Source organism: Pseudomonas sp. TE6283 (assembly GCF_054060555.1).
In genome coordinates, this window is record NZ_JBSSDH010000022.1 from 1 (window position 1) to 57,671 (window position 57,671).

A 57,671-nucleotide genomic window follows, 5' to 3' on the forward strand; every position below is an offset into this window, starting at 1 on the left:
TGTTGCTCCTTCGGTTGTTTTGTGGCTGTCAACCCCCGTGGTGTCTGTGTTTTGGGGGGGGGGGGGGGGGCGGGGGGGGCCCCCCCCCCCCCCCCCGGGTGGGGGGGGGGGGGGGGGGCCCCCGCGAAGACGGGCTGTCAGAACAACACTTTCGCCACGTCGGTAAAGCGCTTGGCGAAGTGCACGCTCAACCCTTCCTTCAGGTAGTCAGGCAGCTCTTCGAAATCGCCACGATTGGCCTCCGGTAGGATCAGTTCGAAGATTTTCTGCCGTCGCGCGGCGATCACTTTCTCGCGCACCCCGCCGATCGGCAGCACCTGGCCGGTCAGGGTCAGCTCGCCGGTCATGGCCACGCCTTTCTTCGGCGCCTGGTCGCGGGCCAGCGAGAGCAAGGCACTGGCCATGGTCACGCCGGCGCTGGGGCCATCCTTGGGCGTGGCGCCCTCGGGCACGTGCAAGTGGATGAACGCCTCGTTGAAGTAGCCGGGCGTGCCACCGAACTGCTTGAGGTTCGAGCTGATGTAGCTGTAGGCGATCTCTGCCGATTCCTTCATCACGTCACCCAGCTGCCCGGTGAGCTTGAGGCCGCGGTTGAGGCTGTGGATATGCGTGGCCTCGATCGGCAGGGTGGCACCGCCCATGCTGGTCCAGGCGAGACCTGTGATCACGCCCTTGCCGGCCAGTACCTGCTCGCTGCGAAATACCGGCATGCCCAGGGCGGGCTCGAGGTCCTTGGCGGCGATCTTGAGTTTGGCCTGCGGATCTTCCAGCAGCTTGACCACCGACTTGCGCACCAGCTTGCCCAGCTGTTTCTCCAACTGACGCACACCGGCTTCGCGGGCATAGCCCTCGATCACCGCACGCAGGGCGGCGTCGTTGATGCTCAGGCTGGTCTTGGCCACGCCGGCCTTGTCCAGCTGCTTGGGCCACAGGTGGCGCTTGGCAATGGCCAGCTTTTCCTCGGTGATGTAGCCGGACAGGCGGATCACTTCCATACGGTCGAGCAACGGGCCGGGGATCGAGTCGAGGGTGTTGGCGGTGCAGACGAACAGCACCTTGGACAGGTCCAGGCGCAGATCGAGGTAATGGTCGAGGAAGTCGACGTTCTGTTCCGGGTCGAGGGTTTCCAGCAGCGCCGAGGCCGGGTCGCCCTGGTAGCTCTGGCCCATCTTGTCGATCTCGTCGAGCATGATCACCGGGTTCATCACCTCGACCTCCTTCAGCGCCTGCACCAGCTTGCCCGGCTGGGCGCCGATGTAGGAGCGGCGGTGGCCCTTGATCTCGGCCTCGTCGCGCATGCCGCCGACACTGAAGCGGTAGAACGGTCGGCCCAGGGACTCGGCGATGGACTTGCCGATGCTGGTCTTGCCGACGCCCGGCGGACCCACCAGCAGCACGATGGAGCCGCTTATCTCACCTTTCCAGGCGCCCACGGCGAGGAACTCGAGGATGCGCTCCTTGATGTCGTCCAGGCCCGCGTGGTGGCGGTCGAGGACCTTGCGCGCGTGCTTGAGGTCGAGCTTGTCCTTGCCGTACACGCCCCAGGGCAGAGCCGTGGCCCATTCCAGGTAGTTGCGGGTGACGGCGTACTCCGGCGAGCCGGTCTCGAGGATGGCTAGCTTGCCCATCTCCTCGTCGATGCGTTTTTTCGCCTGGTCAGGCAGGGTCTTGCCCTCCAGGCGCTGCTGGAACTGCTCCAGGTCGGCGCTGCGGTCGTCCTTGGTCAGGCCCAGCTCCTGCTGGATGACCTTGAGCTGCTCCTTGAGGAAGAACTCGCGCTGGTGCTCGCCGATCTGCCGGTTCACCTCGGCGGAGATCTCGTTCTGCAGCCGGGCCACCTCGACTTCCTTGCGCAGCATCGGCAGGACCTTTTCCATGCGTTTGAGCATGGGTACGCAGTCGAGCACTTCCTGCAGCTGGTTGCCGGTGGCCGAGGTGAGGGCGGCGGCGAAGTCGGTGAGTGGCGAGGGGTCATTGGGGCTGAAGCGGTTGAGGTAGTTCTTCAGCTCTTCGCTGTACAGCGGGTTGAGCGGCAGCAGTTCCTTGATCGCGTTGATCAGGGCCATGCCGTAGGCCTTCACTTCGTCGTTGGGCTCCGCCGGCTGGCGTGGGTAGTCGACCTCCACCAGGTAGGGTGGGCGGTGGTGCTTGAGCCAGGTGCGGATACGCACGCGGGTCAGGCCCTGGGCGACGAACTGCAGCTTGCCGCCTTCGCGGCTGGCGTGGTGGACCTTCACCAGGGTGCCGTACTCGGGCAGGGCCTTGGTGTCGAAGTGGCGGTGGTCTTCCGGCGGGGTGTCCATGAAGAACAGCGCCAGCGCGTGGTGCGGGGTCTTGGCGACCAGGTCGAGGGTTTCGGCCCAGGGTTCTTCGTTGACGATCACCGGCAGCACTTGCGCGGGGAAGAATGGGCGGTTGTGGATCGGGATCACATAGACCTTGTCCGGCAGTTGCTGGCCGGGCAGGGCGAGGTGGTGGCCGGGGGCGGCCGAGGGATCGAGGTGTTCGACTTCGCTGTGTTCGTCGGGATGTTCTGGGAAATCCTGCTGGTCGCTCATGGGGCACCTGCGTGAATGGCTATGGTGCTTAGATGGGGCGGTGGTGGGCAGGTTTCAATGGTAGACGAAGGGGGGGAGAACTGCGGGGGGAACAATAGCGGGTAAGCCCGCTCCCTGGGTGGGAGCGGGCCTGCCCTGCGACAGGCGTGACGCTTACTCAGCCAATTTGTAAGCGATGATGTAGTCGCCCATTTTAGTGCCCAGCGAGCCGTGGCCGCCCGCGGTCACCAGCACATACTGCTTGCCGTCCTTGCCGGTGTAGGTCATCGGCGTGGCCTGGCCGCCGGCCGGCAGACGAGCCTTCCACAACTCCTGGCCGTTCTTCACGTCGTAGGCGCGCAGGTACTGGTCCAGGGTACCGCTGAGGAAGCCCACGCCGCCGGCGGTGACGATCGAGCCACCCATGCTTGGCACGCCCACCGGCATGCCGATCGGCACCGGGGTGCTGTCGCGGGTGGTGCCGTTCTTGTGCTTCCACACCACCTTGTTGGTGAACAGGTCGATGGCCGCCACATAGCCCCAGGCCGGTGCCTGGCACGGGATGCCCAGCGGCGACATGAACGGGTGCATGGTCACCGCGTACGGCGCGCCGGCGTTCGGCTGCACGCCGCTGGTCTCGCTTTCGCGCTTGCTGCCTTCTGCTACCTGCTCGCGCGGGATCATCTTAGACACGAAGGCCATGTAGTTCGGCGAGGTGAAGAGGATCTGGCGCACCGGGTCGACCGACACACTGCCCCAGTTGAACACGCCGACGTTGCCTGGGTAGACAAGGCTGCCCTGCTCGGACGGTGGGGTGTACTGGCCTTCGTAACGCAGGCTGCGGAACTGGATGCGGCAGAGCATCTGGTCGAACGGCGTGGCGCCCCACATGGCCTGTTCGGTCAGATCGGGGCCGAGCAGGTTGAGGTCGGAGCGGGCCTGGGTCGGCGCGGTGTGGTCGCCTTTCACGGCGCCCTGCGGTACCGGGATCTCGCGGATCGGCACGATCGGCGTGCCGTCGCGGCGGTCGAGCACGTACAGGCTGCCTTGCTTGGTCGGCACGATGACCGCCGGCTTGACGCCGTCGTCGGTCTTCAGGTGAACCAGGGTCGGCTGGCTGCCGACGTCCATGTCCCACAGGTCGTGGTGGGTGAACTGGTAGTTCCAGCGCGCCTTGCCGGTGGCCAGGTCGAGGGCGACGATGCCGGCGCTGTACTTCTCCGCGCCCGGGGTGCGGTCGGCGCCCCACTGGTCCGGAGTCTGGTTGCCCAGCGGCAGGTAGATCATGCCGAGGTCTTCATCGACGCTGGCGATCGACCACATGTTGGCCGAGTTGCGGCTGTACTGCTTGCCGTCGGCCAGGGGCTTGGTGTCGTCCGGGTTGTTGCTGTCCCAGTTCCACACCAGGTGGCCGTCGTGCACGTCGTAGGCGCGGATCACGCCGGATGGCTCGTTGGTCGACTCGTTGTCGGTGACATGGCCGCCGATGATCACCAGGTCACGGGTGATCGCCGCTGGCGAGGTGGAATAGTAGCCACCAGCGGTGAACGGTCCGATGCCACGGGTCAGGTCGATCACGCCCTGGTTGGCGAAGCCTTCGCAGACCTTGCCGGTGTCGGCGTTGATGGCGATCAGGCGGGCGTCGGCGGTGGGCAGGTAGAGGCGGCGTGGGCAAGCCTGGGCCACGGCCTGGCCTGCGTCGGTGATCTTCGGTGCGGGGCTGCCATCACGGCTGACGTACTTGTTCTCGTCATAGTACGAGACGCCGCGGCAGGTCATGTGGGCGAAGCCCTTGAAGGTGCCGGTGGGGCTCTTGACCTGGGGGTCGTAGCGCCAGATTTCGGCGCCGGTGTCCGGGTCCAAGGCCAGCAGGCGGCTGTGGGCGGTGCAGGCATAGAGCATGCCGTTGACCTTCAGCGGGGTGTTCTGGTTGGTCAGCTCCACCGGGTCGTTTTCGCTTGGCAGATCGCCGGTGCGGATGCGCCAGGCCTCTTCGAGGCGGTAGGCGTTCTGCGGGGTGATCTGGCGCAGCGGCGAGTAGCGGTCGCCGTGTTCGGTGCGGCCGTAGGCCTGCCATTCACCCTCCGGCATGGCCGGAGCGGCGCTGCCCATTTCGCTGTTGTCGCGGGTGAACTCGCCACGGATCTCGCCCGGGTGGGTGAACTGGCTGGCCACGGCGGTGGCGCCGGAGGCGACCACGGCGACGCTGAGCAGGGCGGTGTTGACTTTCGACGCGGGGCCGACCAGCGGGCGGCGTGCCCACGGCAGCAGCAGGACCACGCCGATGGCGAACCAGATGGCCAGGCGCGGCACCAGCTGCCACCAGTCCAGGCCGACTTCCAGCAGCGCCCAGGCGGTGCTGCCCAGCAGCACCAGGCCATACAGGCCCAGGGCGATGCGACGCTTGGCCAGCAGCAGGATGCCGGACAAGGCGAAGCCGATACCGGCAATCAGGTAGTAAAGCGAGCCACCCAGCTGGCTCAGCTTGATGCCGCCGGCCAGCAGGGCCAGCCCCATCAGCAGCAGCAATACGCCCATCAGGCGCGGTAGCCAGCGGGTTCCATTCTTGGCACCGTCAGTGCTCATCGTCTGTTCTCCGTAGTGTGAAAGGGTCGGGTTAGAAACTGCTCTGGATCTTCAGGCCGCCGATCAGGGCGTCGTCGACCCGCGACACCCCGCCCGGATGGCGGATGTACTGCAGGTTCGGGCGCACGGTGAGCCAGTCGGCCAGGTGGATGCCGTAATAGAGTTCGGCGCTGTATTCGGTGTCCTGCACGGGCAGGAAACCGGGGTTGTCGTAGTCGTCCAGGCCGTTGGCCTGGTTGATGAGGCGGGCGTTCTTGCGGTAGCCGGGATTGACGTGCACGCGGGCCAGGGCGAAACCGATGTCGTCCTTGGCGCGGGCATCGAAGGGCCCTTTGTAAACCACACCTGCCTGCACATAGTTGTCGATGGCATTGGTCTTCTTGTCGTGCACCGTGGCATTGGCGAACAGGCTCAGGCCGCGCGACTGGTCGGAGGCCAGCGCGGTCACCTGCTGCTGGGCGCCGAGCCACAGGCCATGCTTGCTCGAGCTGCTGCGGTAGGCGGCGCCGCTGATGGCGGCAGGCGCGCCGGTGCTGTCCTTGAGTACATCCTGTGCCTTGGCATTACTGTAGTAGTAGCCGGCGCGATATTCCCCTTTCAGGCCATTGACCCGCGGGCTCCAGACCAGTTCGATCGGCATCACCGCGCCCTGGGTGCCGCTGCCGCTGAGCTTGAAGCCGTTGCCGCTCTCGAGGTTGGAGGGGTTCTGCTCGAACACGCCGACCTGGGCGTAGAGTGCGTCGTTCAGGTTGTAGCGCACGCGCAGGGCCCACTGGCTGACCGGCCAGTTGTACCAGATGCCGCCGACCCAGTTGCCCACCTGCGAGCCGCAGAACGCCAGGTTCTGGAAGTCGCAGGGGAAGCTGTTGAAGTCCTCGCCTTCGCCGAAGCGGCCGAATTTCACGTCCAGCGTGCCATCGAAGTATTTCTGCTTGATCCACATCTGCGTCAGCCGCCAGGTCTCGCCACGGCCCCAGACCTCCTGGGCCGAGGTGAAACCGCCGACGCGCGGGTCGTTGATGCGGTCGTTGCTGATGTTGTCGCCATGACGTTCGGTGACGGTCAGCTGGAACTCGGTGTCTTGCCAGCCGAGGATCTTTTGCAGGTCCATGTTCACGCCGAAGGTGAACTGGTCGCTGTAGCGCGCCGCGCGGTCATGGCTGTAGCCGCCGTGCAGGTTGCTGCCCATCTCGCCGGTGTAGCCGAGGGTGAAGTCATAGCCTTTCTCCAGCAGCTCGCTGCGGGTTCCGCCCCAGTCTCCGAGCATCCACGGCGAGTCCTTGGCGAACATTTCGCTGGCGCTGGTGGTGGGGGACAGGGCGCCGAGCAGGGTGGCGAGGGCGAGGCCGGAGTAGCGGGTATTGGGCAGCTGGAGCATGAGATAGCGCTATCTTTTGATTGTTGAAGAAACGGCAAGCGCAACGAAGTGCGAGATCTTCGAAGGGAAATGACTGCGTTGGGAAACGAGTGAAGCGATTCAGCTTGCGGCGGGGAGGATATAGGGGAAGTTGTAAGAAAAAAAGACAAAATGTCGCAGGGGATTGTTGCTGATGGAGTAACAGTAAGTGCGCAGGAGGCTGCTTCGCAGTTTATTCGCCGGCAAGTCGGCTCCCACCGGTACAGCGCAGTCCTGTGGGAGCCGGCCTGCCGGCGAAAGGGGCGCATGGCGCCCCCCCGGCAATCAGAAGCTGGTACGCAGCCCCACCTGCACACTACGCCCCGGCGCCGGCGCGATATCACGCAGGATCGAGCTGGCATAGCGCACGGTCTGGTCGGTGAGGTTCTCGCCGCGCACGAAGGCCAGCCATTCACTCTGGCCGATGTCGAAGCGATACCCCAGGCTGGCGCCGAGGGTGGTGTAGCCATCGGTGCTGGTCTCGTTGGCCGGTTTGCGGTGCTGTGACGCCGCGTGCTGCACATCGACACGCGCCTGCCAGCGGTCCAGCTCCCAGACCAGGCCGCTGTTCAGGCGCAACGGGGCTATGCGCGGCAGCGGCTCGCCGCTGTCGAGGTTCTTGGCCCGGGTGTAGTCGCCGGACAGTTCCAGGGCGAAGCTGCCGTAGCGGTTTTCCAGCAGTTGCCAGCGGTCCTGGGCCTCGATGCCGTAGAAGCGTGCCCGCACGCCCTGATAGGCATACTCGGGGATATCGCTGTGGTCATGATCATGGTCGTGATCGTCGTGGTCGTGATCATGGCCTTCACGCAGGTTACCGGTGCCGATCAGGCCGATGTAGTTGCGAAAATGGCTGTAGAACACGCCGACGCTGCCCTTGTGGGTGCCGTTGTCGAAGCGCAGTGCCAGGTCGGTGGATATGGCCTTTTCCTTGTTCAGGTTCGGATCGCCGATCTCGTAGGCGCCGGTGGCCACGTGGGCACCGTTGGCGTACAGCTCGTAGAAAGTCGGCGCCCGCTCGGTGTAGCCAAGGTTGGCGGCCAGCGACCAGACCGGGTCGAGCTGGTACACCGCGCCCGAGGACAGGCTCAAGGCGTTGAAGCTGCTGGCGCTGTCCGCCCCGGCGAAGTTCTCGTTGCCCTTGGCGTCCGGATCGACCCGGGTGTGTTCCAGGCGCGCGCCCAGGCTCAGGTTCAGGCGTTCGCTGGCCTGCCATTGCTCGAGCAGGAACAGCGCCAGGCTGTCGGTGTCGGTGTGCGGGACAAAGGCTTCCTCGCCCAGCGCGGAGAATTCGTTGCGGCTGACCTGGGCGCCGACCACGCCCTCGACCGGGCCCAGCGGCTGGTGACGGGCCTCGATGCGCGCTTCGTAGCCCTTGTTCTTGAAGGTGGTGTGCACCTCGCCGCTTTCGATTTCGCGGTGCTGGTAGTCGGTGTAGCCGGCATCGACCTTGACCGAGCTGAACGGCCCGTCGAGGTCGCGCAGTTCCGAGGCGAAGCCGTAGTGGTCCTGCTGCATGTCCAGGCGCACGCCGGGCTCGGCCACCGAGCCGTAGTTGCTGTCGTAGCGGCTGTAGGACAGGCCGGTGTAGCCGTGATCCCAATGGTACGAACCGCCGATCGCACCGCCGTCCTGGCGACCGTCGCTGTTTTTCAGGCGATGCTTGCTGCCGGGCTCGTCGGCATCGCGGACCTTCGAACTGCGGGCGTAGCCGGGGATGCGCAGGTCGTTGAACTGGCGGCTGTTGGCGTCCAGGTGCAGGGCGAAGGCGCCGTTGCCGGCCTCCAGCTTGCCGGCGCTGCTGCGGGTGGTGTCGGCGCCGCCGTAGCGCAGCTCGCCCGCGCCGTGGATGCCGTCGATGGGCGAGTCGGGGATGCGGTTGTCGAAGGTGTTGACCACGCCGCCGATGGCGTTGCCGCCATACAACAGGGCGGCCGGGCCACGGACGATCTCGACCCGCTCGACGGTGACCGGGTCCAGTGGCACGGCGTGGTCGTAGGACAGCGACGAGGCGTCCAGGGCGCCGACGCCGTTGCGCAGGATGCGGATACGGTCGCCGTCCAGGCCGCGGATCACCGGGCGGCTGGCGCCGGGGCCGAACCAGGTGGAGGCGACGCCGGGTTGTTTGTTGAGGGTTTCACCGAGGCTGGCGTGTTGCTGTTGCAGCAGGTCGTCACCTTCGAGGACGGTGCTGGGCGCGGCCAGTTGGGCGTTGCCCAGCGGGTTGGCAGTGATCACCTGGGGTTGCAGCTCCACGGCCTGGCTGGCGGTGGAGGCCAGCCAAAGCGCGACGGCAAGGGGAGAGAGGTGCAGTGGCATGTGACGCATGGGGATGTGGCGTTCCTTGGCAGAATTGCTAGTGGTTACTTTATAACATTTCATCACGAACTGTTTGCCACGGGCCAGTACTTTGTGAAGTGACGTGTTTATCCTGTAGGAGATCGTCCAGCCCTGTGGGAGCGGCCTTGCGTCGCGAAAGGGCTGCGCAGCAGCCCGGCAATTTTTGATGGTGGCTCAGAACCCGGGGCCGCTGCGCGCCCCTTTCGCGACGCAAGGCCGCTCCCACAGAGGACAGTTTCCAGCGCGACAGCGTGGCCCGAAGGGCTGGGCAGTCTCCTACAGGGCTCAGCGGTAGAGGCTGTAGATGCCACTACACTCGTGTAAGGTGCGCACCTTCCCGAACCTGGAGCACTGGCATGAGCACGGCCAATCACAACGCGCTGCACGGCAAGACCCTCGAGCAGATCCTTACCGAACTGGTGGCGCACTACCAATGGCAGGGCCTGGCCGAGCGCGTCGACATCCGCTGCTTCAAAAGCGACCCGAGCATCAAGTCGAGCCTGACCTTCCTGCGCAAGACCCCATGGGCACGGGAAAAGGTCGAGCAGCTGTACGTGAAGCTGCAGCGCAAAGGCTGATGCCGCGCCGCCCCTGGCTGACCCTGGCGGCCGTCCTCGGCTGGACCGGCCTGGCGATCCAGTTGTACCTGGTGCTGCTGGCGCGCTGGCAGGAGCAGGCCAGCCTGATCGGCGGGCTGGTCAACCTGTTCTGTTTTTTCACGGTGTTGAGCAACACGCTGGTGGCCACCGTGCTCAGCCAGGCCGCGTTCGGCCGCGAGTCGGCGGCCAGGCGCTGGTTCCTGTCGCCTGCTGTGAGTTCATGCATCGCCGCGAGCATCCTGCTGGTCGCGCTGGCCTACAGCCTGTTGCTGCGCCACCTTTGGCAGCCTCAAGGCTGGCAGTGGCTGGCGGACGAACTGCTGCACGATGTGATGCCGCTGGTGTTCGTCCTGTACTGGTGGCTGGAGGTGCCCAAGGGGCGATTGCGACTCTGGCACTTGGCAGCTTGGGCGTTGTACCCGGTGCTGTATTTCGCCTTCGTGCTGCTGCGCGGGCATGAGATCGGGGTGTACCCCTATCCGTTCATCGATGTGGCACGGTTGGGATATGGGCAGGTGCTGGGCAATGCCCTGATGGTGCTGGCGGGGTTCTGGGGGATCGGGTTGGTCTTGTGGGGGGGGGATCGCTGGCGCAGGCCTGCATGAGATAGACCATATGCAATCCCTGAGCGGCCTTGCCGACGCCTCGGCAAGGCCGCTCCACGGCATGTGCAGATCCCGATCATTCGTCGTCGGCGGTACCGTCAGCTCGCCAGTAAGCCGCAGCCTTGAGGGCATCCTCGGGAACGCCTTTCTCCAGCAGCAGCGCCTTGGCCTGGCGGGTCAGAGCCTTCTCCAGCGCCACCCAGCCATACAACCGGCCCTTGGGCAACGCCAGGTGCTTCACCCGCTCCAGCACATCCTCCTGGTGCCGGCGCACCCAGATCACCTCGACCTGGGCCTTGCTCGTAAGCATCTGGCGCTCCTGCTCGTCCTCGATCTGGATCACCGCCAGTACCTGGCGGCCCGCCGGCAGTTCTTCCAGGCGCCGGGCAATGGCCGGGATCGCCGTCTCGTCGCCGATCAGCAGGTAGCTGTCGAAGATATCCGGCACCACCATCGAGGCCCGCGGGCCGGCGATGTCCAGGGTCTGGCCAGGTGTGGCCTGGGCTGCCCAGGTAGAGGCGGGGCCGTCGCCATGCAGGACGAAATCGATATCCAGCTGGTTGTTCACCAGGTCGATGCGCCGTGGCGTGTATTCGCGCATGGTCGGCCGGGCGCCGCCGTCGCGGCCCAGGTTGCGCGCGTCGATGGCCTGCTGCTCTTCGGGCGTGCAGGCGAACAGCAGCTTGATGTGGTCGTCCGTGCCGACACTGGTGAAGCCGGCCAGCTCCGCGCCACCGAGGGTGATGCGGCGCATGCGTGGGGTGAGGTCGGTGACCCGCAGCACTTCGAGGCGGCGCTGGCGGATCTCGTGGTTGACGCGATGAATGGTGTCGCTCATGGGGTGTTCTCCGTAACAGGGGTGGCCGGCCCGGAGGCGATGGCCTTGGCGGTGTCGTTGAGCAGGTTGCGCACCCGCTCGATCTCTTCGCTGGTCCAGCGGCCACTGTGCATGTGCAGGGCGTGGCGCAGGTTGCCGACGGCTTCGTGGATTTCCGGCGGCCGGTCGTGGCCGCGCAGCGCACGCTTGCTCACCTCGATGCGCATGCGCACGCCGTCGAGGGCGACGGCCTGTTCCTGCAGGGCACTGCGGCCGGCATCGGTGATGGCGTAGAGGCGCTTGCTGCCCTGGATGGCGCCGGTGACCAGCTCGGCTTCTTCGAGGTAGCTGAGGGTGGGGTAGATCACCCCGGGGCTGGGGCTGTAGCTGCCGTCGAAGAGGGTCTCGATCTGGCGGATCAGGTCGTAGCCGTGGCCGGGTTGCTCGGCCAGCATCGACAGAATCAGCAGCTTCAGGTCGCCCGGGGCGAACACCCGCGGGCCACGCTCGCCGCGGCCGGGGCGGCGTTCGAAGGGGTCGTGGTCACGCATGGGGAAGGGCTCCGTCTGTTTAGATATATCGTAAGATCTTACTCAAGATATATCTAAAGACAAGCCTTCAAATGCAGATGATTATCATCTAATTTCTTGATGGTTCAGGACTGGCCCGTCACCTGCGGCGCCTTGCAGGCGGTGGGGTTGCCCGGCTCCAGATACGGCATGAGGATCGGCGCCATGCCCTTGAGCACCTGAACCGGCAGCGCCGAGGTGAACTTGAAGGCTTCTGCCGAGCGCCCCGGGACGAACGCGGTGAGGGTGCCGAAGTGGTTGTCGCCGAGGAAGAACACGAAGGTCGCGGTGCGGTTCAGCGAACGCGAGCCGATCAACCGACCGCCGGCGCCGAAGCTTTCGATGCGGTTGTCGCCGGTGCCGGTCTTGCCGCCCATCACCAGCGGGGTGCCGTCGTGCAGCTTGAAGCTGCCGGAGATGCGCCGCGCGGTGCCGGCGTCGACCACCTGCGACATGGCGCCCTTGAGCGCCCGGGCGACTTCCACTGGGAGGATGCGCTGGCCACGGTCCGGGTCGCTGATCAGCTGCGTCTCATAGGGGGTGTTCTGGGCGAAGTGCAGGGTGTCGATGCGCAGCGTGGGCAGGCGCACGCCGTCGTTCTGGATGATCCCGACCAGTTCGGACAGCGCGGCCGGGCGGTCGCCGGAGCTGCCGATGGCGGTGGCCAGCGACGGCACCAGGTGGTCGAACGGGTAGCCGACGCGCTTCCAGCGTTGATGGATATCAGTGAACGCCTCGATCTCGACCATGGTGCGGATGCGGCTGTCGCGGGCGCCCTGGTGGCGGCTCTTGAACAGCCAGCTGTAGACCTCCTGGCGCTCGAAGCGGCTGGCGTTGAGGGCGTCCTTGAGCGAGGCGCCGGGGTTCTTCAGCAGGTAGCCGAGCAGCCACAGGTCCAGCGGGTGGACCTTGGCGATGTAGCCCTGGTCGGGCAGGTCGTATTTGCCTGGGCCGTAGGCTTCGTACATCTCCACCAGGCGGCTGTCGGTGAGCTTGGCCATGGCCTTCTTGTCGTCCTTGCTGTGGGCGCGGACGAAGGCATTGAAGGTCTCCTGGCCGGCCTCGGGGAACAGGTAGCGGTGCACCGCGGCGAGGCGCTGCGGGGTCACGCGCATGCTGTCGAGGAAGGTGTCCAGGCGCTGTTGCGAAGTCTTGCGCTGGTACTTCTTCCAGAAGCGCATGGTGTAGTTGGAGCCTTCGCGGTCGGCGAAGCGCGCCAGGTATTCCTGGCGGCGCGGATCGCTGTCGTCCCTGAGCAGCGGTTCGCGGTTGAACGGCTGCTGGTAGGTGACGTAGCGCACGATGTCGCGCATCAGGCGGATGAACGGCAGGTTGATCGACTCGCGCAGGGCATCCTTGAGCGTGGGGTTGCGGTTGTTGTCTTCCTTGCGGAAGTTGTTGAACACATGCATGCCGCCACCGGTAAAGAAGGCCTCGCCGGTGTTGGCCGAGTACTTGCGTTCGAGCGCCGCGTCGAGCATGGCATCCAGGCTTTGGTTCTTGCTGTTCTGCATCAGCCATTCCAGCGACCACTGGGTGAGGCGGTCGAGTTCGGCCACCGGGACCTTCTTCAGCTCGGCTGCCGGCTTGCCGGCGTACTTGTCGTGCAGCTCGGCGATGATTTCCAGGTAGGTGGTCAGCACCCGCAGCTTGGCGGTGGAGCCCAGTTCGAGCTTGCTGCCTTCATTGATGTCGAAGGGCTGGTTAGTGCTGTCGGTCTGCACCCGCACCCGTGAGCCGTCGGCGGTGCGTTCGAACAGGGTGAAGCTGTAGCTCACCTGGTCGGTGGTCTTGGCGGTGAGCAGGCGTTCGCCGATCAGGCCGATCTGCGCGGCGAACTCCGGGTCGGCGAGGTTCTTCAGGTACTGGCTGACCTGCACCTGCAGGTCGGCCTGCAGGGTGCTGGTGGCCGACAGATCGAGGCGGTCGAGGTCGTAAAGCGGCCGGTTGAGCATGGCCGCCAGGCGGTTGCGGGCCAGGCTGATGCCCTTGTTGGTGATGATCGGCACGATGGTCGGCTGGGCCACCCAGTCGCGGTACACCGCCTTGCTGGCCAGAGCGGCGTCGGCCAGGGCGCGCTCGATGATGCCGTTGGCGGCGAGTACGCGGATGTGCGAATCGGTGAGCTCGGCCAGTTCGATGCGGCCCTTTGACAGGTAATGCGAAGGGCGGCGCTGGGCGATCATCAGCGACAGCACCTGGCGCAGGGCCAGGCCGCGCTCGGCCATGCTTTTCTCGTCGCTGGCGGTGGAAGTGAGGGCCTGGTTGACCTGGTCGAAGTCGGCGCCGTACCACACCCGCAGGCCCTCGGCCATGCCGTGTACCTCGCCGTGGCCGGGTACCGCCGACAGCGGCACGCTGTTGAGGTAGTCGCGCACGATGCGCTCGCGAGCCTCGGTGGTGTCGGGGCCGCCCTGGTAGGCGCGCACGCTGGCGGAAATCATCTGGCGGATCTTCTCGGCGCCTGAGACGGTCAGTCCGTCCGGCGAGTGCCGATACTTCTCCAATTGGGTGGCCAGGGTGCTGCCCCCGGCTGACTGCCCGGGCAGGGCCAGGTACTTGGCCACCTGGCTATAGGCGGCCTTGGCGAAGCGTGGCCAGTCCACCGCTGGGTTGTTCTGCGGGTCTTTCGGGTCGAGCAGGTCGCGGTTCTCGATGAACAGCAGGCTGTTGACCATCACCGGCGGGATCGCCGCGAAGTTCGGGTACAGGTGCTGCGGGTAGTTGTATTGATAGAGCATGTCGCCGCGGCAGTCGGTGATCGACAGGCCAGCCTGGATCTTCTCCACGTAGGGGACGAACAGGCCGTGATCGACGTAGTTCATCAGCGCCGGGGAGAAACGCACCTGCTGGTTGATCAGGTAGTCGCGCTTGAGCAATCGCGGCAGGAATTCGCCCAGGGCGCTGTAGCCCAGGCGCCTGTCGAACGGACCCTCGCCCGGGTAGACGATGGCATCGCTCGGGCCGGGCTCCAGGGCGTAGGTGAGGGTACCGGCCAGGCGGCTGAACTCGCGCGATTGCAGGCGCGAGGTCTGGAACTCGTCATAGGCGGCAAGGCCCACCGCGACCAGGCCGATCAACAGGATGAGCAGGATCAGGCGCCACCACAGGCGGCGCTGACGTGGGGTCTTGGGCAAGGGGGCTTCAGCCTGAGGTGCTTTGGGTGCTTCCGTTCTGGTTGGTTCCGATTGCCACAGTGCGCCCATAGTCTTGAGTCCGGCCAGGTGTTTTCGCGTTGCTTGCCTGAAGCTTAGACGCTGGCCAAGTTTGGTGAAAAATTTGTAGGAAGCTTCGAGCGATAACGTATGAACATGCGCCTTTGGTGCGACTTCCATTCTTCGGCAATGTTGTTAATGTAGCTGCCCCATTCCTGTGCATGGGCGGAGCGAGGCCAGAATGCCCCTCCAGTGAAGGGCTTTTTGCCGAGAATTCTCGCCAAATATCCCGCTTTATATAGTGAAAAGCCCTGCAAGTGGCTTCCTATACTGCTCGCCCCCTTCGACCCGCCGGCGCCCCGCGTCCGGGGGACAGGCCGCCCACAAGGCGGCCTGGCGAGACGACGCCCCGCCTATCGGCGCGGCCGGTGCTGCACGAAGGTCAAATCCAATAACAAAATGAGGTTGTATTGCTATGCCAGTCGGCAACCATCCTGCCCACGACGCGTCCGTCCAGGGCGGCCCGCTCAAGCGCGAGCTGGGCGAACGGCACATCCGTCTGATGGCCCTTGGCGCCTGTATCGGCGTCGGCCTGTTCCTGGGATCGGCCAAGGCCATCGAAATGGCCGGCCCCGCCATCATGCTCTCCTACATCATCGGTGGCCTGGCCATCCTGGTGATCATGCGCGCCCTCGGCGAGATGGCCGTGCACAACCCGGTGGCAGGCTCCTTCAGCCGCTACGCGCAGGACTACCTCGGCCCCCTGGCGGGCTTCCTCACCGGCTGGAACTACTGGTTCCTGTGGCTGGTGACCTGCGTCGCCGAGATCACCGCGGTGGCCATCTACATGGGCATCTGGTTCCCCGATGTGCCGCGCTGGATCTGGGCGCTGATGGCCTTGGGCAGCATGGGCGCGATCAACCTGATCGCGGTCAAGGCGTTCGGCGAGTTCGAGTTCTGGTTTGCCCTGATCAAGATCGTCACCATCATCGCCATGGTGCTCGGCGGTATTGGCATCATCGCCTTCGGTTTCGGTAACGACGGCGTGGCCATGGGCATCTCCAACCTGTGGAGCAACGGCGGCTTCATGCCCAATGGCGTGACCGGCGTGCTGATGTCGCTGCAGATGGTGATGTTCGCCTACCTGGGCGTGGAAATGATCGGCCTGACCGCCGGCGAAGCGCGCAACCCGCAGAAGACCATCCCCCAGGCCATCGGTTCGGTGTTCTGGCGCATCCTGCTGTTCTATGTGGGCGCGCTGTTCGTGATCCTGTCGATCTATCCGTGGAACGAGATCGGCAGCCAGGGCAGCCCGTTCGTGATGACCTTCGAGCGCCTCGGCATCAAGACCGCCGCCGGCATCATCAACTTCGTGGTGATCACCGCCGCGCTGTCGTCGTGCAACGGCGGTATCTTCAGTACCGGGCGCATGCTCTACAGCCTGGCGCAGAACGGCCAGGCCCCGGCCACTTTCGCCCGTACCTCGAGGAGCGGCGTGCCGCGCAACGCGCTGCTGCTGTCGATCGCCGCGCTGCTGCTGGGCGTGCTGGCCAACTACCTGGTGCCGGAGAAGGTGTTCGTCTGGGTGACCTCGATCGCCACCTTCGGCGCGATCTGGACCTGGGTGATGATCCTGCTGGCGCAACTGAAGTTCCGCGCCGGGCTGACCACCGTCGAGCGCAACGCGCTGAAGTACCGCATGTGGCTGTGGCCGTTGAGCTCGTACCTGGCGCTGGCGTTCCTGGTGCTGGTGGTGGGGCTGATGGCGTACTTCCCGGATACCCGCGTGGCCCTGTACATCGGCCCGGCGTTCCTGGTACTGCTGACGGCGCTGTACTACTGCTTCCGCCTGGCGCCGAAAGAGGCCCAAGGCGTGGCGAGTACCGCCTCCTGATGAACAAAGCCCCGGCCAGTGCCGGGGCTTTGTTTTTGCATGGCCCTCATCGCGTGGCCGATCAGGCCGCCACCTCGTTATGCGGCTCGAAACTGTCGGCCCGGGCCAACTGCCACATCCGCGAATAGAACTGCCCATTGACCTCGCCGGTCAGCAGCTCGCCCGGCTTGAGGAACACGTGCATCTGCGAGAACAGCTTGATCTCGGTGGCCGAGATGCGTCGCACCAGGTGCTTGGCCTCCAATTGCGCCGGATGCTCCAGGCCCGCCGCGGCGAGCATCTCGGCCAGGGCCCGCAGGGTGTTGTGGTGGAAGTTGAGCACCCGCTGGGCCTTGTCCGGTACCACCAGCGCACGCTGGCGCAGGGCGTCCTGGGTGGCCACGCCGGTCGGGCACTTGTTGGTGTGGCAGCTCTGCGACTGGATGCAGCCGATGGCGAACATGAAGCCGCGCGCCGAGTTGGCCCAGTCGGCGCCGATGGCCAGCACGCTGGCGATGTCGAAGGCGCTGACGATCTTGCCGCTGGCGCCGAGCTTGATCTTGTCGCGCAGGTTCAGGCCGACCAGGGTGTTGTGCACGAACAGCAGGCCCTCGCGCAGCGGCACGCCGATATGGTCGGTGAACTCCACCGGGGCGGCGCCGGTGCCGCCTTCCTTGCCGTCGACGACGATGAAGTCGGGCAGGATACCGGTCTCCAGCATGGCCTTGGCGATGCCCATGAATTCCCATGGGTGGCCCAGGCAGAACTTGAAGCCCACCGGCTTGCCGCCGGACAGCTCACGCAGCTGGGCGATGAACTGCATCATCTCGATCGGGGTCGAGAAGGCGCTGTGGCGTGATGGCGAGATGCAGTCCTCGCCCATCATGACGCCACGGGTCTCGGCGATTTCCCGGGTCACCTTGTGCTTGGGCAGGATGCCGCCATGGCCGGGCTTGGCGCCCTGGCTCATCTTGATCTCGATCATTCGCACCTGCGGGTTCTGCGCCTGGGCGGCGAAGCGCTCGGGGTCGAAGCGACCGTCCGCGGTGCGGCAGCCGAAGTAGCCGCTGCCCAGTTCCCAGACCAGGTCGCCGCCATGTTCGCGGTGGTAGGGGCTGATGCTGCCTTCGCCGGTGTCGTGGTGGAAATTGCCCAGCTTGGCGCCCTGGTTGAGGGCACGGATGGCGTTGGCGCTGAGCGAGCCGAAGCTCATGGCCGAGATGTTGAAGATCGAAGCCGAGTACGGCTGGGTGCACTGCGGGCCGCCGACGCTGACGCGAAAGCTCGCCGGGTCGGCCAGTGGCGCGGGGCGCATGGAGTGGCCGATGAACTCGAAGCCCGACTCATAGACGTCGATCAAGGTGCCAAAGGGTTTGTCCGAGGCTTCGTTCTTGGCCCGGGCGTAGACCAGCGAGCGCTGGGCACGAGAAAAGGGCAGGGCGTCGCTGTCCGATTCCAGGAGGTATTGGCGGATTTCCGGGCGGATGCCCTCGACCAGGTAGCGGATGTTGCCCAGGATCGGGTAGTTGCGGCGGACCGCATGGCGTTGCTGCAGCAGGTCGAACACGCCGATCAGGCTGAGCACCCCGGTGGTCAGGGTGAACGGCCACAACCAGTCGTGGGCGAGGAACGGCAGGCTGGCGAGGGTGAACAGCACGCAGGCGGCGAAGAAGGCGTAACGGCTGAGGAGTGACAGGCTCATACGGTGTCCTTGCGAATGGCTCGGTCAGGCTCAGGGGCCTGGGGCAAAGCCCGACCATAGCCCGGTTGGGCGCCGCTATGCCAGCGTGGGGCGGACGAGAAAAAATGAAAATTGGGGTATCGAAAATCATTCGCAATGAGATATGTTATAAAGTAACTATTGCCCGCAGGAGATTCCCCCCATGAAAGCTGGTATCCACCCCGCCTATCGCCCCGTGTTGTTCCACGACACTGCCGCCGATGTGTTCTTTCTGATCGGCTCGACCGTCGAGACCGATCGCACCCAGGTGCACAGCGACGGCCAGACTTACCCCTATGTGGCGCTGGATGTGTCCAGTGCCTCGCATCCGGTGTACACCGGGCAGCAGCGCAAGACCACGGTCGAAGGACGGGTGGCCGGGTTCAACAAGCGCTTCGCCGGTTTCCAGGCCAAGCGTTGATCGCGTAGTCAAACAGACGGTGCGTCGCGCAACAGATGCTGGCGCCATTGCGCCTGTTCGGTGGCTGGCGCATCGACAAGAAACTGGTACTTGCCCGCCACCCGGGTGGCCACCGCGGCACCCTCCCGGTACAGGACGCGGTTGCCCGCCACCGCCGGTACCTTGGCCCCAGGCAACAAGGTACCCACCAGGTTCAACGGATCGCAGCCGCTGACCACCACCAGCTCGCCTTGCGGTGAGCGCCTGCGTACCTGGCGCAATAGCCCCACCGCTTCGGGCAAGGCGAACTGCTCCCCCGTCAGCCCGGCGATGAAGCGCCCGCCACGGATTTCGCCGCGGGCCTCGAGGCGGTGGTAGCAGCGCAACAGGTCGCGCCATGCCGGCAGCACATCGCTCTCGCGCTCCAGCAGGCGCCAGCAGACGACACCATAGCGACGCAGCAGGCTGCGGGCCACATGTTCCAGGCGCTGATCTGCGTCCACTGCAATGCTCGATCGGCGCAACAGCGCCCAGCGTCCGGCGTGGACCATGCTGCTCGACAGCGCTGGATGGCCACGGCGGCTGTTGCGCGAAGTGCGCTTGGCCGCCGGGGTGATCAGGCTGCGCAGGCCGCTGAAACCATCGGCGCTGACCAGGCCCGATCCGACCAGTTCCTGCAGGGCTGCCTCCAGTTCGCTGGGTAGCAGATGAGCTTCGTGGGCCAGTTCATCGAAGAACAAGGCGCCTTGTTCCTGCAGCGTCTGCAACACCCGCCGTGCACGGGCGCCCAGCTGTTCGAGATCGGGGGTGGGCGCCAGGCTGCGCCACAGCCCCAGGTGCTCGCGGGGCAGCAGCACCAGCGGCGTGCTGGCCAGGGTGCTGGCTGACAGCGTGGACGCCAGCCGGCTCCAGGCCCACTGGCCGCTGCGACAGGCGTCGTCCAGCCAGTGCGGGCTGTAGCCCTTGATCCGTGCCGGCAACAGGTCGCTTTCCCAGGCCCCGGCGGCGGCTGGGAAACCTTGCAGTTGAGCGAGCACTTCGCCCAGCGCCTGCGGCCCGCGCAGGCGTGTATCGCCGCCCAGGTGCTGCCAGTCGAACAAAAACCTCATGAAGTCCTGCAGGCTGACCGGCTCGATTTCCTGACGCAGGCGCTTGACCGTGTAGCGGTGGATGCGTGCCAGCAGGTGCCGCTCGCACCACTGCAGGCCGGTCTGGCCTGGGCTGAAGTGGCCACGCATCACATAGCCTTCGCCTTCCAGGCGGGCCAGGGCCTGTTCGGCATTACCCGTCGCCTGTGCAAGCGGGTTGATGATCTCGGCCAAGGTCAATGGGCCTAAGCCACTGAGCCGTGCGCGCAGCAACTCGACCAGGGCCGTGTCGAGGTCGGGCGGATCGGTGAAGCCTGGCAACACCGCAACGTCCGGGTGCGGGCGTGCGTCGGGATACAGGATCAGCATCGCCTGCAGGCGCTCGCGGGCGAACCACAGGCGTCGCTCCCCGGCATCCAGATGACAGGCGCGACCCGCCTTGGCCAGTTGCAGCAGCAGTTGTGGCCAGCCGGGATTGCCTTCGACTTCAGGTTGGGCAATGGCACCCAGGCTCATCAGCGCCTCATGCATTTCGTCGGCGTTGCTCGCCTGTGGCCAGGCCTCGGCCTGTACCGCGGCGATGGCGTCGCCGTCCAGCGCACCCAGGTCGTCGGCGCTGTGCACCTCGTTCCAGCGTCGGTTGAGCACGGCCTGGGTACGCCGTTCCTCCAAGGGCGCGTCATCGAGGAAGGTGTAGGGCCGAGCGTTGAGGATGGCGGATGCCAGCGGCGACGGGGCCGGCAGGTCGCGGCTGAGCAGGCGCACCTCGCCGTTTTCCATGCGCCGCAACAAGGCCAGCCAGCCCTCGCTGTCCATGGCCTCGTGCAGGCAGTCGTCGAGGGTCTGTTGCACCAGCGGGTGATCGGGGATCTGGCGTTCGCCGACAATGTTTTCCAGGCAGGCGATCTGGTCGGGGAACACTGCGGCAACCAAGTCCTCGCCCTTCATGCGCTGGATCTGCGGCGCCACCTTGCGTCCGCCCACATAGCGCGGCAACGCCAGGGCCACCGCCGCATTCCTGCGCCAGCGCACGCCGAACAGCGGCGCATCGAGCAGGGCCTGGACCAGGATCGGCTCCGCGGTGCTGCTGTGCAGGTAGCGCCACACTTCGTCCAGGGCGAAGCTGTGGCTGGTGGACAGCGACAGCACGATGGCGTCCTCGCTGGCCGCCGCCTGCAGCTCGAAATTGAACGTACGGCAGAAGCGCTTGCGCAGGGCCAGGCCCCAGGCCCGGTTGATCCGGCTGCCGAAGGGCGAGTGAATGATCAGCTGGGTACCGCCGGACTCGTCGAAGAAGCGCTCCATTACCAGTGTCTGCTGCGAAGGCAGGGCGCCCAGCACCTGCCAGGTGCGGCCCAGGTAGTCGAGCAGTTGCGCGGCGCAGCTTTCATCCAGGGCATAGGTCGCTTGCAGCCAGGCGCGCATCTGCGGACCATCGCTGGCCTGCAATTGCAGGTCGATCCGCTGCTGCAGGCGGGCCACCGCGGCGGACAGCTCGTCACTGCGCCCCGGCGCCTCCCCCAGCCAGAACGGGATGGTCGGCGGCAGGCCGTGGGCGTCTTCGACCCGCACTCGACCAGGTTCGACCCGCAGGATGCGATAGGAGGCGTTGCCCAGCTGGAATATATCGCCGGCGATGCTCTCCACCGCGAAGTCTTCGTTGACGCTGCCGATGTTCAGCGCCTGGGGTTCGAGCAGCACGGCATAGTCGGCGGTTTCGGGGATGGTGCCGCCGCTGGTCAGGGCGGTCAACTGGCTGCCACGGCGCCCACGCAGGGTGTGGTTCAGCGCATCACGGTGCAGGTAGGCGCTGCGGATGCCCTGGCGACCGTTGAAGCCCTCGGCAAGCATGCGCAGCAGGGCCTGGTAGTGGCCTTCGTCGAGCAGGGCGTAGGGACTGGCCTGGCGCAGCAGGTCGAACAGCGCCCGTTCTTCCCACGGTTGGTTGCCGACCTCGGCGATGATCTGCTGGGCCAGTACATCCAGTGGCGCCGTCGGGATGTGCAGTTCGTCCAGCTCGCCCTGGCGCACGCAGTCGAGCAGGGCGACACACTCGATCAAATCGTCCCGTGAGGTGGGAAACAGGCGCCCCTTGGGCACGCCGTCGACCTGGTGGCCGGAGCGTCCGACTCGCTGCAGGAAGGCGGCGATCGAACCCGGCGAGGCGATCTGGCAGACCAGGTCGACCTCACCGATATCGATTCCCAGCTCCAGCGAGGCGGTGGCCACCAGCACCTGCAGTTCGCCGCCCTTCAGGCGCTGCTCGGCGGCCAGGCGATGCTCCTTGGCCAGGCTGCCGTGGTGCGCTGCCACCGCGTGGTTGCCCAGGCGCTCGCCAAGGTGGCGGGTCAGGCGCTCGGCCAGGCGCCGGGTGTTGACGAACACCAAGGTGGTGCGGTGCTCGCGGGCTAGGGTGGCGAGGCGGTCGTAGACCAGGTCCCAGACATCCGTGGCCATCACCGCGCCCAGCGGCACGGGTGGCACTTCCAGGGCCAGGTCACGATGGCGGGCATGGCCGATATCGACGATGGCGCAGGGGCGTTCATGCCCGACCAGGAAACGCGCCACGCGCTCCACAGGGCGTTGGGTGGCGGACAGGCCGATGCGACGCAGCGGCCGTCCTGTCAGGGCCTGCAGACGCTCAAGGGTCAGCGCCAGGTGGCAACCGCGCTTGTTGCCGGCCAGCGCGTGGATCTCGTCGACGATCACCGTGTGCACGTTGGCCAGCCCCTCGCGGCCCGAGGCCGAGCCCATCAGCACATAGAGTGATTCCGGCGTGGTCACCAGGATATGCGGCGCCAGCTTGCGCATGGCCGCGCGCTCCTTCTGCGGGGTATCGCCGGTGCGTACGGCGGTGGTGATGCGCGGGGCTTTGAGGCCAAACTGTTCGAGTTGCCCGCCGATGCCTTCGAGCGGCGCGTCGAGGTTCAAGCGGATGTCATTGGACAGCGCCTTGAGCGGTGAGACGTAGACGACCAGGGTCTGCGCCGGCAGTTCGCCGCCTTGCGCCAGGCCCTGGCGGAACAGCTCGTCGAGCACGGCGAGGAAGGCGCTGAGGGTCTTCCCCGAGCCGGTCGGGGCGGCCAGCAGCATCGACTGGCCACCGTGGATCAATGGCCAGGCGCCGGCCTGGGCCTCGGTGACCGTGGCGAATCGCTGGCGGAACCAGGTGGCGACGGCGGGGTGGAACAGGCCGAGCACCGGGTGTTGCGGGGCAGGGAGGTTCATGGGTTGGTTATGGCCGGTTGCCGGCGACTTGGCAAGGGGCCGTTCGTCCGCCTGTTGCGGAGTTGTCGATTACGCGTGGGTTTGCCCCGCGACAGGGCCTGGTCAGGTATCCTGCGGCCCTTCATCTGCTCGTGAGTCCAGCATGTCCAACACCATCCGTATCGCCGCCGCTCTGCTCATCGACCTGCAAGGCCGCACCCTGCTGGTCCGCAAACGCGGCACCCAGGCGTTCATGCAGCCCGGCGGCAAGATCGATGCGGGCGAGTCGCCGGCCCAGGCGCTGGTGCGCGAGCTGCACGAGGAGCTGGGCTTGTGCGTCGATCCGGCCGAGGCCCTTCACTTGGGCCGTTTCAGTGCCCCGGCCGCCAACGAACCGGGCTTCGAAGTGCAGGCCGAGTTGTTTCGCGTCCAATGCGTCGAGACGGTAAGCCCGGCGGCGGAAATCGAAGAGGTGACCTGGCTGTCCGCCGACCAGGCGACGGACCTGGATCTGGCCCCTCTGACTCGCGACCTGATCCTGCCGCTGTGGCGCGAAGGCCTCAACGTACCGCGCTGACCCCGTCCAGGGTGGCGAACGAGGTGTCCTTGGCGGTCAGCAGGAAGTCGCGCATGTATGGCGCATCGAGCATGTCGGTGCGCACTGCGGCGTAGAGTGTGGCGAACAACCCTTTCTCGCCCAGGCGCTTGCCCTTCACGTAGCCCCGCGAGCTGTACTCGTGCAGCGCCCAGTGCGGCATGCCGCACACGCCGCGGCCGCTGGCCACCAGTTGCATCATCATCACCGTCAGCTCCGAGGTGCGCACCGCCGCCGGCTCGATGTCAGCCGGCTCCAGGAAACGGGTGAAGATGTCCAGTCGGTCGCGCTCCACTGGGTAGGTGATCAGGGTCTGGTCGAGCAGGTCCTGGGGCACGATGAACGGCTTGCTGGCCAGCGCATGCTGGTTGGCCACGGCGAGCATGGCCTCATAAGTGAATAGCGGCACGTAGGTGATGCCGGCCAGGTCCACGGGGTCGGATGTCACCACCAGGTCCAGGTCGCCACGGGCCAGGGCCGGCAGCGGGGCGAAGGCGAAGCCCGAGGCCAGGTCCAGTTCCACCTCCGGCCAGGCGTCGCGGAACTGGTCGATGGTCGGCATCAGCCATTGGAAGCAGCTGTGGCACTCGATGGCCATGTGCAGGCGTCCGGCGGTGCCGCCGGCCAGGCGGGCGATATCGCGTTCAGCGCCGCGCAGCAGCGGCAGGGTGGCGTCGGCCAGTTGCAGCAGGCGCAGGCCGGCGCTGGTGAAGCGGATGGGCTTGGTCTTGCGCACGAACAGCGGCAGGCCCAGGCGCTCCTCCAGTTCCTTGAACTGGTGCGACAGTGCCGACTGGGTCAGGTGCAGGCGTTCGGCGGCCTCCACCAAGCTGTCGGCTTCGCGTAGCGCATGAAGGGTTTTCAAGTGGCGTATTTCAAGCACAACGGGCTCCGTTAGAAAGCTTGGACAAGGGCGAAGTTTTGTTGAGTTTCCCTCATGATTGGGTGAATGTCGATGCCGCTGGAGTCACAATAAAAAGGCATCCGTCGCGGATGCCTTAGTCCTTTAGAACACGCTTGCGAAGTGCCGCTGAGCCTCGTCACGGGGTATGTCACCGCGCCAGATCACCTCAAGATGGTTGTCCTGCCATTCACGTCCCAGGTAACGTTGAGCAGGTGTCTTCAAGTGAGCCTTGACGAAATCACCGAATGCCGGATTCTGCTTGTTGTAATGAAAGTGCGCGTACCACACTGGCTTGGCCGGTAAGCTGCGGCTGTCCTTTATGACGAACTCCTGCAAGAAGTCCCGTCGCCCGTCGGGTGTGCGCTTCAACTCGGTCAGGCCACCGACCTTGTCGATGCTGACGACGTCCTGCTCCACTAGGTAGCGTAATTGTCCCGCAGTGGGTTCACGGGTACGCAGCACGTTGTCGATGCGCAGCTGCCGCCCTCGTGCGGTAACTGTGCGAGCAGCGTTGCGCAATTGCGATACCAAGGCATCCTCAGGTGCGTGCTGGGCGATCTGGGTTGCTTGATGTTCCAGGTCGTGCGCCTTGAACAGCAGGGTGTCTTCCAGGCTGGCGCCGTCCATGCCCTGGGCCGCATATCGGTCCACCTTGCGGTTGAAGGCTGCAAGCTCATCAAGGTGTCGCTGGCCTTCGCGCTGCAGTTCCGCCAGTGTGGCTGTTCGTACCGAGGGCAGGCGCGTTTCTGGATTGCTGAGGGTGAACGTACCGTCGCCGTTGCGCACCCAGAGCTCCGTTCGTCCACCGGGACCGGTGATACGGTAGATATGAGGCTGCTGCTGGTTAACGGTCCCGATCAACCATTGGTTGGGCGTCGTTTCGAATACCCGTGGACGGCTGCTGCCCGTGTGGGTGGCCGCCGGTAGCGGCTTCTGTCGGTTGCGCAGGAAATTGCGGAAATACTCGGCGTAGGCATCCAGATGGGTGACGAAGCGTTGGGTCGAAGCGGTATCGAAATGCTGGGCATAGCTGGTTTCACAGTAACGCAGCTTGCTGCGGAACTGGCTGATCGTGTCGAGCGAATGGGCGAGAATCGCCTGGCGCTGGCTAGCACTGGGATTGGCATTGTGGAGCTCATGCAGGACGTACATAGCGCGGTCCAGGTCGCTGCGAGGCTTCTGCAGGAGCCGCTGCAGGCTAATCCAGGAGCCTTCCAGTGTCTCGGGGAGTTTGACGATCAAGGCCACTAAGTTGCCGGCACTCAGGTAGTTGAGGGTCGCGTCATTCAGGGTGGCCAGTTCGAGATCTATGTCCTTGAACAGTTCGGCTCGATTGCCTACTTGATTAACCTTCCCGCGCCAGACCCGCAACCCTTCGATTTGCCGCCTTATCTCATCGATTTCCTCCAGGGCCGTCCATCTTGCGTCATGCATCTGCTTGCGCAATCCCAACAGTTCCTGGGTCAGAGCCGGTAGTTGTGACGGGGATTGAACCGTTGCCAGCCCCTCCGTCTTGGTACGTAACGCCGAGCTGATGTTGTCTATGTTGTCCAGGATTTCCTTCAGCCGTTTCCTGGCCAGCTCGATGAGTCGGTAGTGCCCATCGCAAGCGACCATGGCCAGGTCGTTGGCCTGAAGCCTTGCACTGTTTCTGATGCGCCCGGAAGAGACTTCCTCGAACGCCAGGCAGTCGCCATGGATGCGTTTGGCTTGCACAATGCAGTTCTTCAAGCGACTAATCAGCGAAGCATCGTGCGCATCGGTGAGCTGGAAGGACTGTTTCATCCGCTCGTTGAGGGCGCTGGCCTGTGTGTGGAAGGTTGCCGTGTCCCGGGTAATGCTCTCGCGAAGCTGTTGATGGCGACGGTAGGCACGCTCTGTCCACCAGCGCGGTAGCCGTTCCCTGACTGCCGACGGCCAGAGAGGCTCGAGCGTGTCGGCCAGTCGGTACAGGGCCTGTCCACCACCTGCACCCGCGCCCAGACGATGCACGCCATACAAGGCGAAGTGGGTGTCCCAATTGCCCTGATCGTCCAAGGCGATGGCCCGCCTGTAGGTTTTCTGGCGGTTACCGGCCAGCTCCCAGGTATTGTCGGCAGCGCTCCAACGGACCTCGACAGGGCGACCGTGTACCTCAATGTAATGCGCCTGGCCCAGGCGATAGATCCCTTGATACTGCCCGGTAGCCCCAGGCTTGAGGCCGTCGAGCGATAGGTTGTCTTCTGCCTCGTAACCTGCAAAGCGTGCCCGCCGCGATTCGTCAGTGGTGGACAGGTGCTTGAGCAGTGTCCCATGATCGTGCAAGCGTCGAAGTTGTTGGCGGTTGGTGGCCTGGCGAATGGACGCCGGGGTGATGCCAATGCCACCTCCCAGCAAGTCCATGGCCACATCGATGATGCTTGCCAACACGTTCTGGATGGCATCCAGGATGTCGACGGTTTTGCCATCGCCGATTGCCTTGACCAATTCGGCAGATGATTCGAAGAGGTCATAGAGTCCCATTGGCAGTCCGAGTATCGGGACGATGCCCAAGGCCAGCTTGAAGCCGATCAGTACCTTGCCGGCCTGTCCCGCAAGATACGCGAGGGCCAGGTCCTGGTTGGAGCGGGAGGTGGCTCGGTTGGCGTGTATCAGTCGGCCCATTTCAGCATTCAGTTGCACGTGGGCCAGCGACATCGAGGCGGGCCAGGCTGCCCCCAGCCCGATCATGCCATCGTAGTGGCGGGCTTGCGCCTGAAGAATGCGTGCGCGGTGTGCCCTCGGATCGCCTTGCAGTGCCCGGCTGAGCAGGTATTTGATTTCAAGTTCGTCGGCGCAACCTTCATATAGGCTCAGGCGAGCGCTTTCGAGGTCGGCATACTGTCGCAGCGGACTGGTGGGGTGATCGGGACGATACAACACAGTGGTTTTGCTGGCTTGATCCTCGATGAACGTCACGCCTGTGAGCGTCGTGGGTTGCTCGTGGGTATCCTTGCCGCCAGCGGTCAATGTGGCTGGCAGCATCCGGATGTCGTGGTTATCGACTTGCCATTGATCCTTGCTGGTTGCATCGATTGCGATTGCAAGCATGGCGTTGCTGTAATCGCTGAGGTAGCCGCTCTCATGAAACAACAGGCTTTGCAGTTTCAACATCAGCCGGTAAGGCTCTATCAGGGTTTCGCGACGATAGGCAAATTGAAAGCCCGTGTCGTCCTGCCCCATGAACGTCGTGCTGATCAGGTCTTCGTAGTGCTGCCCCAGGTCGAGCTCGCTGGCCACGCTGTGCAAATAGCTATCGGTGATGCCTGCCACCAGGTCATCACGTAATTTGGCATTGGGTGTCTTCACTTGCACGGTCAGGAACTTCAGTCGGGCAAGCATGGCATCGTCGATGTGTTCGACCAGCACTGTTTCCAGAGGCAATATTTCCCGCTCGGGACTGGGGAGCAGGCCTTGTTTGGTCGGCGTACCACCAGGGCCTGGGACGGTAGACACCCTGCCGATTCGGGCACTGACAGGCAATTGCAGGGATATTGCCTCGCCCAGGTAACCGTCGAAATCCTGCTTCAGGCGTCGTTCGATTCGTTGGCGGCAGAAGTCCTGACGATCGGGCAGTTCGCGTTCAATCAAGGCATTGCTGTTGCTCAAGGCTATCAAGTAGTCGTCGAGCAGCACCTTCAACCTTCCGCGGGTATTGGCGGGCATGGCCTGCAACTTGTTGAGCGGCGCGCCGGCTGTTGCCACGATATGGTCGTGCTGCGCCACCAATCGCAAGGCGATTTCCCGGGCCGCGTGACGTGCCACGCCCAGGCCCTTTTCGAGGTTTTCCCGGATACCAGGCAACGCGGTAGCCGCTGCGTCCAGGCCTTGGGTGTTCTGGATCCATTGTTTGGCTTGATAGCTTGCCTTCAGTTGTGTGGTGAGCATATGGCTGATCGCATCCCCCTCAATTTCGGAAAGATCGAGGGCGATGTCAGGGTCAAGGCTGGCATGGAAACAGTGCTCAAGCTCGGCCCGATTCGCGCAGCGCAGCAAGCCGCCGTGTTCCCCGGCCCAGTAAAGCAGCATGGCGCCTTTCGTGGCCTGGGTCAGATGAGATCTTGCAGTGATCACCAGGGCGCCAGGGATCGTATCGCGGATTGTCTGTTGGGAGGTTGTTGGGTTGACGGGCATCGAGAGCGCTACCTGAGCCACGACAGCCTCACCGGCCGATCCTGATATCAGCGACTCGACCCAGTGCAGTTGCTGATCATCGATTTGTTGCAGCAAGTGCTGAAAGCGTGCATGGGCCAATAGCCCATCGCGGTGTGCCTGGACAAGGCCCGGGCTGGCAGGGGGAGGCACTGCGGCGCTGTGCCACTTCGGCGAGGCGAGCATCGATTGGATCGCGGTTTTTGCCGCTGTGCAGGCTGCCTCCAACGCCTGCTGGCAGTGCTTGCGCTGCGCCCTTTGAGCATCGGGAAGGGCGTTCAACAAGTGCAACTGCTGTTGAACCGTGCTGGAGCGTACGGAGAGTGAGATGTTGGCTTCCATGCCGCCGAGGTCGAACAGCGTGGGATGGGGGACGCAGGACGCCGGCAGAGGTGGTGGGCTGGGTGGCAGGCTGAAGAATTCCGAGGCGCTCCAGGCCGATGCCAGTTCTTTGGCCAAGTGCAATGCTTGACCCGCATGCTGCCCGATATCATCACCAGGATTGTGATCGAGCGTGGCGAGCAATGTCGACAGCAGCCCATTCACCAACGCGGTACATCCATCGCCGATATCTTCAAGGGGCGTATAGACGTTGGTATTCTCACCCGTGATATCCAGCACTGTTTCCATGGCCTGGCGGCTGGCATGGAAACTGAACGCGGGGTGCCGATCGGGACGATACAGCACCTGTCCTGCTTCATTTTCAATGCTGATGAGCAGGCCCCCGACAGGTTGGGCCAGTGCCTCGATTGCAATGCGTTTATTGTCGATGCGCAGCCATTCTGGATTGTCCAGCAATGCAAACACTGGGCGTGCTTGCTCCTGGGTCAGAAATCTGTTGGTCAGGGCGATTTCCACAGACGCCATGAAGTGCAGTCGATACTGCTGTTGGGCAACCGCCAACCTGCTGGAGGGGGTGCCCTTGGCACGTGCTTGCCAGTACCCCTGCCAGCGCTGGCGAACGAGTGTGGGTATGTCCAGTGCGCGAAGGCGCGCATGGAGTTCACTGGGGCGCAGTTCGAGCACTTTCGCATGTGTGCCGTCCCGCCCTTGTAGCGTCGCGCGTCGATCCAGATCGGTGGGAGCGATGGGGTGATGGCGTACGTAGGCTGCCAACGAAGGCAAGTTGATCAGTAGCGAGCTACTTGCGTCGAAGTGCAATCCGCAGTGTTCAGGGTCGGTATTGAAGAGGGCGCGCAAGGCATCATTGAGTATCTGTACTACGTTCGGGGCAAGATTGAGCAGTTGGCTGAATGTTCGATGTGTTTGTCGCAGTTGCGCCAAAGCTCGCTCATTCGCTTGCGTTTCGGCAAGGCCGGGGAACAGGGGGGGCAGGGAAAACGGTCGATAGGTGTCGGATGGGATGTTCATGCCATGTCAGGTCCAATGTACGGTGAGTAGAACTCCCATTGAAACGGGGCGAAGGCATGCCCGTGCAGTACCTATGCAGTGGTGATCCTCTGACAGGATTCATCGAATTGTCACAGAACTGTGGCAGCGCGCTTGCACGAAATTCATCAGACTTGTGTTTACTGGGGATCTGCATCTGGTGTTTCTTTCATGCGGGCTTTACTACTTTTCTTCTTGCTGCTGGTCAGCGTGCCGGCGAGCTTCGCCGAGGGTCGCTGCGACGTCCATGTGCCGGTGCAACGGGCCGAACTGGGTGAACTGAGCCTGGTCTACCAAAGCGTCGGTGCGCCCCGTGACCCGGCGCTGTTGCTGGTCATGGGCCTGGGCGGGCAGCTTATCCACTGGCCGGACGACGTCGTCGAGGCCCTGTGCCTCCAAGGCTTTCGCGTGATCCGCTACGACAACCGTGATGTCGGCCTGTCGCGCTGGAACCAGCTGCCGGCTTCGGCCAACCTGACCGTCGAATTGCTGCGCTACAAGCTGGGCCTGCCGGTGTCGGCGCCTTATACCCTCACCGACATGGCCGGTGACGGTTTGCGCCTGATGGATGCCTTGGGGATCCGCCAGTTCCATGTGCTGGGGGTGAGCATGGGCGGCATGATCGCGCAGCACCTGGCGGCGATGGCCCCGGAGCGGGTGAGCAGCCTGACCCTGGTGATGTCCAGCTCGGGTGCCGCTGGCCTGCCGGCGCCGGATCCGGCGCTGGTGCAGTTGTTGGCGCGGCGCAGCGCGCCGAGCCGCGAGGTGGCCATCGAACAGCAGGCCGACCTGCTGGCGGCGCTGGGCAGCCCCGGGGTGCGGGAGGACCGTGCCGTGCTCTTGGAGCAAGCCGCCGTGGCTTATGACCGGGCGTTCAATCCGGCAGGGGTCAAGCGCCAGATCATGGCGATCCTTGCCGAACCCAGCCGGGTCGAACTGCTCGATCAGCTGCGAGTGCCGACTCTGGTGGTGCACGGCACCGCCGATCCGTTGCTGCCGGTGATGCACGGGGTGCATCTGGCGGCGCATATCCAGGGCAGCCAGTTGCGGCTGATTCCAGGGCTGGCGCATCGTTTCCAGGAACCGTTCAAGGCGCCGTTGCTGGGGGCGGTCCTACCCTACCTGCAGGCGCATCGGCAGGATGTGACGCATATCGCCGGGCTCTAGGGCTTCAATGCATTCGCACCCACAGGGTCACCAGCACGGTCGCTGCCGCCAGCCAGGCGACCGTGGCCAGGGCTAGCGATGCCTCCAGGCGCATGCGCTCGACCAGCAGGTACAGCGTGGCCAGGTACACGAAGTAGGGAATGATCGACCACATCCCGAACAGGATCGTGCTCTTCAGGTCTGCCAGTGAGCGGCCCTTGCCGACGATGTAGTGGGCAATCAGGGCGAAGGTGGGAAACAGCGGCACCAGCCCGGCGACGTAGTAGTTGCGGGTCTTCGCCAGGATTGCCAGGAGCACCACCACGCCGGCGCCCAGGGCCGCTTTGAATACCAGGTCCACGTTGTCTTTCCAGATTCGGGTTGCAGGTCAGCCGAGGCCGTATTTCTTCACTTTGTCGAACAGCGTGGTCTTGGCCATGCCCAGCTCCTGGCTGGCCTGGCTGAGGTTGCCGCCGCTGCGTTGCAGAGCATCGCTGAGCAGGTTGCGCTCGAATGCCTCCACCGCTTCGGCAAAGCCAAGCCCTTGGCTGGCGCCGGCACTGGTGCCCTTCTTGAACGCGGGCAGGCCCAGCGCATGGCGCTCGGCGACGTTGCGCAGCTCGCGTACGTTGCCTGGCCAGTCGTGGGCCATCAACTGTGACAGGGTCTGGCTGTCGAGGGTCGGTGCTTCGCGGTCGAAGCGTAAGGCCGACTGCTGCAGGAAGTGTTCGAACAGCTGCAGGATGTCTTCGCGACGCTCGCGCAGTGGCGGCAGCTCGAGGGTGACCACGTTAAGACGGTAGTACAGGTCGCTGCGGAACTGGCCGCTCTGGCCCAGTACGGCGAGGTCGGATTTGGTCGCGGCGATCACCCGGCAGTCCACCGGGATGCTCTGGTTTGAGCCCAGGCGCTCCAGGGTGCGCTCCTGCAGCACGCGCAGCAGCTTTATCTGCAGGTTGATCGGCATGCTCTCGACCTCGTCGAGGAACAGCGTGCCGCCATTGGCGTGCTCGATCTTGCCGATGCGACGCTTGCCGGCGCCGGTGAAGGCGTTGGCCTCGTGGCCGAAGATTTCGCTTTCGAACAGGTTCTCCGGCAGGCCGCCGCAGTTCAGCGCCACGAACGGCTGGCCCTGGCGCCGGCTGAAATCGTGCAGGCAACGTGCGACCAGCTCCTTGCCGGTGCCGGTCTCGCCTTCGATCAGCACGTTGGCCGAGGTGTCGGCGACGTTGGCGATCAGTTCGCGCAACTGCTCCATGGCCGGCGAGCGGCCGATGATCCGCCCTTCCAGGCTGCTCTGTTCGGCCAGCTGACGGCGCAGGGCGAACACCTCGCGGGACAGGCCGCGCTGCTCCAGCGCCCGGCGCACCACCTCGACCAGGCGCTCGGGCGAGAAGGGCTTTTCCATGAAATCATAGGCGCCGTTGCGCATGGCGCCGACCGCCATGTCGATGTCGCCGTGGCCGGTGATCAGCACCACCGGCAGGCTGCGGTCGCGGGCCTTGAGGCGGTTGAGCAGTTCCAGGCCATCGATGCCTGGCAGGCGGATATCGCTGACGACGATACCGGCAAAGTCGTCGCCGATGCGCTCCAGGGCCTGCTCGGCGCTGCCGACGCCTTCGCAGGCGATGTCTTCCAGGGCCAGCGCCTGCTGGCAGCCGAGCAGCACGTGCGGGTCGTCTTCGACGATCAGGACGGTGAGAGGTGCTTGTTTCATAGAGGCTCAGCCAATTCGCTAGGGGGCGTGACCAGGGGCAGGGCAAGCACGAACGCAGTGCCGCCACCGGCGGGATGTTCGACGCTCAGTGTACCCTTGGCGGCGGTGGCCAGGCTCGCCGACAGGGTCAGGCCAAGTCCCAGGCCATGCTCGCCCGGTTTGGTGGTGAAGAAAGGTTCGAACAGGTGCTTGCGCGCCTCGGCATCGATGCCGTGGCCATTGTCGAGCACCCGCAGGCGATACTTGTCGCCCTGCGCCTCGCCTTCCAGCCACAGTTGCGGCAGCGGTTGGGTGGCCATGGCGTCGAGGGCGTTGCCGATCAGGTTGACCAGGATCTGTTCCAGCCGGGTCTGATCGATGGCCAGCAGCTGGTCGTCGAACTGTCGGTGCAGTTGCAGATGACAGGCGCTGATGCGGTTGGCCAACACCTGAAGGGTGGCCTCCACCGCCTTTTCCAGCGAGGCCTGGCCGCTGTCGTCGCCACGTCGGGCGAACGAGCGCAGGCTGGCGGTGATGCGGCCCATGCGGTCGATCAGGTCGTTCATGGTGAGCAGGTTGGCGCTGGCGGTTTCCAGCGCGCCGCGTTCGAGGAAGCGCACGGTGTTGCCGGACAGGGTGCGCAAGGCTGCCAGCGGCTGGTTCAACTCATGGGCAATGCTGGTGGACATCTGCCCGATGGCCGCCAGCTTGCCGGCCTGGACCAGTTCGTCCTGGGCGTGGCGCAGGGTCTGCTCGGCGTGGCGGCGTTCGCGGATCTGGCCCTTGAGCCGTTCGTTGCTGGCGCGCAGGTCGGCGGTGCGCTCGGTGATCTTGCGTTCCAGCTGGCTGTTGGCTTCTTCCAGCGCCTCGCGGGCGGCCAGGCGGGTGGCGATCACCTTGCGCCGCTCGTTCCAGGCGATGGCCAGGATCGCCAGCAGGGCGAAGGCCACGCCCACCAGGATGCCCTGCATCATTGATTCGCGGCGCAGGTCCTGCAGCGGGGTGAGCAGGGTGAAATGCCAGGGGGTGTCGACCAGGCGGCGGGTCTGGGCCAGGTAGGACACCTCCCGCTGCTTGCCCTGGTCGGTCTCGCTGTTGGCCGGGAAGGTGAGCTTTTCCACGCCGTCGGCCAGGGTTTCGCGGGCCAGCGGTTGCAGTTCGTTGAGCGGCCACCAGTAGTATTGCAGGCTGCGCGCCAGGCGCTCCTTGATCTGCGGGTTGAGCGGGCGTACTGATTTCAGGCGCCGGGCCGGGTCGCTGGAGAGAATGATGATGCCGTTCTCGTCGCTGACAAAGGCCTCCAGACGGGCACGCTGCCAGCGCTCCTCAAGGGTGTCCAGGCGCACCTTGATCACCGCCACGCCGATGATCTTGCCGTGCTCCTCCAGCCCGTGGGCCAGGTAATAGCCGGCTTCACCGGTGGTGCTGCCGATGCCGTAGAAGCGTCCTGGCTCGCCGCGCACGGCGACCTGGAAGTAGGCGCGGAACGCCAGGTCCTCGCCGAGGAAGGAGTCGGCGTCGCGCCAGTTGCTGGTGGCCTGGACCCGGCCGTTGGTGTCGAGGACGAAGATCGCCCGGCTGCGACTGCGCCGGTTCAGGCCCTCGAGGTATTCGTTGACGGCCTGGCGGTCACCGGCCTCGGGGTCGGTGAGCAGGCGCGAGACGCTGTCTTCCAGCTCCAGCAGGCTGGGCAGGTAGGTGTACTTGCTGATTTCGCTTTCGACGGTACGGGCATGCAGCTCCAGCTGGCGCTCGCCGTTCTCGCTGAGGGTGCGGATACCGTTGTTCTCGCTGATCAGGAAGCCGGCGAAGCCCAGACCGACCATCAGCAGGATGACCAGGGGCGGGACGAGCAGTTGGCGGATCAGACGGGATTTCACGGCAGGCTGGGCAGGGCGAAGGAGCGAGGGGTCGCATTTCATCACAGTGGCCTTGTCACCACCAGCATCCGCTGCCCGGCAGCGCCGGGCAGCAGTGCCTGCTTAGTGTTGCAGGATCTTGCTGAGGAAGTGTTGAGTGCGTTCGTGGCGGCCTTCGGGGTTGCCGAAGAAGTCTTCCTTCTGGCAATCCTCGATGATGTGGCCCTTGTCCATGAAGATCACCCGGTTGGCGACCTTGCGCGCGAAGCCCATCTCGTGGGTTACGCACATCATGGTCATGCCTTCGTGGGCCAGCTCGACCATCACGTCCAGTACTTCGTTGACCATTTCCGGGTCCAGCGCCGAGGTCGGTTCGTCGAACAGCATGACGATCGGGTCCATCGACAGGGCGCGGGCGATCGCCACGCGCTGCTGCTGGCCGCCGGACAGCTGGCCGGGGTGCTTCTTGGCGTGGGCGCCGAGGCCCACGCGGTCGAGCAGGGCCAGGCCCTTCTTGGTGGCTTCCGCCTCGCTGCGGCCGAGCACCTTGCGCTGGGCGATGGTCAGGTTCTCGGTGATCGACAGGTGCGGGAACAGCTCGAAGTGCTGGAACACCATGCCCACCCGCGAGCGCAGCTTGGGCAGGTTGGTCTTCGGGTCGGCGATGGAGGTGCCGTCGACCACGATGTCGCCTTTCTGGAAAGGCTCCAGCGCGTTGACACACTTGATCAGGGTGGACTTGCCCGAGCCGGAAGGACCGCACACGACCACCACTTCACCCTTCTTGACCTCGGTGCTGCAGTCGGTCAGCACCTGGAAGTCCCCGTACCACTTGTTGACGTTCTTGATGGAAATCATACGGTGATCCTTTTTTGCAGGCGCTTGACCAGCCAGGAAGCGGAGAAGCTGATGAGGAAATAAACGACACCGGCGAAGATCAGGAACTCATGGGAGCGTCCGATGATGTCGCCGTTGGAGCGGGCCGAGTTGAGGAAATCGATCAGGCCGACGGTGTAGACCAGCGAGGTGTCCTGGAACAGGATGATGCTCTGTTGCAGCAGCAGCGGCGTCATCTTGCGAAACGCCTGGGGCAGGATGATCAGGCGCATGCACTGGCCGTAGCTCATGCCCAGCGCCTGCGCGGCGCCCATCTGGCCCTTGGAGATCGACTGCACGCCGGCGCGGACGATTTCGCAGAAGTAGGCCGCCTCGAACATCATGAAGGCCACGACGCAGGAGGTGAAGGCGCCCACCGGGGTGTCTTCGCCGGTGATCCAGCGCAGCACGAACGGCACCGCCAGGTAGAACCAGGTGATCACCAGCAGCAGTGGGATGGAGCGGAAGTAGTTGACGTAGGTGCCGGCGATATTGGCCAGCAGCTTGTTCGACGACAGGCGCATCAGGGCAAGGATGGTGCCCAGGGCAATGCCGCCGACCACGCCCATGATCATCAGTTGCAGGGTCAGGACCATGCCGTCCCAGAGGGCGGGCAGGGCCGGGATGATTTCACTGAAATCCATGTCCATTTACTTGCCTCCCACGGAAATCAGGCCCGGTACCGCGACTTTCTTCTCGACCATGCGCATGAGCAGCATCAGGCCCATGTTCAGGGTGAAGTAGATCAGGGTGGCCAGGGTGAATGCTTCGAACAGGTTCGCGGAGAACTCGGCGGTCTGCTTGGTCTGCGCCAGCAGCTCCATCAGGCCGATCAGCGAGGCCACCGAGGAGTTCTTGAACACGTTCAGGAATTCCGAGGTGAGCGGCGGAATGATGATCCGGTAGGCCTGGGGCAGCAGCACGTTCATGTAGATCTGCGGCAGGCTGAAGCCCATCGCGCGCCCGGCCGACTCCTGGCCGCGGGGCAGCGCCTGGATGCCGGTGCGCACCTGCTCGCAGACACGGGCGGCGGTGAACAGGCCCAGGCAGATGACCACGCTGATCAGTGCCGAGGTGGTCGGGTTGAGGTCCTGCTTGAACCATTCCTGCAGGCCTTCTGGCAGCAGGTCCGGCACCAGGAAGTACCAGATGAACAGTTGCACCAGCAGCGGCACGTTGCGGAACAGTTCGACGTAGGCGGTGGCGATCCCTGACACCAGACGGTTGGGTACGGTACGCATCACGCCGAGCAGCGAGCCCAGCAGCAAGGCGATGATCCAGGCGGAGATGGCGATGGCGATGGTCCAGCCCAGGCCGGTGACGTACCAGTCCAGATAGGTTTCGCTGCCCACGCCGGTGGACTTGAAGAACACGCCCCAGTCCCAGTTGTAATTCATCGGGATTTCCCCTCAGACGGTTGTTTCACGGGCACCTCGATACATCCGGGGGCGTTCGGCGCCCTCGGATGTAAAGGTTAGACACTAACTAAGTGGCCTGTTGGATGGATTCGCGCGGATGCGCTTCAGGCCACTATTTGCCGGAGGTCAGGACTTCTTCTCGTCCGCCGCCTTGTCGGTCGGCTCGGCGATCAGTTTTTTAAGCTCGTCGCTCATCGGGAACTGCAGGTTCAGGCCCTTTGGCGGAATCGGCTGCTGGAACCACTTGTCGTAGCTCTTGTTGACGTCACCCGACTTGAAGTAGGCGACGATGGCCTCGTCGACCGCTTTCTTGAAGGCCGGGTCGTCCTTGCGCACCATGCAGCCGTAGATTTCGTACGACTGCGGCGTGCCGGTGATGACCCAGTCGGTCGGTTTCTTGGCCTTGGCCATTTCACCGGCCAGCAGGGCGTCGTCCATCATGAAGGCCACGGCGCGGCCGCTTTCGAGCATGTTGAAGGCTTCACCGTGGTCCTTGGCGGAGATCACGTTCATCTTCATCTGCTTGTCGGCGTTCATCGCCTTGAGGATGCGCTCGGAGGTGGTGCCGGCGGTGGTCACCACGTTCTTGCCGGCCAGGTCGGCAAAGTCTTTATAGGATGGCTGGCCATCCTTGAGCTTGGTCAGCAGGCGGGTGCCGACTTCGAAGATGCCCACCGAGAAGCCGACCTGCTGCTGGCGCTCGACGTTGTTGGTGGTGGAGCCGCACTCAAGGTCCACGGTGCCGTTCTGCACCAGCGGGATGCGGGTCTGCGAGGTGACCAGGTTGTACTTGACCTTGATGTCGGTGCCCAGTTGCTTCTTCAGGGCTTCGACGACGGCCAGCTGGATGTCGTGGGAGTAGCCTACCGGTTCCGGTTTGCCGGCCAGGTAGGAGAACGGAATGGAGGAGTCGCGATGGCCCAGGGTGATGGTGCCCGAGTCCTTGATCTTCTTCAGGGTGCCGGTCAGTTCTTCGGCCATGACAGGCGACGAAATGACTGCTGCCGCGATGGCGGCGCCCAGCAATTGACGAACGATGCGCATCAAATTTTCCTCGACGTGTTTGTTTTTTTTATGGAGCCGTTGGCGGACTCTTTCGTTCAACGAATACAGCATGGAGCGTGGTGCATTCGGCTACCGAGTATAGAGCATGAGTCGTGCCAGCCTGGTTGCTCGATCATAACGCCATGAAAATGCTGGGCAACAACCATTTCATGACGATTCAATACCGCACGTTGTGGTCGGATTTCCGAATGAATTGTCCTGTGGCTTCCGGTAATCCGAACGAAGGTGGTCGGGTGCAATGCAATTTTGTACCGCCACGGCGCGCGCTGTAGTTGGTGTGATGGTGGCTCTTATGCAGGAATCTACATCATGCCAGAAGCCAGTTTCGCCCAAGACTCGATCGATTCGCTGATTGCCAGCCGTCTTCCCGCCTGGCTGGTCCGCGCTTCCCCCGAACGGATACGCGCTTTTCACCTGGCCTTGCGCCGGCAGCAGGCTGCCAGTCAGAGCCTCGGGGAGGTACTGCGGGAAATTCCTGAACTGCAAGCCTACGCTGTGCCACTGCTCAGCCGCGCATTGAGCGAGGTCGGCGTGTCTGCCGCAGACGTCAATGCGAGCATCGTCACCGTTTATCATGGGTCGCTCCAACCTTCGCAATTCTCCAGCCTGCCGTTGCAGCGGGCGCTTTTTACTTCCATTCAAAGCCTGCTTTCAGCTGCGCTGCACAATTACCACGACGACGAGACACGACCGTCGAGCTTTCGCCAAGGCCATTTGCACGACTCCAAAGGTAAACCTCTAGCTTTGTCGCTCGAGCAGTTTGCCGCGCTGTGCCGCCGTCTTGACCTGGGGGCGGGGTATCAGGCCTTGCTCAAGGCAACCCTTTCGCCCGTCGATCAGCCAGGCGACACCCCAGGGCAACGTCGCCTGAGAGTGGCCAGCCTGTTCGAAGAGAGCTTCAGGGCACACCTTGAAGTTGCCGTGCATCTGGCCCGACTCAAAGGCGAGCTTGACGAACGTAGCTACCTGCAGATGATGCCTTTCATGTCGTTCAGCTGTGTCGTTCCACCGCTTTGCGCAAAGGTCAGGGCGCGTCAGCTGTACCTGCTGGGCAAGTGCATGCGGGGTATTGTCACCCTGGAAGCGCGCCCCGCCCCGGGCGCCGAGATCGAAGCGGTGATCGCCTGGATACCGGGCGACCCGCAGGGAGCAGTGAGTCGCCATGCGTCCTGGCAGGCTCTATATGACATGATCGCCTTGCGCTTGCATGGCGAAGCTTATCGACGTTTTTTCCTGCGCTTCGTCAGCGAGCGCGACCGGCCGGTATTCTTCAGCCTGCTCGCCAGCCTGCTAAAAGACAGCAAGCAGAACGATACTTTGCAGCTCGATGGTAGGAATATCGAGATTGCATCCCCTCTTTTCGAGCACCTTCGTGCCCAGCGTGTCGCCACCTTGCTCGACGATGCACAGATGCTGGCCGTGGCCACCGAGCAGGTGGATACAACTGAGCGACGCAAGCGGCTGCTGGGGTACATGGCAGCGGGACTCGATCTGGTCGGCATGGTCAGCCTGTTTGTGCCAGTGCTTGGAGAAGTGATGCTGGCAGTGAGCGCCGTGCAACTCGCCGAGGAAGTGTACGAGGGCTACCAGGACTGGCAGTTGGGAGACCGCCAGGGCGCGTTGGACCACCTGTTCGGTGTGGCCGAGAGCATGGCTGTCGGGGCTTTGCTGGCGACCGGGGGGAGCGCCGTTTCGCAAGCGTTCAAGCGTGTCCCGTTGGTTGACGATTTGGTGCCCATCAGGACAGCTTCGGAGCGGGTAAAGCTGATTGAACCGCGGTTGCAGGCCTACCGGACAGCCGTTGTCGATCAGCCATGGGGGCGACGTGTGAGCGTTGGCGAACGCACCCACCTGCGTACCCATGAAAGTGTATATGCCGTGCGCGAAGCACCTGAGCTGAATGCCTGGCGCGTGGTCCACCCTGAACGCGACGATGCCTATGCCCCGTTGATCGAGCATAACGGCACGGGTGGCTGGCGTCATGAACTGGAATCGCCACAGCAATGGCAGGGGGCCGGTGACCTGGTTCGGCGATTGAGTAGTCAACTTGCGACGGCAACCGATGCCACGATTGATGACCTGCTGCTGACTACCGGGTTGAGCGAGGATAAGTTGCGTAGATTACATGTCGAGGGGGCAAGTGCTCCGGCGCGTCTGCTCGATGCGCTGGAGCGCCACCAGGCGCATGAAGCGCATCCGATGTTGTCGGGAGATGCTTTTGAAACACGCCTTAGATCGAATGGGCTGACCCTGACCCCTGAAGAAGCCATGATGAAACGCGATTTCCCTGGCTTGACTCTGCGGGGCATCAGAGAAATTCTCAGTACTGCAACGGCCCAGCACCTGTCCGAACTGGGGCGGCTCGGACGAGTACCGCTGAGCTTTGCCGAGCGAGCCCGCTGGCACCTGCGTGATGCGCGGCTTGATCGCGCCTGCGCCGGGCTGAGGCAGCGGCAGGCGGTGAATGGCGACACCCGACGGTTGGCTGTGCGCCTGATCGAGCAGATTGCTCCCTGGACAGATGTCAGGCTGGAAATCCTCGAGAATGCCTTGGACCCCGAGCCATCGCTGCAGTCTTCGTCCCGGACCACTGTGCCGGCACGGCGTATCCTGGCCACAGGCCGAGGTTATCAGCTCCTTGATGGCCCGCGTGCGACCGAAGCTGTCGCTTCCGACAGCTTTCTGCGAGCTTTGTGGTTGAGTATGGACCCGGAGCAGCTTGCCAGGCTGTCGCCTGCCGATTCCGGGGAGTTGCAGTTGGCCGACTGGCTCTCGCACCGCGCCAATGCGGACCGTGATCAAGCCGCCAGTCTGATTGGCATGGCGCCAATCGCCAATGGTGTGCGCCTGCCGCTGCGCCTGGGTGATGGGCGACTCGGATACCCCCTGAGCGGTCGGCAGGTGTCCGGGCGGCAGGCCTGCCGAAGGGGGATCCATCAGATATTTCCAACCCTCAGTGACGCGCAGTTGGAAAGCTATATCCTTCCGCTCGTCGAGCAGCGGGCGGACCTCTGGGAGCACTACGGCGTGTTGCAGCGCCAGTTGACGGAACTTCGCAACTGCCTGAGCGAGTGGGCCGGCCGCTGGAGCAATCCGTTGCAGGCTATGCGTCGGCGTCGGGTAGCCACGGCTATTCGCCGCTGCTGGCGGCGCAAGCTGGTCGATCTGAGTGGCGACTATATCTTGGTCATCGAGGGTGAATGGATCAATACCCTGCCTGAACTGCCTTCCGGCCTGAGTTTTGCGCATGTGCGCCGTCTGAGGTTGCGCAACATGGACCTGAGAGAGATCGGCGCAGATTTCCTCGGCCGCTTTCCCAACTTGATAGACCTCGATCTGCGCAACAATCGCCTGATGATGGTTCCCGAAGGCATAGAGCACATGGCCTTTCTGAGAAGGCTCGATCTATCGCGAAACCGGATCACCATCGACAACTCCGGTGAGCGCCGTCTGCAAGCGCTGACGCGATTGCGCACATTGCGGCTGGGCTACAATCCCCTGCTCAGGCCGCCCTCTCTCGGCGGCTTGAGGTGCCTGCGCCTGCTATCGTTGCGCGGGTGCAACTTGGAGCGATTGCCCGGTTCACCCCGTGAACTGCCCTGGCGCAGTCTGGTCGACTACCGGGATAATCGCCTGCGCGAGGTTCGGGCTGAGCTGCAGGCGCTGGGAGGCAACCTGCGAAATCTGGCGTTGCAAGGCAACCCGCTGAACGAACAGAGCAGGGTCGCCTTGCGCACGGCTCGGCCCGCCTCTGCAGCGCATGCAGAGGGTCCTGTCGGTAACCGGATCAACCATGCTGCTGTGCTTGAAGGATGGTTGGGCAATGAGACCGGTAGTACGCGTGCCCGGCGCAGTAACCTGTGGCACTTGCTGCAAAACGAATCAGGCTCTGCCGACCTGTTTCGTTTTCTCGCCGACTTCATGCAGACCGATGAATTTGGCCTCTGTGCGTGGGATTATCGGGATCGTGTCTGGCACATCCTTGAGGCTTGCGAGCAGCAGGAGTCGTTGAGAGAGTTCGTCTTCAGCGAAGCCGGAGGGGTACGTACCTGCGAGGATCGGCTGCTGCTGATTCTGAGCCAGCTTGAGGTTGCGGTGCAGGGTCATCAGGTGCTGCTGGCAGAAGGGGGGGGAGATGCCGAACGGCGCCTGGTCGAACTGGGACGCTCCTTGTATCGCCTGGATCAGGTGGACCGCATCGCCAGTCAACATATACAGGCGTTGCACGAGGCCGACAGACAGGCTATGGCTTTGCTTGAAGGCGCCGCAGGCGGGTCGCAGCCCTCACCGATTGTGGATGAGATCGAGGCACGGTTGTTCTACCGGGTCAGATTGGCTCGCCGTCTTGGCTTGCCCGATCAGCCGCGGCGCATGCACTACCCGGGAGCGGCCAGGGTCACAGTCGCAGACGTCGATAATGCCGAGCAGCAGGTGTTGCAGGCCGAGAACCCGCGAGCGGTTAGCGATTCCTTGGTCAGCAGGCCGTTCTGGGAGGGTTACCTTGAGCAGCGTAACGTCGATGAATTCGCCGAGCTGGCCGAGCCGTTCCATGTCCGCCTGGATGCCGAGCAGGCGCTGGTAGACGCTGGAACGATCAGCGAAGAAGAATACATGCAACGTGCCAACACGCTCATGTCGGAACTTCAGGCTGCCGAACGGCAGTTGCGGTACACGCTCACCGAACGGGCCTGCCGGCGCTGGCTATGAGCAGAGCATGGCCCTGGCAGCGGCATTTGTGCTGCCGGGGCGAATCACGCCGCATCTGTCTGGGCGCTGGCAGCTTTGTAACGGTCGAGGTAACGGTCAAGCGCCTGTTGTTCGCTGGCGCTGGTGAACAATCCGAGCTTGGTCCGCCGCCACAGGATATCCTCGGCACTGCGCGCCCACTCGTGCTCGTGCAGATAATCCACCTCACGGCCGAACAGGCCGGCACCGATCGGCTGGCCAAGGTCATCCGGGCCTTGAACACCGTCGAGCAGTTGCCAGACACGGCTGCCGTAGGTCGCTGCCCAGCGCTTGGCAATATCGACTGGCAGCCAGTCGTGGCGGGCGAGCATGGCCTCGGCCAGGGATGGCGCATCGGTCATGTCCTCGCCTCCTGGCAACGGTGCTTGTGCCGTCCAACTGCCGCGCATGTCGCTGAAGAACGGCTTGAGTTCTGCCATGGCAGACTCCGCCAGCTTGCGATACGTGGTCAGCTTTCCGCCGAATACCGAGAGCAGGGGGGCTTCGCCTTTAGTGCCGGATAACGCGAGGGTGTAGTCGCGGGTGACCGCCGAGGGGTTGTCGGACTCGTCATTGCACAGGGGGCGTACACCCGAGTAGGTGTGCAGGATGTCGGCGTGGCTGAGCTGATGATTGAAGTGTTCGTTGACCACCTTGAGCAGATAGGCGGTTTCCTGTTCGGTGATTGCGACCTTGGCCGGGTCACCGCTGTATTCGCGGTCAGTAGTGCCGATCAGGGTGAAGCGATCCAGGTAGGGAATGCAGAAGACGATGCGTTGGTCTTCGTTCTGCAGGATATAGGCGTGCTCGCCTTCGTACAGGCGCGGCACGATCAGGTGGCTGCCCTGGATCAGGCGAATGCCATACGGTGCATCGAGCTTGAGGTCGTCCTTGATGAAGCTGGCGACCCAGGGGCCGGCTGCGTTCACCAGTGCCCGGGCGCGGATGCTCTGCAGGCTGCCGTCGGCATGTTGCAGCTCCACTTGCCACAGGCCATCGATGCGCTCGGCGCGCAGGCAGCGGGTGCGGGTATGGATGTGCGCACCTTTTTCTCGGGCGGCCATGGCGTTGAGCACTACCAGGCGGGCATCGTCCACCGCGCAGTCGGCGTATTCGAAGCCGCGGGTGATGGCCGGCTTGAGCGGGTATCCCGGGCCGAAGCGCAGGCTGCGCGAGGCGCCCAGGCGCTTGCGCTTGCCCAGGTGGTCATAGAGGAACAGGCCGGCGCGGATCATCCACGCCGGGCGCAGGTGCGGGCGATGGGGCAGCACGAAGCGCATGGGTTTGACGATGTGCGGCGCCTTGGCCAGCAGGACTTCACGCTCGGCCAGTGCTTCGCGCACCAGGCGGAACTCGTAGTGCTCCAAGTAGCGGAGGCCGCCGTGGATCAGCTTGCTGCTGGCCGAGGAGGTGTGCTGTGCCAGGTCGTCCTTTTCGCAAAGGAACACCTTCAGGCCGCGCCCGGCGGCATCGGCAGCGATACCGACGCCATTGATGCCACCGCCGATCACGGCGAGGTCGTAGCAGTCCTGGAGTGGTGGCTGGGACGAAACGGGCTGGGACACGGGCAAGGCCTCCTGGGGCTGTTCACATCGAATATGAACATTGATGTTCGCTTTCGAAAATACTAGCGCAATGAACAGGCGGCTGCCAGTCAGTCTTTATAGAAAAAACTGATCGGATGACAGGGAAATGAACATTTGTGAAAAAGGTGGGGGCTCAGTGGGCGCTTTTCAGGATCGCCGAAATCGAGCGCCGCGCGAGTGGCGCTCGATTTCATGGGGGAGGCACGCGGTCACGCCCAAGGCGTCAAACCACCTCGAGACGAATCTTGTATTGGTTGAGCAACTGCGTCAGGGCAGGAGAAGGGGCCTGGTCGGTCACCAGGCAGTCGATCAGGCTGATCGAACCTAGGCGAACCATGGCATTGCGGCCGAACTTGCTCGAGTCCGCCGCCAGCAGCACCTGCCGGGCGTTGCTGATGATCGCCTGTGATACCCGTACTTCCTGGTAGTCGAAGTCCAGCAGACTGCCGTCCTCGTCGATACCGCTGATACCGACCACGGCGAAATCGACCTTGAATTGGTTGATGAAGTCGACGCTTGCCTGGCCGACCACGCCGCCGTCGCGACGGACCGTGCCGCCGGCCACCAGTACCTCGAAGTCGTCCTTGGCCGCCAGGATCGCCGCCACGTGCAGGTTGTTGGTGATGACCTTCAGGTGGTTGTGGTTGAGCAGGGCACGGGCGATGGATTCGGTGGTGGTGCCGATGTTGATGAACAGTGAGGCATGGTCGGGAATCTGCCGGGCCACGGCTTCGGCGATGCGTTGCTTCTCGTCGCGCATCTGGTCGGCGCGCATGGCGTAGGCGGTGTTCTCAATGCTCGAGTCGTAGGCCGCGCCACCGTGATAACGGCGCAGCAGGTTGCCCTCGGCAAGCTGGTTGATATCGCGGCGGATGGTCTGCGGGGTGACGACGAACAGCTGCGCCATCTCTTCGATGCTGACATAGCCGCGTTCGCGGACGAGCTCGAGGATTTGTTGTTGGCGTGGGGGCAGATTCATGGGCGGTCCTTTGGGGCTGCCGGACAAATTCTGCAATGATGCCGTAGGAAGGAGATGACGACCAGTAGGCCTTTGGTCAATCGGGGCTGCACGGCAGCCCCTGCATTACTTGATCAGGCGTCGTGGTCTTCCCAGTCGCGGGTACGATCCACAGCCTTGCGCCAGCCCTTGTACAGCTTCTCTTTCGCCGTTTCATCGAGCTGCGGGCTGAACTCGCGTTCGATGATAGCCTTGTCGCGCAGCTCGTCCAGGCCGCTCCAGAAACCGCAGGCAAGGCCCGCCAGGTAGGCCGCACCCAGCGCCGTGGTCTCGCGCATCTTCGGACGCTCGACGCAGGTGCCGAGAATGTCGGCCTGGAACTGCATGAGGAAGTTGTTGGCCACTGCGCCACCGTCCACGCGCAGTTCGGAGAGGCGCTGGCCGCAGTCCTGCTGCATGGCGTCGAGCACATCGCGGGTCTGGTAGGCGATCGACTCCAGGGCGGCGCGAATGATGTGATCGACCTTGACGCCACGGGTCAGGCCGAACAATGCGCCACGAGCGTACGGATCCCAGTACGGCGCGCCCAGGCCGGTGAAGGCCGGTACCAGGTAGACGCCATTGCTGTCCTTGACCTTGCTGGCGAAGTACTCGGTGTCGTAGGCGTCGTTGACGATCTTCAGCTCGTCGCGCAGCCACTGCACGGTCGAGCCGCCATTGAACACCGCGCCCTCGAGGGCGTAGGCCACCTCGCCGCGTGGGCCGCAAGCGATGGTGGTGAGCAGGCCGTGAGACGACTGGACCGCCTTGGCGCCGGTGTTCATCAGCAGGAAGCAGCCGGTGCCGTAGGTGTTCTTGGCCTGGCCCGGTTCGACGCACATCTGGCCGAACAGCGCCGACTGCTGGTCGCCGGCGATACCAGCGATGTCGATGCCGCTCTTGGTCTTGCCATAGACCTCGGACGATGGGCGCACTTCAGGCAGCATCTGGCGCGGAATGCCGAGGATATCGAGCAGCTTCTCGTCCCACTGCAGCGAATGGATGTTGAACATCAGTGTACGCGAGGCGTTGGTGTAGTCGGTGACATGCACCTTGCCGCCGGAGAATTTCCAGATCAGCCAGGTATCGATGGTGCCGAACAGCAGCTCGCCACGTTCGGCGCGTTCGCGGGCGCCTTCGACATTGTCGAGGATCCACTTGAGCTTGGTGCCGGAGAAGTACGGGTCGGTGACCAGGCCGGTGGCTTCGCGGATGTACTGCTCGTGGCCGTCGCGCTTGAGCTGGGCGCAGATGTCGGTGCTTCGGCGGCACTGCCAGACGATGGCGTTGTAAACCGGGCGTCCGGTTTCCTTGTCCCAGACGACAGTGGTCTCGCGTTGGTTGGTGATGCCGATGGCGGCGACCTGGGCGTGGCTGATGCCGGCCTGGGCCAGGGCCTCGACCATGGTCGCGCTCTGGGTGGCGAAGATTTCCATCGGGTCATGCTCGACCCAGCCCGCCTGCGGGTAATGCTGGGCGAATTCACGCTGCGAGGTGCCCACCACGTTGGCGTCGCGATCGAAGATGATGGCGCGCGAACTGGTGGTGCCCTGGTCCAGGGCGATGATGTAGTTCTTGTCCAGGGTATCGGTCATGTCGGTGGCCTTGCACGAATAAGGGAGTAGGTCAGGGCGTGGCGGGCGCCGGCCTTGCGGTCCGGGCCCGGCGCGGGCTTCAGGAAACCTGGGTGTCGCCCTGAGGATTATCGTCTGTCTGTTGGGCCGCGGCCTGGGTGGTCGGCAAGTTACGGGCGATCAGCCCGCGGTACAGGGCCGCGCCCAGGCTGGCACCGAGGATTGGCGCGAACACCGGTACCAGGAAATACGGAATATCGCGCCCGCCGGTGAAGGCGACTTCGCCCCAGCCGGCCAGGAAGGTCATCAGTTTAGGCCCGAAATCCCGCGCCGGGTTCATCGCGAAGCCGGTCAGCGGACCCATGGCACTACCGATCACGGCGATCAGCAGGCCGATCAGCAGCGGGGCGGTGGCGCCGCGTGGCAGACCGTTGTTGTCGTCGGTCAGGGCCATGATCACGGCCATCAGGATCGCGGTGATGATGACTTCGACCAGGAAGGCCTGGCCGGTGGACAGCGCCGGGTGCGGGTAGGTGGAGAACACCGAGGCCAGCTCCAGGCTGGCCTGGCTGCCGCGTAGCATGGCGTGGCTTTGTTCGAAATCGAAGAACAGGTTGCTGTACAGGAAGTACACCAGGGCCGCGCCGCAGAATGCGCCGCACACCTGGGCCAGCATGTAGAACGGCAGCTTGCGCTTGTCGAAACCGGCGAACACCGCCAGGGCGATGCTGACCGCCGGGTTCAGGTGCGCGCCGGAGACGCCGGCGGTCAGGTAGATCGCCATGCTCACGCCGACCCCCCAGATGATGCTGATCTCCCACAGGCCGAAGCTGGCGCCAGCGACCTTGAGCGCGGCGACACAACCGGTGCCGAAGAAGATGAGCAGGGCGGTGCCGAGAAACTCGGCCAGGCATTGGGCGGATAACGTGGGTTCGCGTAGAGCAGTTGTCATGAGTGACCTCGGTTCTTGTTGTTGTGAGGCGCTGGGCGCTCGACAGCAAAAAAGCCCGGAGTCGATCCCCATTGACGCCGGGCAGGTACAGGTAGTGCACCTTATAGGTGCACCATTTATTCATAAACGAAAAAATATAGACAAGAAACGCTGATGTCAAAGGTCGAAAATGAACGCTTGGCCACAATCTGACTGACACCCCGGGTCGTGAATCCATGGCCGCTGCTCTAGCTTGGGACCTGCGCTGGCTGCACCGGTGGAATTACCCTAAAGTACCGGGCGACTTGTGATCGACTGGAGCCGTTGATGACCCCCGCCCTGGACCTTTTGAAGAAGGCGCGCGCCGAGCACCGCGTGCACAGTTACGAACATGACCCGAAAAGCGCCTCGTATGGCCTGGAGGCGGCGGAAAAGCTGGGCCTTGACCCGCTGCGGGTGTTCAAGACCCTGCTCGCCAGCAGTGAAAAGGGCGAACTGCTGGTGGCCGTGGTGCCGGTGGTCGGGACCCTCGACCTGAAGGCCCTGGCCCACGCGGCAGGAGTGAAAAAGTGCGAAATGGCCGACCCGCAGGCTGCCCAGCGCGCCACCGGCTATCTGGTTGGAGGGATCAGTCCGCTGGGGCAGAAGAAGCGCCTGCGCACCTTTATCGATCAATCCGCGCAACAACATGAAACGATTCATGTGAGCGCTGGTCGTCGTGGTCTTGAAGTGGAGCTGACCGCCGCGGTGCTGGCCACCTATACCCAGGCACAGTTCGCCGAAATCGGTCGCGGCTGATCATCTGTACTGATAGAAATTCTACGACTCTGTCACTGTCGGGCCCTGGCGGCATGCCGCATGCTCGGGACTTTTCCCGGCAGATACAGGAGTCGTGGCATGCAGTTGCATTTTCATCAGGTGGACGCGTTCAGTGACCGCCCCTTCGCTGGCAACCCGGCCATGGTCTACCGCCTGGACCAGTGGCTCGAAGATGGCCTGATGCAGCAGGTGGCCGCCGAACACAACCTTGCCGAAACCGCGTTCGTGGTGGCCGAGGATGATGGCTATCGGATCCGCTGGTTCACCCCGAGCACCGAAGTCCCCCTGTGTGGTCACGCCACCCTGGCCAGCGCCCATGTCCTGTTCGACGTCTATGGTGAGCAGGCGCCGCGCCTGGACTTCCAGAGCCGTTCGGGCCTGCTGAGCGTCAGTCGTGAGAATGGCCGCCTGTGGTTGGACTTCCCGCGTTTCGACCCGCTGCCGCTGGCCGAGCCCGTGGCGGTTGCCGAAGCGCTGGGGTGCGCGGTGCGCGAGGTCTATCAAACTCGCGAGCTGTTCGTGGTGCTCGACTCGGAGCAAGCGGTACGCGATTGCGCGCCGGACATGGTAGCGCTGGCTCGCCTGCCGGGCTTGGGAGTGATCGTGACGGCTCCAGGCGAGCGGCATGATTTCGTATCGCGCTATTTCGCTCCGGGCATTGGCATCCCGGAGGACCCGGTCACCGGCTCCACCCATTGCTCACTGATCCCGTACTGGGCGGCGCGACTTGGCAAGTCCGAGCTGCAGGCCCTCCAGTGTTCGACCAGGGGCGGTGAGCTGTTCTGTCGTCTGGAAGGCGAGCGGGTGAAGATCGGCGGGATGGCCAGGCGCGTCGCCAGCGGCACATTGATGCTGTGAGGATCTGGCGCATCAATGTGCGCAGCTGACGCGTCGCACGCCTTGCTCATGGCTGGCCAACTGCGCAGCGACGCTACCGGGCACCGCGAACAGCACCAGGTGGTCCGCAGCAACCGCAATACCGACATCCTGGCCGACCTGATGGTCATTGTGGCTGGGGAAAATCGACTCGAGCTGGCTGCCGGTGGGCAGTTGCAGGCGATACAGCGTCGAGGCGCCGAGGAAGCTCTTGCCGATGATCCGCGCCCGCAACGGGCTGTCGGGAGCATGGACGATATCATCCGGGCGCAGCAGCACATCCACCGAGCTGCCGGGAGCCATGGTGTAGGCGCGGTTGCCGCGCAGCTCGCCGAGTTCGGTGGTCACCGACTCGTGGCTGCTCATCTGGCCGCGGATGAAGTAACCCTGGCCGATGAAGCTGGCGACGAACGGGGTCTGCGGCTCGTGGTAGAGGTTGTAGGGGGTGTCCCACTGTTCCAGGCGACCTTCCTTGAACACACCGACATGGTCGCTGACGGCAAAGGCTTCCTCCTGGTCGTGGGTGACCAGGATGGCGCTGGTGCCACGGCTCTTGAGAATGTCGCGCACCTCATGGCTCAGGCGTCGACGCAGTTCCACGTCGAGGTTGGAGAACGGCTCGTCGAGCAGTAGCAGCTGCGGCTCGGGGGCCAGAGCCCGGGCCAGGGCCACGCGTTGCTGCTGGCCACCGGACAGTTCGTGCGGGTAGCGCCCGCCCAGGCCGCCGAGCTTGACCAGTTCGAGCATCTCGTCGACCACCGCCGCCTGGCGCGGGTGCTTGCCGATGCCGAAGGCGATGTTCTGCGCCACGGTAAGGTGGGGGAACAGGGCGTAGTCCTGGAACACCATGCCGATCCGGCGCTTTTCCGGGGCCAGGGTGAACCCGGCACGGGAAATGACTTCGCCGGCCAGCTGGATTTCGCCATCGTGCACTGGCTCGAAGCCGGCGATGGCGCGCAGCGTGGTGGTCTTGCCGCAACCGGAGGACCCCAGCAGGCAACCGATGTCGCCTGCGTTCAGGTGCAGGTTGAGGTTCTGGACGATGCGTTGCTCGCCATAGCCGCAGGCGAGGTTGCGCAGGTTGAGCAGTAGCTGTTGACTCATGCGTGGTGGTAAGCCGGTTCTACAAGGAATTCCAGAAGGGCCTTCTGCGCATGCAGGCGGTTTTCAGCTTCGTCCCAGGCGACCGAACGAGGGTCGTCGAGCAGGTCCTGGCTGATTTCCTCGCCACGGTGGGCGGGCAGGCAATGCATGAACAGGGCATCGGGTGCCGCCAGGTCGAGCAGTTCGCGGGTGACCTGGTAAGGCGCGAAATGCGCCAGGCGCCGTGCAGTTTCCTCTTCCTGGCCCATGGAAGTCCAGACATCCGTGGTCACCAGGTGAGCGCCGCGCACGGCTTCTTTCGGATCACGGATGATCTGCACGCGGTCACCGCCCAGCGCCAGGAAGCGTTGATCAGGCTCGTAGCCTTCAGGGCAGGTGATGCGCAGTTGGAAATCGAACTGCACGGCAGCTTCGATATAGGAGTTGCACATGTTGAAGCCGTCGCCGACCCAGGCCACGGTCTTGCCCTGGATCGCGCCACGGTGCTCGAAGAAAGTCTGCATGTCCGCCAGCAGTTGGCAGGGGTGCGACTCGTCGGACAGGCCGTTGATGACCGGCACCTTCGAGTTGGCGGCGAACTCGGTGAGGGTGCTGTGGGCGTGGGTGCGGATCATCACCGCGTCGACCATGCTCGACAGCACGATGGCGCTGTCGGCGATCGGCTCGCCGCGGCCCAGCTGGGTGTCGCGCGGCGACAGGAAGATGGCCTGGCCGCCGAGCTGGATCATGCCGGCCTCGAAAGACACCCGGGTGCGGGTCGAGGACTTCTCGAAGATCATGCCCAGCACGCGGTTCTTCAGCGGCTCGAACAGCACGCCTCGTTTGCGCAGGTCCTTCAGCTCGATGCCTCGACGGATCACGCCGAGCAATTCGTCAGCGGTGAAATCCATCAGGGAGAGAAAGTGCCTTGCGCTCATGATTGACTACCTTATCTGCAACGTTCTGCAGGTCGACCGTATGGGTTTTGTTGACAACGGGAGTGACCTGCGGCGTAAGCCGCACGGGGCGGACGGAATAGGGAAAGGCGCAATACTATAATTAAATGTCGCCTCAAACCAAGGGGGAAACAGCGGCTCTGTGTCAAAGGGTGTCGTAAACCCTTGGTGGCTAGCTGTTTTTTATTTGCTACAGCGGTTGTACACGGCTCGGAGCGCATTTGGCAAACCCGTTGTCGGGAATCGTCCGCCTGATGTCGTCCGATTCACGTCGCGAACCTCGCTGGCGAGCCTCGGCCGGCGGGCGCATAGTCGAGTCTTTAAAATAACAAGGCAGAGGCGGCCATGACCAAGACCCTGCATCACCGAGCCTGTCACCTGTGCGAGGCCATCTGTGGCCTGAATATCGAAGTCACCCATGAAACAGATGGCCCGGCGCGGATCAGCTCGATCAAGGGCGATCCTCAGGATCCGTTCAGCCGCGGCCATGTCTGCCCCAAGGCGGTCGCGTTGCAGGACATCCAGGAGGACCCCGACCGCATGCGCCAGCCTCACCGGCGCATCGGTGACCAATGGTTGCCGATCGACTGGGACGAAGCCTTCGCCCTGGCCGCCGAGCGGTTGTGGGCGATCCAGCAGGCCCACGGGCGCAACGCGGTGGCCGTTTACCAGGGCAACCCCAGCGTGCACAACTATGGGCTGATGACCCACAGCAACTACTTCCTCGGCCTGCTCAAGACCCGCAATCGCTTCTCTGCGACCTCAGTGGACCAGTTGCCGCAGCACCTGACCAGCCACCTGATGTATGGCCATGGCCTGCTGTTGCCCATTCCGGACATCGATCAGACCCAGTTCATGCTGATCCTGGGTGGCAATCCCCTGGCTTCCAACGGCAGCATCATGACCGTGCCGGATGTGGAAAAGCGTCTCAAGGCGCTCAAGGCCAGAGGCGGACAACTGGTGGTGGTGGATCCGCGGCGCAGCGAGACGGCGGCGCTGGCCGACCAGCACCTGTTCATTCGCCCCGGTGGCGACGCGGCGCTGTTGTGTGGCCTGCTGCATACGCTGTTCAGCGAGAACCTGGCCCGGGGCTCGCATCTGCCGGTCACTGGGCTGGAGCAGGTGCGCGAAGCCATCCTGCCGTTCGATGCGACCGCCATGAGCGCGCTGTGTGGTATTCCGGCGGAGGCGATCCGCCAGTTGGCGCGAGATTTCGCCGCTGCCGACAAAGCGGTGTGTTATGGCCGGATGGGTGTATCGACCCAGGTCTTCGGTTCGCTGTGCCACTGGTTGGTGCAGTTGATCAACCTGGTCACCGGCAATCTTGATCGCGAGGGCGGTGCCCTGTGCACGACACCTGCGGTCGACCTGGTCGCCAGCACTTCCGGCGGGCATTTCGACCAATGGCGCAGCCGGGTCTCGGGCTTGCCCGAGTACGGCGGCGAGTTGCCGGTGTCGGCCCTGGCCGAAGAGATCCTCGAACCCGGGGAGGGGCAGGTGCGGGCGCTGGTGACCGTGGCGGGTAATCCAGTGTTGTCCACGCCCAACGGGCGACGCCTGGACGACGCCCTGGCCGGCCTCGACTTCATGCTCAGTATCGACTTGTACATCAACGAGACCACGCGCCATGCCGACCTGATCCTGCCATCGACCTCGGCGTTGGAGAACGATCACTACGATTCCACCTTCAACCTGCTGGCGGTGCGCAATGTTACCCGCTTCAACCGGGCAATCCTGCCCAAGCCCGAGGGCGCGCTGCACGATTGGGAGATCTTCGTGGGGCTGGCCAAGGCTTTTGCCGAGCGCGCGCAGGTCGAGCTCAAGGCAACCCTGCCGCCGGCACAGATGATCGACTTCGCCTTGCGCAAGGGGCCTTATGGCGAGCAGACGCCCTGGAAGCTCTCGCTAGGCGTGTTAGACACGCATCCCCATGGCCTTGACCTCGGGCCGCTGCGCGCCAACCTTACGACGCGCCTGCGCACGGCCAGCGGCAAGGTAGAAGCGGCCCCGGGCGTACTGCTCGAGGACCTGCGGCGCCTCGCCCGTATGGCCGCGCCTGCGGATGACCAGTTGCTGCTGATCGGCCGTCGGCACGTGCGCAGCAACAATTCGTGGATGCACAACTACCATCGGCTGGTCAAAGGCAAGCCGCGCCATCAGTTGCTGATGCATCCGGACGACCTGCAGCGGCGGCAGTTGCAGGACGGCCAGATGGTGCGGGTGCGCTCGCGTACCGGGGTAATCGAGGTGACGGTGCAGGCCAGTGAGCAAATGATGCCCGGCGTGGTCAGCCTGCCCCATGGCTATGGCCATGGGCGCCAGGGCGCGCGCTTGCAGGTGGCCGCTGCACAGCCGGGCGCGAGTGCCAATGACCTGACCGACGAACACTTGCGCGATGGCATTTCCGGCAATGCCGCCCTCAATGGCGTGCCGGTGCAGGTCGAGGCTGCATGAAGCACGGCAAGGCCGAGCACGCTGCTCGGCTTTCCGATACAATGCGTCACCGTGCCGACGACCCTGTCGGAAAGTTCAGCCGAGGTGCTTCATGGATATCATCGATACAATCAAAGAGCAGATTGCCAACAACACCATTCTGCTTTACATGAAAGGTTCGCCGAATGCGCCGCAGTGTGGCTTCTCGGCCAAGGCTTCGCAGGCAGTGATGGGTTGTGGTGAGAAGTTCGCCTATGTCGACATCCTGCAGAACCCGGAAATCCGCGCCAACCTGCCCAAGTACGCCAACTGGCCGACTTTCCCGCAACTGTGGGTGGCCGGTGAGCTGGTCGGCGGCAGCGACATCATGCTGGAAATGTTCGAAAAGGGTGAGCTGCAGACCCTGATCAAGGAAGCGGCTGCGAAGGCCAAGGCTTCCGAGGCCTGATCCGGCGTTTGCCGCAGGTAGCAAAAAGCCCCGCCTAGGCGGGGCTTTTCGTTGCTGGCGAAATCTACTCTTCGCCCATCTGCGACTGCAGGTAGTTCTCGATAGTAATCTTGTCGATCAAGCCCAGCTGGGTCTCCAGCCAGTCGATGTGCTCTTCCTGGTCTTCGAGGATGTCTTCGAGCACATCGCGCGAGCCGAAGTCGCCAGCCGTTTCGCAGTGGGCAATGGCGGCCTTGAGATCGGCATGGGCCTTTTTCTCAAGCTTCAGGTCGCAGTCGAGCATCTCCTTGGTGTGCTCGCCGATCATCAGCTTGCCCAGGTCCTGCACGTTGGGGATGCCTTCGAGGAAGAGGATGCGCTTGATCAGCTTGTCAGCGTCCTTCATCGCCTGGATGGATTCTTTGTACTCGAGCTTGCCGATTCTGTTCAGGCCCCAATCTTCGTACATGCGTGCGTGCAGGAAGTACTGGTTGATTGCGACCAGCTCGTTTCCGAGGATCTTGTTGAGATGCTGGATGACGCTTACGTCGCCTTTCATGATGGGGTCCTGCCCTGTAGAAGTTGAGCCAATACAGAGAAGTTTGAGCCCGGCCTATCCCTATGTCAAACCTAAGTTATTGAATAATAAGTGAAAATTAATCGGAATAAGAATGTTTGTGAACCGCGTTCGAGCGCTAACTTATTGAATTGCAGGCATAAAAAAACCGGACGCTGGGTCCGGTTCTTCGAATTCGGGAATTACGCCGCATTGAACTCAATGGGGTAGGGCAGGCTAGCCTGTTGGCTCAGTTGTAGCTCGGTGAGGGTTTCGCGTACCACCTGCTTGGCGAGGCAGGCACATTTGCCGCACTGGCTGGCCACATTGGTGGCGGCTCGCACTTCCTTGTAGCTGCAGCATCCTTCGTAGATCGCATCGCGGATCTGTCCATCGGTGACACCGACACAGAGACACACATACATAAAGGCTGACCGTCGCGGGTTGAGTCGATGCGTTGGAGAGTAATGGTAATGAGAATGCTTGTCAAAGCACTTTGTCTGAGGTGCGTTCCAGAGCGACCGGCGGTTGAGATTCGGCCTGTCACGCAAAGCTGTGTATGATGGTCGGCCTTTGCTGGATCCGGGGGACGCGTTCCGCCCGGGCAAGGTTTTTCACCCCTCATCAGGAGAGATCGAATGAGCGTACTCGTTGGCAAACAAGCCCCGGACTTCACCGTTCCAGCCGTGCTGGGCAACGGCGAGATCGTAGACAGCTTCAACCTGGCCTCGGCCATCAAGGGCAAGTACGGCCTGGTATTCTTCTACCCGCTGGACTTCACCTTCGTCTGCCCGTCCGAGCTGATCGCCCTGGACAACCGCATCCCTGACTTCCAGGCGCGCAACGTTGAAGTGATCGGCGTGTCGATCGACTCGCACTTCACCCACAACGCCTGGCGCAACACCCCGGTCAACAATGGCGGCATCGGCCCGGTCAAGTACACCCTGGCCGCCGACATGACCCACGAAATCTGCAAGGCCTACGACGTCGAGTCCGAAGGCGGCGTGGCCTTCCGTGGTGCCTTCCTGATCGACACCAACGGTGTTGTCCGCTCGCAGATCGTCAACGACCTGCCGCTGGGCCGCAACATGGACGAGCTGCTGCGCCTGGTCGACGCCCTGCAATTCCACGAAGAGCATGGCGAAGTCTGCCCGGCCAACTGGAAGAAAGGCGACAAGGGCATGAACGCTTCGCCGGAAGGCGTTGCTGCCTACCTGAGCGAGAACGCTGGCAAGCTGTAATTGCCACGCGCATAAAAAACCGGCCCTGGTGGCCGGTTTTTTTATGCCCCGCGAGCATGTCGCGCAAGACGGGCTTCAATCGTTGAAGTCGCGCCAGCCGCCCATTTCTTTCCAGCGATTGACGATGCCGCAGAACAGCTCGGCGGTCTTCTCGGTGTCGTAGCGCGCCGAATGCGCCTCGCGCCCGTCAAAGTCGATGTCCGCGCTCTGGCAGGCACGGGCCAGCACGGTCTGGCCGTAGGCGAGGCCGGCGAGGGTGGCGGTATCGAAGCTGGAGAACGGGTGGAACGGGTTGCGCTTGATGTCGTTGCGCGCCACCGCGGCATTGAGGAAGCCCAAATCGAAGCTGCTGTTGTGCCCGACCAGGATTGCCCGCTTGCAGCCATTGGCCTTCAGCGCCTTGCGCACGCCGCGGAAGATATCGGTCAGTGCGCTTTCCTCGCTCACCGCCATGCGCAGCGGGTGGTCCAGCTTGATGCCGGTGAACTCCAGCGCGGCCGCCTCGATGTTGGCCCCTTCGAACGGTTCGACCCGGTGGAAGTAGGTGTGTTCGGGGAACAGGAAGCCCTTCTCGTCCATGCCGATGGTGACGGCGGCGATCTCCAGCAGCGCGTCGGTGGCGCTGTTGAAACCGCCGGTCTCGACATCCACCACCACTGGCAAGTAGCCACGAAAACGCTCGGCCATGGGGTGGCGCGAGCCGCTGCTGACCTGGCTGTCCTGGTCGTCTTCGTACAGGTCTTCGCTCACGCGTTGTCCTCCAGCAGGCGCCAGCGCAATTTCTCACCGGCGCGCAGGGGGATCACGGTGTTGTCGCCGAACGGCAGGCTGTCCGGCGCGGTCCATTCCTCACGGACCAGGGTGATGGTGTCGGTGTTGCGAGCAAGGCCGTAGAAGTCCGGGCCGTGCTTGCTGGCGAAGCCCTCGAGCTTGTCCAGCGCGTTGCGCTGTTCGAACGCCTCGGCGTACATCTCGATGGCGGCGTAAGCGGTGTAGCAGCCAGCACAGCCGCAGGCGGCTTCCTTGGCATGCTTGGCGTGGGGCGCCGAGTCGGTGCCGAGGAAGAACTTCGGATTGCCGCTGGTGGCGGCATCCAGCAGCGCCACCTGGTGGGTGTTGCGCTTGAGGATCGGCAAGCAGTAGAAGTGTGGGCGGATACCGCCGACCAGCATGTGGTTGCGGTTGTACAGCAGGTGCTGGGCGGTGATGGTCGCACCAACGTTGGCCGGCGCCTCGGTGACGAACTGCGCGGCGTCGCTGGTGGTGATGTGCTCGAACACCACCTTCAGGGTCGGGAAGCGTTCGACCAGGCGGCGCATGTGCTCGTCGATGAAGCGTTTCTCGCGGTCGAACACGTCGATCTCGCTGCGTGTGACTTCACCGTGCACCAGCAGGGGCATGCCGGTTTCGGCCAGGGCCTCGATCGCCGGGAAGATATTGTCGATGCTGGTCACGCCCGA

At 63.8% G+C, this 57,671-nt stretch carries 40 protein-coding genes (1 of these 40 running past the window's edge); 12 read left to right on the plus strand and 28 right to left on the minus strand.

The features are described 5' to 3' along the window. Positions 1–137: 137 nt before the first annotated feature. The 4 genes from lon to ACVWZ5_RS22320 form a co-directional block, all read right to left on the minus strand. Positions 138–2,558, minus strand: coding sequence for an endopeptidase La (gene lon / locus ACVWZ5_RS22305; RefSeq protein WP_457340861.1), 2,421 nt, complete (start codon positions 2,556–2,558; stop codon positions 138–140). A 153-nt stretch (positions 2,559–2,711) separates the two neighbouring features. Beyond that, positions 2,712–5,123 carry a glucose/quinate/shikimate family membrane-bound PQQ-dependent dehydrogenase gene (locus ACVWZ5_RS22310; protein WP_062573026.1) on the minus strand — a complete coding sequence of 804 codons (2,412 nt, stop codon included), beginning with the start codon at positions 5,121–5,123 and terminating at the stop codon, positions 2,712–2,714. A gap of 31 nt (positions 5,124–5,154) precedes the next feature. Beyond that, the gene (locus ACVWZ5_RS22315; protein ID WP_028690111.1) at positions 5,155–6,501 is read right to left on the minus strand and encodes a carbohydrate porin; all 1,347 of its coding nucleotides are present in this window, start codon (positions 6,499–6,501) and stop codon (positions 5,155–5,157) included. Between the two features lie 303 nt (positions 6,502–6,804). Then, positions 6,805–8,844 (minus strand): TonB-dependent receptor, encoded by a 2,040-nt coding sequence (locus tag ACVWZ5_RS22320; protein WP_084941880.1) that lies wholly within the window; start codon positions 8,842–8,844, stop codon positions 6,805–6,807. Positions 8,845–9,212: 368 nt separating this feature from the next. Between ACVWZ5_RS22320 and ACVWZ5_RS22325 the strand changes: the two genes are divergently transcribed. Further along, on the plus strand, positions 9,213–9,434 hold the full coding sequence (locus ACVWZ5_RS22325; RefSeq protein ID WP_028690109.1) for a VF530 family protein: 222 nt from the start codon (positions 9,213–9,215) through the stop codon (positions 9,432–9,434). Then, positions 9,434–10,060, plus strand: coding sequence for a Pr6Pr family membrane protein (locus ACVWZ5_RS22330; protein ID WP_457340862.1), 627 nt, complete (start codon positions 9,434–9,436; stop codon positions 10,058–10,060). The genes ACVWZ5_RS22325 and ACVWZ5_RS22330 overlap by 1 nt, the downstream gene beginning before the upstream one ends. A 76-nt stretch (positions 10,061–10,136) precedes the next feature. Here ACVWZ5_RS22330 and ACVWZ5_RS22335 read toward each other — a convergent pair whose 3' ends face one another. From ACVWZ5_RS22335 to ACVWZ5_RS22345, 3 genes are all read right to left on the minus strand, one after another. Further along, a complete protein-coding gene (locus tag ACVWZ5_RS22335; protein ID WP_336196476.1) occupies positions 10,137–10,898 on the minus strand; it encodes a siderophore-interacting protein in 762 nt (253 codons plus the stop codon). Then, complete coding sequence (locus ACVWZ5_RS22340; RefSeq protein WP_062573031.1) at positions 10,895–11,428, minus strand: PadR family transcriptional regulator; 534 nt, start codon at positions 11,426–11,428, stop codon at positions 10,895–10,897. The genes ACVWZ5_RS22335 and ACVWZ5_RS22340 overlap by 4 nt, the downstream gene beginning before the upstream one ends. Before the next feature lie 104 nt (positions 11,429–11,532). Then, positions 11,533–14,652: a transglycosylase domain-containing protein gene (locus ACVWZ5_RS22345; protein WP_062573032.1), complete on the minus strand. Its 3,120-nt coding sequence runs from the start codon at positions 14,650–14,652 to the stop codon at positions 11,533–11,535. Positions 14,653–15,076: 424 nt separating this feature from the next. On the opposite strand from ACVWZ5_RS22345, the gene ACVWZ5_RS22350 reads away from it, so the two are divergent. Beyond that, a complete protein-coding gene (locus ACVWZ5_RS22350) occupies positions 15,077–16,495 on the plus strand; it encodes an amino acid permease (RefSeq protein ID WP_062573033.1) in 1,419 nt (472 codons plus the stop codon). A 61-nt stretch (positions 16,496–16,556) separates the two neighbouring features. Here ACVWZ5_RS22350 and ACVWZ5_RS22355 read toward each other — a convergent pair whose 3' ends face one another. Continuing rightward, the gene (locus ACVWZ5_RS22355) at positions 16,557–18,176 is read right to left on the minus strand and encodes an FMN-binding glutamate synthase family protein (protein ID WP_084941874.1); all 1,620 of its coding nucleotides are present in this window, start codon (positions 18,174–18,176) and stop codon (positions 16,557–16,559) included. Between the two features lie 181 nt (positions 18,177–18,357). Here ACVWZ5_RS22355 and ACVWZ5_RS22360 point away from each other — a divergent pair, with 181 nt between their 5' ends. Next, positions 18,358–18,615: a type B 50S ribosomal protein L31 gene (locus ACVWZ5_RS22360; RefSeq protein ID WP_028690102.1), complete on the plus strand. Its 258-nt coding sequence runs from the start codon at positions 18,358–18,360 to the stop codon at positions 18,613–18,615. A gap of 8 nt (positions 18,616–18,623) precedes the next feature. Here the strand turns inward: ACVWZ5_RS22360 and ACVWZ5_RS22365 are convergent, their stop codons facing one another. Continuing rightward, positions 18,624–22,910, minus strand: coding sequence for an Lhr family helicase (locus ACVWZ5_RS22365; protein ID WP_457340863.1), 4,287 nt, complete (start codon positions 22,908–22,910; stop codon positions 18,624–18,626). A gap of 142 nt (positions 22,911–23,052) precedes the next feature. On the opposite strand from ACVWZ5_RS22365, the gene ACVWZ5_RS22370 reads away from it, so the two are divergent. Further along, entirely contained in the window at positions 23,053–23,466 is a 414-nt protein-coding gene (locus tag ACVWZ5_RS22370; RefSeq protein ID WP_084941872.1) for an NUDIX hydrolase, read from the plus strand. Here the strand turns inward: ACVWZ5_RS22370 and metR are convergent. Beyond that, positions 23,450–24,367, minus strand: coding sequence for a transcriptional regulator MetR (gene metR / locus ACVWZ5_RS22375; protein WP_028690099.1), 918 nt, complete (start codon positions 24,365–24,367; stop codon positions 23,450–23,452). The two genes, ACVWZ5_RS22370 and metR, sit on opposite strands and share 17 nt — an antisense overlap. Before the next feature lie 123 nt (positions 24,368–24,490). Beyond that, the gene (locus tag ACVWZ5_RS22380; protein ID WP_457340864.1) at positions 24,491–29,929 is read right to left on the minus strand and encodes a dermonecrotic toxin domain-containing protein; all 5,439 of its coding nucleotides are present in this window, start codon (positions 29,927–29,929) and stop codon (positions 24,491–24,493) included. A 189-nt stretch (positions 29,930–30,118) separates the two neighbouring features. Here ACVWZ5_RS22380 and ACVWZ5_RS22385 point away from each other — a divergent pair, with 189 nt between their 5' ends. Next, positions 30,119–31,114, plus strand: a complete 996-nt coding sequence (locus ACVWZ5_RS22385) for an alpha/beta fold hydrolase (RefSeq protein ID WP_301140180.1) — start codon at positions 30,119–30,121, stop codon at positions 31,112–31,114. A gap of 4 nt (positions 31,115–31,118) precedes the next feature. Here the strand turns inward: ACVWZ5_RS22385 and ACVWZ5_RS22390 are convergent, their stop codons facing one another. The 7 genes from ACVWZ5_RS22390 to ACVWZ5_RS22420 form a co-directional block, all read right to left on the minus strand. Next, positions 31,119–31,454, minus strand: coding sequence for a GlpM family protein (locus tag ACVWZ5_RS22390; protein WP_062573041.1), 336 nt, complete (start codon positions 31,452–31,454; stop codon positions 31,119–31,121). Positions 31,455–31,481: 27 nt separating this feature from the next. Continuing rightward, complete coding sequence (gene aauR / locus ACVWZ5_RS22395; protein ID WP_062573042.1) at positions 31,482–32,810, minus strand: two-component response regulator AauR; 1,329 nt, start codon at positions 32,808–32,810, stop codon at positions 31,482–31,484. Next, the gene (gene aauS, locus ACVWZ5_RS22400; RefSeq protein ID WP_062573043.1) at positions 32,807–34,711 is read right to left on the minus strand and encodes a two-component sensor histidine kinase AauS; all 1,905 of its coding nucleotides are present in this window, start codon (positions 34,709–34,711) and stop codon (positions 32,807–32,809) included. Before aauS ends, aauR begins: the two co-directional genes overlap by 4 nt. A gap of 60 nt (positions 34,712–34,771) precedes the next feature. Next, positions 34,772–35,506, minus strand: coding sequence for an amino acid ABC transporter ATP-binding protein (locus ACVWZ5_RS22405; RefSeq protein ID WP_028690094.1), 735 nt, complete (start codon positions 35,504–35,506; stop codon positions 34,772–34,774). Further along, a complete protein-coding gene (locus ACVWZ5_RS22410) occupies positions 35,503–36,174 on the minus strand; it encodes an amino acid ABC transporter permease (protein ID WP_062573044.1) in 672 nt (223 codons plus the stop codon). Before ACVWZ5_RS22410 ends, ACVWZ5_RS22405 begins: the two co-directional genes overlap by 4 nt. Beyond that, positions 36,175–36,921: an amino acid ABC transporter permease gene (locus ACVWZ5_RS22415; RefSeq protein WP_023629014.1), complete on the minus strand. Its 747-nt coding sequence runs from the start codon at positions 36,919–36,921 to the stop codon at positions 36,175–36,177. A 147-nt stretch (positions 36,922–37,068) separates the two neighbouring features. Continuing rightward, entirely contained in the window at positions 37,069–37,986 is a 918-nt protein-coding gene (locus tag ACVWZ5_RS22420) for a glutamate/aspartate ABC transporter substrate-binding protein (protein WP_062573045.1), read from the minus strand. A gap of 330 nt (positions 37,987–38,316) precedes the next feature. On the opposite strand from ACVWZ5_RS22420, the gene ACVWZ5_RS22425 reads away from it, so the two are divergent. Further along, entirely contained in the window at positions 38,317–42,714 is a 4,398-nt protein-coding gene (locus tag ACVWZ5_RS22425) for an NEL-type E3 ubiquitin ligase domain-containing protein (RefSeq protein WP_457340865.1), read from the plus strand. Positions 42,715–42,758: 44 nt separating this feature from the next. On the opposite strand, the gene glpD is transcribed toward ACVWZ5_RS22425, so the two are convergent. The 4 genes from glpD to ACVWZ5_RS22445 all read right to left on the minus strand — a co-directional run bounded on the left by glpD (position 42,759) and on the right by ACVWZ5_RS22445 (position 47,841). Further along, positions 42,759–44,297 (minus strand): glycerol-3-phosphate dehydrogenase, encoded by a 1,539-nt coding sequence (gene glpD / locus ACVWZ5_RS22430; RefSeq protein WP_280070459.1) that lies wholly within the window; start codon positions 44,295–44,297, stop codon positions 42,759–42,761. Positions 44,298–44,541: 244 nt separating this feature from the next. After that, on the minus strand, positions 44,542–45,297 hold the full coding sequence (gene glpR, locus ACVWZ5_RS22435) for a DNA-binding transcriptional repressor GlpR (RefSeq protein ID WP_062573048.1): 756 nt from the start codon (positions 45,295–45,297) through the stop codon (positions 44,542–44,544). Between the two features lie 113 nt (positions 45,298–45,410). Further along, on the minus strand, positions 45,411–46,910 hold the full coding sequence (glpK, locus tag ACVWZ5_RS22440) for a glycerol kinase GlpK (protein ID WP_186599350.1): 1,500 nt from the start codon (positions 46,908–46,910) through the stop codon (positions 45,411–45,413). A gap of 79 nt (positions 46,911–46,989) precedes the next feature. Beyond that, complete coding sequence (locus ACVWZ5_RS22445; protein ID WP_186599351.1) at positions 46,990–47,841, minus strand: MIP/aquaporin family protein; 852 nt, start codon at positions 47,839–47,841, stop codon at positions 46,990–46,992. 306 nt (positions 47,842–48,147) lie between these two features. On the opposite strand from ACVWZ5_RS22445, the gene ybaK reads away from it, so the two are divergent. Together ybaK and ACVWZ5_RS22455 are read left to right on the plus strand one after the other, a co-directional pair. After that, entirely contained in the window at positions 48,148–48,618 is a 471-nt protein-coding gene (gene ybaK / locus ACVWZ5_RS22450; RefSeq protein WP_062573051.1) for a Cys-tRNA(Pro) deacylase, read from the plus strand. 99 nt (positions 48,619–48,717) lie between these two features. After that, complete coding sequence (locus ACVWZ5_RS22455) at positions 48,718–49,497, plus strand: PhzF family phenazine biosynthesis protein (protein WP_062573052.1); 780 nt, start codon at positions 48,718–48,720, stop codon at positions 49,495–49,497. Positions 49,498–49,509: 12 nt separating this feature from the next. On the opposite strand, the gene ACVWZ5_RS22460 is transcribed toward ACVWZ5_RS22455, so the two are convergent. After that, entirely contained in the window at positions 49,510–50,619 is a 1,110-nt protein-coding gene (locus ACVWZ5_RS22460; RefSeq protein WP_062573053.1) for an ABC transporter ATP-binding protein, read from the minus strand. Beyond that, positions 50,616–51,536, minus strand: a complete 921-nt coding sequence (argF, locus tag ACVWZ5_RS22465) for an ornithine carbamoyltransferase (RefSeq protein ID WP_050704023.1) — start codon at positions 51,534–51,536, stop codon at positions 50,616–50,618. Before argF ends, ACVWZ5_RS22460 begins: the two co-directional genes overlap by 4 nt. Before the next feature lie 363 nt (positions 51,537–51,899). On the opposite strand from argF, the gene ACVWZ5_RS22470 reads away from it, so the two are divergent. Together ACVWZ5_RS22470 and grxD are read left to right on the plus strand one after the other, a co-directional pair. Then, positions 51,900–54,008, plus strand: a complete 2,109-nt coding sequence (locus tag ACVWZ5_RS22470; RefSeq protein ID WP_457340866.1) for a molybdopterin oxidoreductase family protein — start codon at positions 51,900–51,902, stop codon at positions 54,006–54,008. A gap of 91 nt (positions 54,009–54,099) precedes the next feature. Then, positions 54,100–54,435 (plus strand): Grx4 family monothiol glutaredoxin, encoded by a 336-nt coding sequence (gene grxD, locus ACVWZ5_RS22475; RefSeq protein WP_016713741.1) that lies wholly within the window; start codon positions 54,100–54,102, stop codon positions 54,433–54,435. Positions 54,436–54,499: 64 nt separating this feature from the next. On the opposite strand, the gene bfr is transcribed toward grxD, so the two are convergent. Together bfr and ACVWZ5_RS22485 are read right to left on the minus strand one after the other, a co-directional pair. Continuing rightward, on the minus strand, positions 54,500–54,973 hold the full coding sequence (bfr, locus tag ACVWZ5_RS22480; protein WP_028690081.1) for a bacterioferritin: 474 nt from the start codon (positions 54,971–54,973) through the stop codon (positions 54,500–54,502). Positions 54,974–55,173: 200 nt separating this feature from the next. Continuing rightward, positions 55,174–55,395 (minus strand): bacterioferritin-associated ferredoxin, encoded by a 222-nt coding sequence (locus ACVWZ5_RS22485; RefSeq protein WP_062573055.1) that lies wholly within the window; start codon positions 55,393–55,395, stop codon positions 55,174–55,176. 213 nt (positions 55,396–55,608) lie between these two features. On the opposite strand from ACVWZ5_RS22485, the gene ACVWZ5_RS22490 reads away from it, so the two are divergent. Beyond that, positions 55,609–56,211, plus strand: a complete 603-nt coding sequence (locus tag ACVWZ5_RS22490) for a peroxiredoxin (protein ID WP_062573056.1) — start codon at positions 55,609–55,611, stop codon at positions 56,209–56,211. Between the two features lie 75 nt (positions 56,212–56,286). Here ACVWZ5_RS22490 and rnt read toward each other — a convergent pair whose 3' ends face one another. Both rnt and pyrC read right to left on the minus strand, forming a co-directional pair. Next, positions 56,287–56,898 carry a ribonuclease T gene (gene rnt / locus ACVWZ5_RS22495; RefSeq protein ID WP_225933324.1) on the minus strand — a complete coding sequence of 204 codons (612 nt, stop codon included), beginning with the start codon at positions 56,896–56,898 and terminating at the stop codon, positions 56,287–56,289. 59 nt (positions 56,899–56,957) lie between these two features. Beyond that, positions 56,958–57,671: the 3' portion of a dihydroorotase gene (gene pyrC / locus ACVWZ5_RS22500; protein WP_028690078.1), read on the minus strand. The gene runs 333 nt beyond the window's last position; the window shows 714 of its 1,047 coding nt (coding positions 334–1,047); the start codon falls outside the window, past its right edge — the gene reads right to left on this strand; it ends in the stop codon at positions 56,958–56,960.

Excerpts from the sequence above, each read along its gene's own strand:
- ACVWZ5_RS22470 (WP_457340866.1), top strand. The coding sequence starts at position 51,900 with ATGACCAAGACCCTGCATCACCGAGCCTGTCACCTGTGCGAGGCCATC.
- ACVWZ5_RS22330 (WP_457340862.1), top strand. The coding sequence starts at position 9,434 with ATGCCGCGCCGCCCCTGGCTGACCCTGGCGGCCGTCCTCGGCTGGACC.
- ACVWZ5_RS22360 (WP_028690102.1), top strand. The coding sequence starts at position 18,358 with ATGAAAGCTGGTATCCACCCCGCCTATCGCCCCGTGTTGTTCCACGAC.
- aauS (WP_062573043.1), bottom strand. The coding sequence starts at position 34,711 with ATGAAATGCGACCCCTCGCTCCTTCGCCCTGCCCAGCCTGCCGTGAAA.
- ACVWZ5_RS22410 (WP_062573044.1), bottom strand. The coding sequence starts at position 36,174 with ATGGACATGGATTTCAGTGAAATCATCCCGGCCCTGCCCGCCCTCTGG.
- aauR (WP_062573042.1), bottom strand. The coding sequence starts at position 32,810 with ATGAAACAAGCACCTCTCACCGTCCTGATCGTCGAAGACGACCCGCAC.
- ACVWZ5_RS22420 (WP_062573045.1), bottom strand. The coding sequence starts at position 37,986 with ATGCGCATCGTTCGTCAATTGCTGGGCGCCGCCATCGCGGCAGCAGTC.
- bfr (WP_028690081.1), bottom strand. The coding sequence starts at position 54,973 with ATGAAAGGCGACGTAAGCGTCATCCAGCATCTCAACAAGATCCTCGGA.
- ACVWZ5_RS22340 (WP_062573031.1), bottom strand. The coding sequence starts at position 11,428 with ATGCGTGACCACGACCCCTTCGAACGCCGCCCCGGCCGCGGCGAGCGT.
- ybaK (WP_062573051.1), top strand. The coding sequence starts at position 48,148 with ATGACCCCCGCCCTGGACCTTTTGAAGAAGGCGCGCGCCGAGCACCGC.
- ACVWZ5_RS22455 (WP_062573052.1), top strand. The coding sequence starts at position 48,718 with ATGCAGTTGCATTTTCATCAGGTGGACGCGTTCAGTGACCGCCCCTTC.
- ACVWZ5_RS22490 (WP_062573056.1), top strand. The coding sequence starts at position 55,609 with ATGAGCGTACTCGTTGGCAAACAAGCCCCGGACTTCACCGTTCCAGCC.
- ACVWZ5_RS22415 (WP_023629014.1), bottom strand. The coding sequence starts at position 36,921 with ATGAATTACAACTGGGACTGGGGCGTGTTCTTCAAGTCCACCGGCGTG.
- ACVWZ5_RS22405 (WP_028690094.1), bottom strand. The coding sequence starts at position 35,506 with ATGATTTCCATCAAGAACGTCAACAAGTGGTACGGGGACTTCCAGGTG.
- ACVWZ5_RS22325 (WP_028690109.1), top strand. The coding sequence starts at position 9,213 with ATGAGCACGGCCAATCACAACGCGCTGCACGGCAAGACCCTCGAGCAG.
- ACVWZ5_RS22445 (WP_186599351.1), bottom strand. The coding sequence starts at position 47,841 with ATGACAACTGCTCTACGCGAACCCACGTTATCCGCCCAATGCCTGGCC.
- ACVWZ5_RS22385 (WP_301140180.1), top strand. The coding sequence starts at position 30,119 with ATGCGGGCTTTACTACTTTTCTTCTTGCTGCTGGTCAGCGTGCCGGCG.
- ACVWZ5_RS22380 (WP_457340864.1), bottom strand. The coding sequence starts at position 29,929 with ATGAACATCCCATCCGACACCTATCGACCGTTTTCCCTGCCCCCCCTG.
- ACVWZ5_RS22335 (WP_336196476.1), bottom strand. The coding sequence starts at position 10,898 with ATGAGCGACACCATTCATCGCGTCAACCACGAGATCCGCCAGCGCCGC.
- ACVWZ5_RS22320 (WP_084941880.1), bottom strand. The coding sequence starts at position 8,844 with ATGCGTCACATGCCACTGCACCTCTCTCCCCTTGCCGTCGCGCTTTGG.
- glpK (WP_186599350.1), bottom strand. The coding sequence starts at position 46,910 with ATGACCGATACCCTGGACAAGAACTACATCATCGCCCTGGACCAGGGC.
- ACVWZ5_RS22350 (WP_062573033.1), top strand. The coding sequence starts at position 15,077 with ATGCCAGTCGGCAACCATCCTGCCCACGACGCGTCCGTCCAGGGCGGC.
- rnt (WP_225933324.1), bottom strand. The coding sequence starts at position 56,898 with ATGGCCGAGCGTTTTCGTGGCTACTTGCCAGTGGTGGTGGATGTCGAG.
- ACVWZ5_RS22365 (WP_457340863.1), bottom strand. The coding sequence starts at position 22,910 with ATGAACCTCCCTGCCCCGCAACACCCGGTGCTCGGCCTGTTCCACCCC.
- argF (WP_050704023.1), bottom strand. The coding sequence starts at position 51,536 with ATGAGCGCAAGGCACTTTCTCTCCCTGATGGATTTCACCGCTGACGAA.
- grxD (WP_016713741.1), top strand. The coding sequence starts at position 54,100 with ATGGATATCATCGATACAATCAAAGAGCAGATTGCCAACAACACCATT.
- lon (WP_457340861.1), bottom strand. The coding sequence starts at position 2,558 with ATGAGCGACCAGCAGGATTTCCCAGAACATCCCGACGAACACAGCGAA.
- ACVWZ5_RS22315 (WP_028690111.1), bottom strand. The coding sequence starts at position 6,501 with ATGCTCCAGCTGCCCAATACCCGCTACTCCGGCCTCGCCCTCGCCACC.
- glpR (WP_062573048.1), bottom strand. The coding sequence starts at position 45,297 with ATGAATCTGCCCCCACGCCAACAACAAATCCTCGAGCTCGTCCGCGAA.
- ACVWZ5_RS22460 (WP_062573053.1), bottom strand. The coding sequence starts at position 50,619 with ATGAGTCAACAGCTACTGCTCAACCTGCGCAACCTCGCCTGCGGCTAT.
- ACVWZ5_RS22485 (WP_062573055.1), bottom strand. The coding sequence starts at position 55,395 with ATGTATGTGTGTCTCTGTGTCGGTGTCACCGATGGACAGATCCGCGAT.
- ACVWZ5_RS22345 (WP_062573032.1), bottom strand. The coding sequence starts at position 14,652 with ATGGGCGCACTGTGGCAATCGGAACCAACCAGAACGGAAGCACCCAAA.
- ACVWZ5_RS22370 (WP_084941872.1), top strand. The coding sequence starts at position 23,053 with ATGTCCAACACCATCCGTATCGCCGCCGCTCTGCTCATCGACCTGCAA.
- ACVWZ5_RS22355 (WP_084941874.1), bottom strand. The coding sequence starts at position 18,176 with ATGAGCCTGTCACTCCTCAGCCGTTACGCCTTCTTCGCCGCCTGCGTG.
- ACVWZ5_RS22310 (WP_062573026.1), bottom strand. The coding sequence starts at position 5,123 with ATGAGCACTGACGGTGCCAAGAATGGAACCCGCTGGCTACCGCGCCTG.
- ACVWZ5_RS22425 (WP_457340865.1), top strand. The coding sequence starts at position 38,317 with ATGCCAGAAGCCAGTTTCGCCCAAGACTCGATCGATTCGCTGATTGCC.